Origin of the sequence: Streptomyces sp. NPDC055243, from assembly GCF_044544025.1 — a bacterium.
Lineage (GTDB): Bacteria > Actinomycetota > Actinomycetes > Streptomycetales > Streptomycetaceae > Streptomyces.
The window spans coordinates 53,892-111,562 of record NZ_JBITWR010000017.1; the positions used below are offsets into that span (position 1 = coordinate 53,892).

A 57,671-nucleotide genomic window follows, 5' to 3' on the forward strand; every position below is an offset into this window, starting at 1 on the left:
CCCCACCCACCTGCTCGCCTTCGCCGCGCACCACGCAAGAGCCGAACCGCACACCGAGGCGATGACGGCTCGCGGCTGGTCTGTCCAGGATGTCAGCTTGTGTTGAGCCTGCGGCAGAAGGCTGTGGCCAGAGTTTCTCTGTTCGCAGTCTGTGCCGTCTCGCCGCGCTGCGGCCGCTGCTCCCTCTACGGCCTGGTAGACGTAGAGAGAGGCACACCGGACCGTCCTCATGTCTGAAAATGGTTGTGCGCGAGTTCCATCACATTGCCTGGCGTGCAGTGGCCGTGGATCCTGAAAGGCTTGTCACGGTGGCAGGCGTTTGGGGGATGTGATGGCCCGCCCGGCGGTACGCGATGGTAGCGATCCCAAAGCCGTCCGCGACACTCGTGTATTGATCGACTGTCTGCAGGAGCTGGTGCGGGGCGCCATCTCCAAGACCATCCGCAACTGTGCCAAGTACACGGAAACGGTGTGGCTCGCGGATGCCCCCGACGGGACCGTGCGCCGGGCTGCGGACGCCGACCCCCGCATCATGGTCCTCAAGCACCGTCCGCTAAAAGAACCACCGCAGCTGCCGGCGATCCTGCATGGCAGGGTGTCCGCCGAGGCCGCCGGCACGGCTGGTCCGCAGCCTCCCGGACTGATCGAAAACACGTCTAACGAGCGGCAACCGGCCGATCACATCCAGGCCATTGGGGAGGAAGAGCAGCTGGCGCTGGAGAGCGGCAGCTCCGCAGAATGCAAGGCGTACGAGACCTGGGCCGCGAAATGGATGCGATGGTCGCAGGAAGAGCTGGCGGCCGAGCCGCAGCGGCGACTGCACCAGCAGCTGTACCGGATGGCCAAGAAGGTCGAGCAGGACAGCGACACCTTCGAAGTAGTCCTGGCCGTAGGCCTGTTGCAGCTCGGGAGCGATCGTCCCTCAGCCCGGGTCCGCCGCCACATCGTTACAACGCCGGTGACCCTCACTGTGGAACCGGCATCGATCAACGTGACCGTTTCTCTGCTGCCTGAGCAGCCCGGCCGTCTGGAAGACACCGACTTCCTCAGCGAGTCCGACGGCTACACGTCGGAGCTGCTGGGGGTCGTACGTTCCGCTGTCGAGGACGTCCCCTTCCACCCGCTGTCGGACCGGGCGGTACAAGCCGTGCGCTCGTGGGCGCAGCGGGCTTTCGGAGTCGACCGAGTGCTCCCGTTCGACCCAACCGGGCAGCACCCCGATCTGACTGCCGAACCCCAGGTGCGATCACTGCATCACGCGCCCGCACTCATCCTGCGCGAGCATGGCCAGCGCTCCGTTCTGGGCTTCTACGAGAGCATCGCCCGAGCGCTGAAACGTCCCGGAGCACAAGCGCCTCTGGGACTGGCGCAGTTGTTGTATGACCTCGAACCGGAGCACAGGACGGCCTGGGGGAGCAGGAGTGGCTCCGTGCCGCCGGCGCTGGGACCGGATCCGTTGTTCCCGATGGTCACCAATGCTGCCCAGCGCGATGTCCTGGACCGACTGCAGTGCGACACCAGCGTCGTGGTCCAGGGCCCGCCGGGCACCGGGAAGACACACACCATCAGCAATCTGATCGCCGCGCTCCTCGCCGACGGCAAGCGCGTCCTGGTCACCAGCGCGAAGAGCCAGGCCCTGAATGTGCTGCGCGAACAGCTGCCGGCCAGGCTGCGCAGCATGTGCGTGATCCAGAGCGATCAGTGGCAGGGAGGGAACTCCGATCTGAGCCAGTCACTGGGAGCCTTGGCGCACCTGAACGCGACCACGAACCTCGACCGCCTCCGACAGCGCATTGACGATCAGCAGACCCAGCGGCACCAGCTGATGGCGGAGCAGGCCAAGCTCCGTGACCGCCTGCGCCAGGTACGTGAAGTCGAGTGGTACGTGCACTCCGAGATCGCGCCCGGATACCGGGGGCGGCTCGAAGACATCGTGCAGGCAGTGGAGCAGGGCGCAGCCGAGTATCAGTGGTTGCCGCCCCTGGATGCCCAGGCCGCACAGGTTCCGCCTTTGACCACGGACGAAGCTCAGCGGCTGTGGCTGCTCGTCACCCAGCACGGCCCTGGCATCCTCGATGCGCACATCCAGTACTGCCCCGACCCGGCTGCTCTGCCCGATCCGACGGATGTGTCCCGCCGCATCGCGGAACTCCAGGCAGCTGAGGAGGCTCTCAGCCCCGAGCCGGTCACGCCCCTGGCGCAGACGCTGGCGGACCGTGGTGATACGGGGCTCACGGCGTTGGAAGCGCTGCTCGACCGAGCCCAGCAGGCCCTGCAAAGAGTAGGGCTGTCAGCGGACCCCGCCTCCTGGCACGCGGACACCTGGCCCACACGCGCCCTGCAGGACGGCATCGCCCAGCGATGGCAGCAACTGTGGGACAGCATCCGCAACGCCTCACAGCGTGCACAGCAGACCCACGACGAGATAGCCGCCGCCTCCTTCCTGGAAGTGGAGATCCCCCGGCTCTCTGAAAGCCAGGAGAAGGAGCTCCTGATCGCGGGCCGCAATCTGGAGCAGCACGTCCTGCACACCGGAAAACTGAACACGCGATGGCCGCGGCCGGCTGTCGTCAAGCAAGCCCATTTCCTCCTCGAACAATGCCGGGTAGAAGGCATGGCGCCCGCCGGCCGAGAGCACATCACCGCGGTCGTACGGCATCTGGAGATGCGCGCCCACGCCCGCACCCTGCGCGGCCGGTGGACCGGAGTCGGATCGGCCGTCGAACAGGACACCTCCGAACTGCTGATATCCGAACTCCTGGACAGGGCCGTCGTTCTGCAAGCCATCGACACCTGCGTGGAGGTCATCCGCCAGGTCCACGCAACACTGCTGGCCGACGGCATCCAGACACCGGTCACCACCCCCGAGCAGTGGCGCGACATCCGCCAGGCCAGGGCCCAGGCCCGTCAGCTCCTGCACATCAGGGCCGCAACACAGCGCTTCGAAGAGATCCTTAGGAGTCTTCCCCAACCCCACCCGTATGGCGTCGAAGAGCTCCAGCGTGCTGCGGATGCCGCAGCGGCCCGTGACGCGCAGGCTTACGCGCTTGCGGTGGATGCGCTGGCCGCGGCATACCAGCGTGAGGCAGACCGGCGCGAGACCGGGAAACTCTTCCAGCGCTTTGCCGAGGCCCATCCCGATCTGGCCAAAGACTTCGCCGGCGATCCCCTCGCCTCGCACTGGCGCTCCCGGTTCGCCATCCTGCCCCAGGCCTGGGCATGGCGGCAGGCACAGGATTTCCTCGACACCCACCTGCTCCAGGGGCGCGAAGAGCAGCTCGAAAGCGAACTGGCCCAGATCGAAGCCCGGTTGCACGACCTGGTGGAACAGCTGGTCTGCGACCGCGCAGCGCATCACTGCGTCAGCCGCATGACCACCAAACACAAACAGGCCCTGGCTGCCTACGCCAGCGCCGTAGCCAATGCGGGCCAGGGAACCACCGAGTACGGCAAACGCCACCAGCGCCATGCGCGCTCAGCCATGCAGACAGCGCAAGGAGCGGTGCCGGCGTGGATCATGCCGCTGAACCGCGTAGCGGAATCGATCAGTCCCGAACCGGACTCCTTCGACGTCGTCATCGTCGATGAAGCAAGCCAAGTGGGCCTGGACGGCCTGCTGTTGCTCTGGCTCGCGCCGCGCATCATCGTCGTCGGAGACGACCGGCAGTGCGCCCCGTTCTACAGCGGCAGCAAGCACGACCGGATCACCCAGATCTTCGACGAACGCATGGCCGCCCTCGAACCCTGGCAGCGCGAAGGCTTCGACCCCAAGTCCAACCTGTACGAACTGCTGCAGTCCCGCTTCACCGAAGTGATCCGTCTCACCGAGCACTTCCGGTGCATGCCGGAGATCATCAAGTGGTCCTCCATGCAGTTCTATCCCGACAACCAGCTCGTCCTGCTGCGTCAGCACGGCTCCGACCGCCTCCCCCCGCTGAAGGTCGTCCACGTGCCCGAAGGCCACTGCGAAGGACGCCGGGACAAACTCATCAACCGGCCGGAGGCAGAGGCCGTCGTCAACGAACTGCATCGCCTCACCCAGGAACCCGCCTACGCCGACCGCAGTATCGGCGTGATCATCCTGCGCCACGGCGACCAGACACGCCTGGTACAGAACCTCGTTGATCAGCGCATCGACGTGTCGGCCCGTGAACGCCACAGCATCAGGGTGGGCACCCCCGAGCAGTTCCAGGGAGATCAGCGCGACGTCATCCTGTTGTCGATGGTCGTCGACGGAGCCAACGCCATCGCCGCGACCGGCCGGCACCACGAACGACGCTTCAACGTGGCTGCCAGCCGGGCCCGCGACCAGATGTGGCTCTTCCACTCCATGACCGCCGACCAGCTCAGCAGCAAGGACCTGCGGCGCTCCCTGCTTACCTACATGGTGAGCCCGCCACCGCCCTACACACACCCCCACCAGCCCGCCAACGTCAGTTCTGACCGACGCTGCCCGCCGTTCGACTCACTCTTCGAACAGCGCGTTTTCCTGCGCATCAAGGAACGCGGCTACGACGTGGTGCCCCAGTGGGAAGTCAGCGGGAAACGCATAGACCTCGTCGTCACGGGAGGCCACGGACGCCTCGCAGTGGAGTGCGACGGAAGCCCCTACCACTCCACCCCGAAGCAGATCCAGGACGACGCCGAGCGCGAGCGGGAGCTACGGCGTGCCGGCTGGACGTTCTGGCGCGTACGCAGCAGCGCCTTCGCCCTCTCACCCGAAGAGGCCCTGGAGCCTCTGTGGGAACGCCTGATCGAGCTGGACATCCACCCACGCACTGTCCGCGAGACAATCGACGACGAACTGACAGACCTGACCTGGACTCCGGTCGGCCTGGCCGAGGCCGAGCCCGACGATGATGCGGACCCCTACGACGGCGAGCCGGCCGAAGACAGCGAGGGACACTGACATGGACAACTTCGACGACAGCACGCTCGAAGAACTCGCCGCCATGATCTGCGGTGACGAGCCGGGCATGAAACGCCGAGCCGGCTGGGAACTCGCTCCATTCCTCCGCCGGGCTGGCTGGGAAGACGTCCCCGACCACGACGGCAGCCCGCGTCACCGCTGGGTCCACACCATCCTGCGCGAACGACAAGAAGACCAGGCGGGGGACACCGAGCTCGTCATCCTGCGCCTGGCCGACCGGCGCGAATACCAACAACAGCCCGCCGACTACGACGCTGTCATCCAACGCCTCCAGAAAGTCCTCGCCCTCGAGAGCCGCCGCGTCGAATACCGCAAGGGCCGCCCGCTCCTCATCGAGTACGACCCCGACGACCCCCCCCCGCCCGCAGCGCGTAGAGCTCAAGGTTGCCATCACCGACATCGTCTCCGATCCCGACCTAGCCCGCGCCGTTCAGCTACGCCTCGACGAAGCCCGCATCTGCCAAGAACACGGCGCCTACACCTCCGCCGTCATCATGCTCGGGAGCCTCCTCGAAGGCGTCCTCGTCCACGCCGCCGACGTCAGGCCTGCCATCGTTCCGTTGCCCAGGCCCGCCCGCGATACCCGGCTGCAGGACCTCATTCAGCACGCCCACACCAACCAGTGGATCGACCAGGACGCAAAAATGGCCTCGGACCTGCTGCGGACCTACCGCAACCTGGTCCACCCCCTTGCGGAGAAGCGGGCCAAACACAGCGCAGACTTCGACACAGCCGATCTTTGTTGGTCCACGGTCAACGCTGTCCTCAACGATTTGGCGGCGAGCAGTCCCCACTAGAAGCCGAAGAGGCGATCTTGCTGGAGCGTCCTCCTTTGCGGCTGCCCTATCGGCGCAGTCGTCCCGAGGGCGTGGGGTTTCGGTGCGCTGGTGTGCCTTTCCTGCGCATTGCGGAATCTGCAGGCACGTAGATCCTCGCGCATCGACTGGGCTACGGGCGGCCGGCACGTTGCCTGCACAGTTCAGGCCTGGACACGTGGTGTGGACTCACTCGGCGCATCACGCCGAGCCATTTTCGCAACCATCGCATAGAAGTAGTTGCGATTTTGGTGATTGGTTGCGACACTGGTAACGGAAAGCTGGACGGCGCGAGGGGAGGCGGATATGCAAGGTGGACTGACAGGCATGGAAGCGCTGAGTCCGCTGCTGCCTGAAGAGCCCTCGGCCCAGGCTGCAAGCCCTGCCGACGTCGGACGCCGAGTCGGACAGGCTCGCACTCGCCGTGCACTGACGGGCGATGCCCTCGGCACGCTCGTTGGGCTGGGTAAGGACCAAATCTCAAAGATCGAAAACGGTCGACGTAAAATCAGCGTCCGGGAGCTGCCGAAGTTCGCGGCAGCCTTGGGCGTCACGGTAGCTCATCTGCTCGGGCAGCCTTCCCGGCCGACCTTGGCCATGGCTCACCGGCTGGCAGGCGACACCAGCCCAGACGAGAACAGCAACGCCAAGCGCCGCGCCCTGCAGTTGCTTGAGGTCGAGGACGTTCTGGCCCAGCGCGCGGCGCCGCAGCCCGCCTTGCCGACCGCAGCAGGGCAGCAGGTCTTCGACTACGCACGCAAGGAACTGTCCCGACGTCCGCGCAACAAGGCCGAGGCCGAACGCCAAGGCAAACAGCTGGCCGAGCAGATGCGACGCAACCTTTGCCTGGGGTCGCACGAACTAGGTGACTTGCCCGGACTGATCGAGCGACACTTCGGCGTCGACGTAGCGTTGTCTCCGCTCGGAACCCAAACGGATGGGCTGTGCATCCACGGGGACGACGTGGCGCTGATCGTGGCCAGCACTGATTTCTCACAAGGCCATGTGCGATTCACACTCGCCCATGAACTGGGCCACCACCTGCTAGGCGACCCGCGAGACGTCATCAACGAGGGCGAGCGGGACATGTTCGCCGACGACCTGCAAGAAAGGCGTGTGAACGCCTTTGCGGGCCACTTGCTAATGCCCGAGGACGGTATCCGCGAGACCTTGAAATGGCTGAGTGCCGAACGTGTCACCGAGCGCAGCATGGTTGCGCTCATGGAGCAGTTCGGCGTTTCGCTGGCAGCCCTGGTCTACCAGTTCTGCGTCATCGGCTTGATCACCTACGATCAGAGCAAGCGCCTGCGCAGCCAGAAGGTGGGCGATCTCGTCACACGCCACGCCTCGGTGGCTCCCACCGGTGCGGGGATCACGGTCCGGCAGACAGTCCGCGCGCCCGAGCGTCTCTTGAGCGCCGCAGTAGACGCAGCCCGCAAGCAGCGAATGGGCCTGAGCGTAGTGGCGACCTTGCTGCAACGCGAGGACGACGATGCTCTGTGGGATGCGGTGATGGAAGCTGATCCCGAGGTGCTCGTCTGACGCCGACCAGCGCGGTGACGACTCCCGCGCCCGCAAAGCCCGTCCTGTGGTTCGTCGACACATCCTCGCTGTTGTCCCTTGCTGCTGATGACAACTTGCGCCAGACGGTCCAGAGCGAACTCATGTCGCAACGCCGTGTCCTGCTGGACGTCGTCGTCGACGAGCTGGAACGCCTGGCAAGCCAGGGCCCACCGGGCATCAAAGACTTGGCGGTCGCAGCTCTGGGGCAACTCGACTGGCTCGGCGAACCCGTCGACACCGGCGAACTTGTCGCGCCGGAGCGGGTCGTGGAGATCCAGGACATCATGCGCAGCGGCAGGAGCCTGAGACATCCGGCGGAGCACTGGGCAGAATCAGTGATCATGGCTATGGCCGAGCGGCTTCAGCAGATGGACCCGTACATGCTGTGCGAGGACTACAACGCACGCGTTGAATCACTCCACCACAACCTCACCCCCTTCAGCATTCACAAGCTGTTGGCACGCATGGTCCAGGGTGACCGTCTCGCCGCTGATACAGCGGCTACCTTCGCAGATGCTCTCCAGTCAGCTGAACGGGGGAAGGACTACACAACCGCAGAGTTCATATCCGGCCGGTTGGGACGTGTGGGCCAGCCCTAGCTGTTCTGTCCACGGAGGTTGGACGGCCGCCGCCCCCAGCCCGCCGATGACATACGCGGCCAGACGTCAGCCGCGATGGGACGCTGCCCCCAGTGGCTACCATCTCTGACCGGGAGCTGGCGCCGGTGCTTATGGTCAGGAGCGCAGTTGGGCGCCTCTGAGGGCTACGTAACGGATGTGCCTCGGTGATGGCTTTCTGAGACAGCCGTACGCCCGTGCTGGTCACGACCCGTCGCAGGGGGTCCGGTGGGTAGCCCTTTGAGCGGAGCCAGGTGTCAACGGCCAGTGCCACGATGTCCCCGTGCGGTAGGCCGGTGTCGGCGTGGAAACGGCGGATCCGGCGCTGGAGCTCCAGCGCCTCGGGGACGGCGTAGTTGAGTTGTCCGTGTTTGGTGTGCCGGTTGCTGATGACGTCCAGCGTGGCCGGGTGCGGCGTAAGAGCGTCAGCGGTTGGCTGGCACTCAGTGTCGAGCGCGTCGGCGATTTCCCGCAGCCGGCGGGCATAGAGGGAGTGATCAGGCACGAGAGCTGCTCCGGTTGATCCGGCTAGGCGGATAGCTAGCCGCCTAACTGCCTATTAGGACTCCGTTAAGTCTTTCTGTCGGTGGTGTTCAGCGGCTGGTGGGTGTGTGAACGCGTACGAAGTGAACCGTGCTCGGGCGAAGTTGGCGTTATTCGTGGCTGACGTGTTCGCGTCGGTGCCGCGCAAGGACCAGCGGGCCAAGAGCGACTGCTATCTGCGGGGACTGATGGTGGACGGCCGCCGCCAGTCGATCCAGGCCATGGCTGCGCGGCTGCCGGACGGCAACGAGCAGAACCTGCAGCAGTTCGTGAACCAGTCGACGTAGGATCCGGTGCCGGTGCGGCGGCGGATCGCGCAGCGGATGGTGCCGTTGATCGGCCCGGATGCGTGGGCGGTCGATGACGTGTCGTTCCTCAAGGACGGGAAGCTGTCGGTGGCGGTCGCGCGCCAGTACTGCGGAGCTTTGGGCAAGCAGGCCAACTGCCAGGCCGCGGTGAGCATGCACGCGGTCTCCGATGCCGCGTCCTGTCCGCTGCAGTGGCGCCTGTTCGTGCCCCAGGAATGGCCGCACGACGCCGTCCGCCGGCGCAAGACGGGGATCCCTGAGGACATCGGGCACCGGGAGAAGTGGCGCCTGGCCCTGGACACGTTGAACGAGCTGGCCGGGTGGGGCCTCATCCCGCCGGTGGCGGTGGCTGATGCCGGCTACGGGCAGAACGCCGACTTCCGCGACGGCCTGAGCGAGCGGGGCATCGACTATGTCGTGGCCATCCGCTCGGATGTGACCGTCCATTCGCACGGTGCCGAGCCCCTCGCGCCGCCCTGGTCGGGCAACGGCCGCAAGCCGCAGCCCCGCTACCGGGACAAGGCGTTGCCGGTGGCCGCGCTGGCGGCCGGCCAGGGGCGGCAGGCGTTCACCGAGGTGACCTGGCGAAAAGGCTCCCGTGGACCGGTGCGTTCGCACTCTTTGGCACTGCGGGTGCGGCCGGCCGGGGTCAGAGCCCGCCGCCTGGCCCAGGCTGCCGCCACCGCCCGGGAAGGCTTGTGGGACGGTGTCCTGCCCGAGGTGACGCTGCTTGTCGAATGGCCCGAAGGCGCCGACGCACCCACCGATTACTGGCTGTCCAACCTGCCCCAGGACACCCCGCTTGCTGAACTGGTGCGCCTGGCCAAGACCTGCTGGCGGATCGAGCACGACTACCGGGAACTCAAGAACGGCCTGGGCCTGGACCACTTCGAGGGACGCTCCTGGAACGGCTGGCACCACCACGTCACCCCGGTCACCGCCGCCCACACGTTCCTGACCGAACAGCGCCTGGCCCCAAAAGCCGATACAGAGGACTCACCCTCTACCAGATCCTCGACACCATCCAGGACCTGCTGAACTGCTGGACAGGCACCTGCACCACCTGCCACCGCCCCCTGCCCAGAACATCAACCACCGGCCCAAACCCAAGAGCCAGAGCAACCTAACGGAGTCCTACTAGGAGCCTCCGAGCGTCGAGGGCGACTTGACGGGGCGCCGAGAGTGAGGCAGTACGACTGTGCCGTTCTGGTCCCCCCGCCGCGGTGCATTGCTTCAGCGCGTTCCATATACCCCGGTTCTGGCGAGACGCTGTGTCTCATTGTCAGTGCTGTGTACCACCATGCCCACTGTGAACGACTACGCCCTCACCCGCCTCGGGCCACAGCGGTTCGAGGAGTTGTCCCAAGCGTTGGCACTGCGCCTGCTCGGGCCGTCCGTGCAGATCTTCGGCCATGGCCCCGATGGCGGCCGCGAAGCCTCCTTCGAAGCCTTGAGCAACTTCCCTACGCGCGATGCTCCCTGGGCCGGCTACGGCGTGCTCCAGGCGAAGTTCCGCAAGCGCCCGGAGGACGCTGCCAGCAACGCAAAGTGGCTGGTTGGCCACATGATTACCGAGTTGGAGGAATGGGCGAATCCGGAGTCGAACCGTGTCCGCAACGGACGTGTGCCCAACTACCTGCTCGTCACCACCAACGTCGTGCTGTCGTCAGTCCCTGGGACGGGGGGCATCGACCGCGTCCAGGCTGCGCTCTGGGAGCGCGCACGCGCTCTCGGTCTGCCGCTCGAGGGGGTGGAGGTCTGGCACTACGACAAGATCTGCCGGTTGCTGGACGACAGCAAGGACCTCCGCCACGCCAACGCCGACGCGGTCTTGCCTGGCGACGTACTGGCGCGGCTGGATGAGTTCGTCAAGCAATTGGCAGACGCCCCTCTCGGTGCAGACTTCAGCGCAACCCCCGGCTTGCCTCGGGAAGTGCGCTCCCTGTTCGGACGTGAGACTGAAGTCGCCGAGGGCCTCAGTGTGCTGGAAGGTTCGGAGCAGGGTGCCCGGCGAGCGGTGGTGGTGACGGGGGCTCCTGGGATCGGCAAGAGCGCTGTTGCTCTACGGCTGTCGACACTGGCTGCCAAGGCGTACCCGGACGGGCAATTTCACCTCAACCTCTCCCTCTCGGTCGACGACGGACAGCCGACCGATCTGGTGTCGGCGCTGTTGCGGGCTCTCGTTTCCCGCAAGGGCCCCCTTCCTGAACAGCGTGCACAACAGTTGGCGCTGCTCCGCACGTCGCTGGCTCACAGCAGAGTGCTTCTCTTCATCGACGACGTCACCTCGGAGGAAGCTCTCCTTGACGTTCTGCGGATGGACGGGCCCTTCGCGTTGGTATGTACGAGTCGGGCCAAGCTGAGCGGCCTCACAGGTCTCGTCAGCCCTGTCGAGCTCCAGCCGCTGTCTGCCGAGCACGGTGAAGAGCTGGTACGCGCCATCGCAGGCCTCGATCGGCTTACCGACGCACAGGTGTCGGCGCTGGCCGAAGCGTGCGCCGGGCATCCGCTTGCTCTGCAGATTGCAGCCGCTCATTTGGCGAGCCGTCCCAGGGCGAATGTGAGTCGCTTCCTTGAAGCCGTGGCCAGTCCTGACCGTGGGGTGCGGACCCTCAAAGCCGGTCAGGACGCGATCCTGCCCGTGCTTGAGACCAGCTTCGCGGCCCTGAGGCCGGGCCAGGCAGACCTCTTCACCACCCTGGGGATTCTGCCGCACATGTCGGTCACAACGGATGTCGTTGCTGCCTCGACAGTCAGCTCGCTGGAGGAATTCGACGCGAACCACGTCGACGACGTCGCGGACCTGCTCGACTCACTCTTCGAACTGTGCCTCATCGAGCAGATTGATGAAGACCGGTATGTGCTTCACGACATCCTGCACCGGTTTGCCCGACACACGTCAGCGGCCCTCTCCGGAACGCGCCGTGAAGCCGTCATCCGTCAGACGTGCGTCATGCTCGCCGTCCGGACAAGGTCCTCGGCGGAAGCGATCGGCTTCATGGACGAGGAAGCGACTGTGCCCGCGCAGAGCAACGCGGTCGCCCTACGCGCTCTTAACGCTGACCGTCCGGGCGCCGTGGCGATGACGGCACTGGCCCGGCAGCACGAAGTGTGGGAACCCTTGATCCATTTGGCTTCAGAGCTCACGGGTTTTCTGGCACACGGCAGCCACTGGACTGATCTCGAGCGGGTGTCTCTGTGTGTGCTCGAGGCAGGCACCCGTTGCGGAGAGCCCGAATGGACATCGTCGGCTCAGCACAACCTCGCCGCGGTTGCCGCTCACCTCGGTGACAGCCAGCGCGCTGCCGAACTCTTGCACCGCAGCGCCCGGGCGGCGCACGAGACGGGCAACCTCCACCAGATGTTCCAGGCGGAGCTCAGCCTGAGCACGCTGCTGATCAACCTCGGGCGGAGCCGAGAGGCCATCCCACTGCTGCGTCGTGGTCTGCCCTTCTGGCGAATCACCGACGACCGTGCTGTGTTGGCTCATGTCCTGAGCAATCTCGGCCTGGCTCACGCAGCGATCGGCCAGTTCCGCCGGGCTGAGGAATACCTCCTGAACAGCAGGAACATGTCCTTGCTGGGTAGCCCTGCGGACCTGGCCAGCCGTGGAGCGATCTCCGCGCTGCTGCGCCGCACAGGCCGGTCGACTGAGGCGGCCCGTGAGGCCTGCCAGGACATCCAACGTGCGTGTGACGTGGGAAGCCGGGAGTGGGAAGCCAGGGCGCTGATGGAACTGGCCAAGACGCCAGTCGAGCAGCGCCCAGAATCGGCCCCGCCGCAGCCGCTGCAGGCCGCTCTCGCCATTTACCGGGACACAGGGGATGTCCAGGGCCAGGTGAGAGTTCTCTTCCAGCTCGGCGATCAGGCTGCGGGCCAGGCAGACGTGGACCAGGCTGCCGCTCTTCTCGCGGAGTGCGTCAACTTGGCTTACGGGATCGGCGACTACGACCACGCAGCACGCTCCCTGGCCTACCTCGCCACCTACCACGGGGCGCTTGGGCAGCTCGCTGAAGCAGAGAAGTACTTCGCAGAGGCGATCGACATGGCCCAATCGATTGACCACCCAGGTGTCCTCGCTGAGGCACTGCAGAAGAAGGCCAAGTACCTCTGGCAACTGGGGCAGATCAACGAAGCCGTAGACCTGTTCACTGAAGCTGCGGGTTGTCTCGAGGCCACGGACGACAAGCATTCACTCGATCAGATCAGAGCGGCCCTCGGGGAAGCCCTTATTGTCGCAGGACGATGGCAAGAGGGCGCCGCGATCCTCCGATCCATCGTCTCGGCGACATCCGCGACCACCAGACCAACCACCAAAGCCAAAGCACTGCGCGCCCTGGCCACGGTCTATTCGCGCCGAGATCTGCACCAGGAGGCTATGTCCTCCATCACCGAGGCACTCGACCTGTACGAGCAGGCCGGCCATGCCGCGGGCATCCTTGACTGCTGTCTTGCTCTGGGCAACACGCATGCACGGCACGGCGATTGGCCAGCAGCAGTCGACCAGTACGACAAGGCAGCCGAGGTAGCCGCTGAGCGGAGCGATCACTATCTCCTGATCGTCGCTCGCACCCATGCCGAGATGTGCCGGCTCAGCAACGGACAAACCGAGGCCGTTGCTTCGCTGACCCAGCTCATCTCCCCGGCCCAGCAGTTGGGCATGAAATCGGTCGAAGTTGTTCTGCGCGTCACGCTGGGTGCCCATTACGCAGAAGCCGGCGACCTCGAGCGGGCCGTCGCGGAGTTTCACGCTTCCTTGTCGCTCAGCGATCAACTCGGCGACAGACCAAGTCTCGCCACCTGTCACTTCAATTTGGCCCAGGCGTACCACGCACTCGGGAGTGCCGACCTCTCCCGCACACATGCACGCGAAGCGTTCTGCCTCCATCACGACCTCGACAACTGGCCAGACGCGGCGAAGGCACTCCTTCACCTCCTGGCCTTGCACTATGAGACATCGCCAGACGGCGACGCGCCCCCGTTCAGCGATCTGACTGGCCACGGCAAGCGCCTCGATGACCGCGTCATGGCAGCCATCGAGGCTCTCAAGCACCGCCTGGATCAGGAACCTGCGTCCGGAACCTCCCACCCTGCCAGCAGCACCCGTACCGAGACCAGGACGAGAAAGATCAACATGTCGGAGACCGTCCGTGACGAACTTGCCGGAGCGGACATCGGGGAGATCCTGATCCGGCTCGAGAACTCACGGCAGACGTGCACGGCATGCAACCTGCTGATCGGTGAGACCGGAGAGGCCGAACTCCTCGCCCTGCGTCATGCGCGGGCGGGCCAGGTTGTCCTGACCCTGGCACACCCGCACTGCATGCCATCATCCGTGATCCAGTCGGATGGCCCAGCACCGCAACAGGCCTCCGAGAGCTACGAGGTTGAGTGCATCCTCTTCGGTGGGGACAGCCCAGGCATCATCGCCGACTGCTACGGAGGCTACGGCCCCGCCAGCCAGGACAGCGGAAGCACAGATCTCATCCTTCGGCGTTACCAGGAAGCCGGCTTCACCAACCTCCTGAGCGCGCTCTCCGTGGAAGACGGGCAGACCCTGGCCTTGCGCCATTTTCCCACCATCGACAACGGGTGCGTCAAAGCACGTCTGGAAGACCACAGACTGTCCATCGTCGGGCCGCACGGGCTGCTCCTGCCTCCAGGGCCGCTCAACTTCCTGCCGCACTGGTACCAAAAAGCACTTGAGGGATCATTGACCGTAGTCATCGGCAGGAACCTTCAAGGCATGGCCTCAGACGACCCGTCGTATCTGTCTCGCGCCATCGCCCTGGGCCACACCGTCGGCGCCACCGTGCCGGTCACTGTCATCCGGCCGAGCAGGAACAGCCCGTGCCCCTGCATGATGCGAATGGGACGCAAGTTCAAGAACTGCTGCGGCAGACATCAGAAGTGACTGAGCCACGCCGCGCAGCCCCCTCGCCGACGCTCAGAAGCCACTAGTGGCCAGTTGCGCACCGTATGAAGCATCTGCGGCGTTACCCGCAACGTTGGCCGGCCCCGGCCCGGTCGTAGGCGCGGTAGCTGGCCAGGGCGCTCGGCTGTCGGTGAGGTGTGAGTGGGCTCCTGGTTACTCGGCTGAGAGGTGGTCAGCGAGTTCACCTGGGGTGACATCGAGGCCTTCGCGATGTCAGCCACGGTGAGGATGCTGGGGTTTCGCTGACCGTGCTCGATGTAGAAGCTCAGGCCGCTTCTCTCGGCGAGCTCTTCGACGGACAAGGCTTACAGCTCCCGCGGCTTCCGCACCTACCTGCGCCGCCGCGGTATCGCGCACACCATCCCGGAGAATAGCGACCAGCAGCAACACCGGTACAATCGCGGCCACCACGGCGGGCGACCACCCGGGTTCGACCGGCGCATCTACCAACAACGCAACATCCTTGGGCGTTGTTTCAACCGGCTCAAGGGGTCCCGCGGCATCGCAACGCGATACGAGAAGACCGCCGCCTCCTACGAAGCGGCGGTCACACTCGCATCGGTCCTATTGTGGGCAAAGACCCGTTTGAAGACCGGCCCTAGTCCTGTGGCCGGGCGACGTCCTGTACGTGCCGCGCGGGGTGTGGCACGCGGTCTCCGCCGACCAGGGCACCCACTCCCTGCGCGTCATCTGCGGCCTGCAGACCCACACCGCGATCACCTGATGGCGGGGGTGTCCGAACAGTGGACGGGATGCCCAAGCGGCTCGCCGAACTTCTGGATGACCCGCTGCTGCTCGCCCGCTACCGTGCGGCGACGGACGGGCAGGTCGTCGGCCAGATGGTGCCGAGCCTGCCGTACATCGACGCCGCCCCCGTCGACGGCAGCCTGCGCTCGCCGACACGGCCGGCCTCGCCCTGGAGGACGTCGTCGGGCTGGTAGGCCAACAACGACCCCGAGCCCGTGCTCCACGTTGCGGACAGACTTCACCCGCTCCATGACCCTAAGCGTGAACTGCTGGAACTCCTGATCCACCCCCCGGGCAGAACACCGGCAGCACAACTGATCCCTGACGACGACATCGACATGGCCGTCACCAGCTGGCGTCGCATCGCCCTGGCCCGCCTCTTCCCGGACGACCCGCACACGCACAGCCTTGACCGAGCCCTGCAAAAGCACCTACCGCATCGACTGGACAGGGCCCGAAGCCATCGCTGTGACGATCAACATCGCCCCGGTCGTCCACCTACCCGACCTCATCCTGCGCATAGCCGAACGGCTCCACCGCCGCGACGCCGACTTCGCTGCCCCGCACTCCTCGAGGCAACGGTCCACCGCGTCCGCCGTGACCCCCATGCCGAACAAGCCGTGATCGACGCCATCATCAGCCCCGACACCATGGACACCAGCGCCGCCCCGTGGCACCTCCACGGCCGCACTTACACCGCTGCGCCCAGCAATCCAGATCACCAGAAGATCCTCATGGCCAGCATTCTGGCCACCGCCACCGGACTGACCAGCGACGTCACAGCAGCCCTGGCACCGCTCGCTGACAGCGACAGCGTCCTGCACGACAACCCCCTCGTGAAACCAAGGCCGATCAGGCTCGCCCTCCTCGATCTTCTCGATACCGTTCGCTGAGCTCCGAACGGCGTTGCCCGCTCGGCCTGCCCCACCCCGCGCACAGAGGCCGGTTCCAGTGTGCGCTTCTAACGTTGCGACATGAACTCAAGCCCTGGTCGCCGCCTGCGTAATCGCGGCCGCGCACGCGGCACAGGCGTCGTCGAGGTGCCAGGTCCGGCCCCGGTCCGCCCGGATCAGCACCAGTTGTTCCGAGCCTCGCTCTCGTCCGGGCCTGGAGCCAGGAGCTTCGCGGGGCCACCGCGGAGAAGGAGGGCGCGCGGCTCCGCGGCATCGTGTCCACCGCTCTCCGCTACCTGCGCGAAGCAGGAGAGGGCCGCAGGGCGGCCCGGATCGAACGCGGGCTGAAGGGGAGGTAGCTCGAGTCAGTCGGAGTGTCAGTGGTCGCCGCCATACTCAGAAGACGTGCACCTGACTTTCAGGAGCATGTCCAGGAGTCCTCGACCGAGTAGGAACGAATTGACACCCGAGAGCGACACGGTGCCTGACCGCGACCCGTACCTTCTGGCGCAGATGCGAGAGGCCTTCGGGCGCGTGGTCTACAGCCACAAGACCCATGAGAAGCAGGCGGACATCTGCTTCGCCAAGCACCGGTGGCAGCAGGGCGTCCTCATTGCTCTCACCGCGATCAGCTCGGGCACCTTCCTTGCCGCGGTGGTCGGCTTGCTCGGCAACGCAGTGTTGACGAGCCTCGCGACCTCTTCTATCGCGCTCCTGGTCAGCTGGATGAGCCTAGGGACGAAGACCTTCAAGTTCGAGGAGGAGTCCGAGGCCCACCGTGGCATCGCCTCTCGGCTGTGGGACGTCCGGGAGTCCTACATCTCCCTCATCGCCGACCTGATGTCCGGCACCGTCTCCAACGCGGAGGGCCGGGAGCGGCGGGACGAGCTGCAGCAGGCCGCGCGCGACGCGTATGCCGCCGCGCCCAGGACGAGCAGCAGGGCGTTCGCGCGCGCCCAGGGCGGGCTGCAGAACAACGAGGAGATGACGTTCACCTCGCGCGAGATCGACCTCTTTCTCCCGGAGGCGCTCCGACTCGGCGAAGGCGAGGGATGACGATGAAGACCTCAGAGATCTTCGAAACACTGCTCAAGAACCTGAAGGTCGGGGAGACGGCCACGACGGTCGCCTCACGGCGGGACGAGATCACGAAGGCGCTCAACAAGGACTTCCGCGACAAGGACGGCTGCTCCGACTACAAGCTGATGGTCGGATCGTTCGGTCGACACACCGCGATCAAGGGCGTGTCCGACCTAGACATGATCTTCATCCTCCCGCCCGGGATTCGGTCGAGCTACAACGGGGACACCGGCCCGCGGAGGATTCTCGAGAGGGTCCGCGACGACCTCAAGGCGCGGTACAAGAACACGGAGATTTGCGTCGACCAGTGCGTCGTCCGAGTGCGGTTCACGTCCAACGCCTTCAAGTTCGAGGTCCAGCCGGCATTCGACAACGCTGACGGCAGCTTCGCCTACCCCGACACGAAGGCTGAGGGCTGGAAGGTCACCAAGCCGCGCGAGGAGATCGCCGCGACCAGGGAGTGCAACGACCGCACCTCGACGAACATGCGCCACCTTGCCCGGATGGCACGGGCCTGGAAGAACGCGAACGGCGTAAACATGGGCGGCCTGCTCATCGACACCCTCGTCTACAACTTCTTCGACCAGACCGACGACTACGACACAGCGGGCACAGGCTCGTTCGACCTCATGGCCCGCGACTTCTTCGAATTCCTCAAAGATCAGCCAGAACAGGAGTACTACCTGGCGCTGGGCAGCCGGCAGCGGGTCTACGTCAAGGCGAAGTTCCAGCCGAAGGCGAAGAAGGCGTACAACCGATGCCTCGAGGCGATCGCGGACGAAGGCAAGACGTCCGCCAACAAGAAGTGGCGTGAGGTCTTCGGCACGTCGGTGCCGCTGGCGAAGAGCACTAGCGAGTCGTCCCGGTCGTTCAGGGACACCGAGGAGTTCATCGAGGACGCGTTCCCGGTCGACGTGTCCGAGACTTTGTCCATCGACTGCGAGGTCATGCAGGCCGGGTGGCGTCCGACCTGGCTCCGCGCGATGCGTCGCGGCGGGATCCTGCTCAAGGCCGACAAGAGCTTGAGGTTCGTGGTCACCAGTTGCTCGGTCGGGGAGCCCTACACGCTGAAGTGGAAGGTGCTCAATTGTGGGCCGGAGGCCGAGCGGCGGGACGCGATCCGCGGCCAGATCGTCGACTCGAGCAAGCGGGGAGTCCGCATCGAGCACTCGGACTTCAAGGGCAAGCACGTCGTCGAGTGCTACGTCGTCAAAGACGGGGTCGTTGTCGCTCGGGACCGGATCGACGTTCCGGTCAGCAACACGAGCGTCAAGACGGCGAACGTCTTGTAGGGAGCCGGTCCTCGGAGCGCAACGAGGCCCCGACAACTCTGCCGGGGGCTCGTCGCATCAGACGCATCGCCTGTAGGGGTGAAGCATGAGCAGTTCTCGCTGCCATGTCTGAGCCCCTGCTAAACGTGGAGATGGCCTTCGCGGGCAAGCGGTACGCTGCCCGCCGCGCGGCTGAGCTGTGTTCCGAGGATCCCAGCAGGTCCGCGGAGTAGATCGTCGACCTGCTCTGCGACGAAGCAGACGCCGCGGAAGTAAAGTTCCGGCGGGTTCGAGACCTCAGCTGCTCTTGGTTCTTCGTCAGACGCTTCCGGAGAATGGTGCCGTGGAACGGCGGATTGACTTCTGGCGCGAGCGGCAGATGCTCTGTGGGCGCTGCGATCATCGGTGGCGCGTCGATCTGGACTGGATCGATCGCTGGGAGCAGGCGAAGGAGACCTGCCCCGGCTGCGGCATGACCTGCCAGTACGAGGACTCGCCCCGGGTGACGGTCGACCCCGATGACCCGGCGCTCGACGACGACCGGGTAGCGCGGTTCTTCTGGTACCACACGAGCACGCAGCCGGACTGGCCGACGCGTAACTTCGACGCGGCAGCCGTCCTGACTCCCGAGACCCGCATAATGATGGGCGGCGATGAGCGGGTCGCCGAGTGGGCCGCGCGGCAGCGGGCGAAGGCCCTCCACGTCGGCACGTACGAGGCCGCTGTCCACAACATGCTGCGTCGGATCCGCGACCAGGCCGATCAGCGCAGCCAGTTCTCTCTGTATCGGGTCCTTCTGAAGCCATCCGCCGTAGTGCGGGAGGGGTGGCTCGTCGACCCCAGCAACTTCGTCGGCGACGTCGTGCTCGACGAGATCTGCCCGCCAGGCGTCGACGCCGCCCGCTACCTGAATTACCACGAGGACCCGGGAGGGCTCTCGCTCGCGCTGGGAAGGGACGCGATCGCCAACGTTCAACGGATCGCTGTTCCGCTCCCCGACAACGGGGATGGCGGCTGGGTGCGCGATGCTGTCGCGGCCCTCGAGGGCGCGAGCGGCACCGCCGTCCCGGCGACCCGCAAGCTGGCCCGCTTCGTGCAGCGGCCATCGCCGCGAGCCGTCCTGGGCCGAGAGCTTGGTGCGTCCCTGGCTGGCAGACTGCCGGTCAACCTCCAGGACCAGTTCGCGTCGGCTGCGGCATTCGCGGAGGGAGAGGATCCAGCGCAGTGGGCGCGACGGACCAGCGGCCTGTTCGATCTGATCGACGATCCAACTCGCGTGCTGGCCGCGCTCGACCAGCAAGATCCCCGGGAGGTCTGAGAACGGCCTGTCCGCTCCTCAGGGACAGGAAGCCCGGAGGTCGCTGTCGGTCTGCCAGGTTGGCGCCGCCCTGAGTCGGGAGAGCGTGAGCAGCTCAAACGCCGCGGAGCGTCATGCTGACCGCGGAGGCGATGACGGCTTGGGAAAGCCGTTTCCATCCGATTTCGTTATCCCGGTCGAGTGCCGCCGTGTCGAGACCGTCGAGGCCATCGTAGATTTCGCGAATCGCGGCGTGCTCCCCGGCGCGCACCGCTTCCAGGAGGAGCAACGTCTGCATCTTGAAGGGCATGCACGTCACCCCCGCCTGGAGACTGAGCTGCTCGACCGTCATGCGTGACGCGATGCTGACGAGAATGGATAGCACTTGATGGCACTCAGGGGCAGGTGGTGCGTCGGCTTCGCCGACCAGGACCACGAGTGCGGCGCGGCACTCAGGCACGCCGGAGGCGACGGACAGCCCCACACGCAGCCCCACATCGTGCAAGGTTCTGGCGATTACCTGCGGATGCAGGGGCCGCTCGACCGAATACGCGTGGATGGATTGAAGGGGTTCCAGGGCATCGTTCCATCGCTTCTGATACACCAGGGCCTCGGTGAGGAACCCTCTTAGCTGAAGGCGCTGCGCGCCGCGCAGAACGTCGTCCTCAAGCAGCGTTCGGCAGCATTGCTCGACTTCCTCGTCGGTCATGAGTTCCGCAGTCAGGGCATCATCGATCCGGTCAATCTCGCGCTGAATGCGCGCGGACGGAGTGGTCGGCATCCGTTGGCTCAGCGAGTCGAAATCGGCGGCGAGGGCTAGCACCTCTGGCTCCGGGGTGCCATGGCCGGTGTGACTGCGGAGCACTGTTAGGCAGTTGGTGACGGCCAGGGACGCGTCCTCGGGCCGGGAGTCGGCCAGTTGGAAGGCGAGGTCTCGGGCGCGCTGTAGATGGTGCAGCCATATAGCCGGCGCTTCACCGGTGTTTCTCAATACGTCCGAGAGCTGAGCCCGGGTCTTCAGTTCAAGCACGGGCGCGGGTTCCTTGCGGGCCAGCAGATACTCCAGCTCGTTCTCGAATGCCTGCCGGGCGTCGTCCAGCCTCCCCCGCATCACGTAGGTGCCAGCCAGGTTGCCCCACAGGACCGCCAGCGTGCCCGTGGCGATACCGAGCCGGCTGGCATGGCCGGCGAGGCTCTGCACGTGCGGCAGGATCGCCAGGAGGTGCTCGTCGTCATCTGCCTCAATGAACGCCGTCAGCCATCCCTGCGCGTGGTAAGCCGCTTGGCTGAGGATCTCGGACATGTCGGTGCGGCTCTCCGCCAGCGTGCGAATGACGTGCTGCACAATCTCGTTGACGTTGATCGTGTCGTCGATGCCCTCGCAGTGCACGGCGGACCATTCTTGCGGAGGCAGCGCGCACAGCGGCTCATCGCGCCGGGCCAGCGACTCGGTACGCAGTGCGCGATGCATCTCGTGGGCAGTGAAAGGGACCTGGTCCTGCGGGCCGCAAACCTTTGGATGGCGAAGACCCGACCGGTCGGCGTCGTAGCTGGACACCAGGGTGGAAAAGTAGAGCAGCCAAATCGGGATCTGCCGGGAGGCGAAGTAAGCCGCCCGGCAGAGCGCGAGGGCTGCGCCTTCGGATGCGGGCTGCAACTCTTCCTTGTCGATCAAGCGTCCCAGAGCCAGTCGGATGGCTCCGACCAGCGTTTCGGGGTACCCGTGCGGAATGGCGTATCGGTCGTTCAGCGCCAGATCACGAATCTGCTCCAGATAGCGGCCCGCTTCCTCGAGCCCGAACTCGCGGCCAGCAAGGTGACCGCAGGCCAGCTCTACCGCCAGTGGCCAGAACTCAAGCTGTTCTGCGAGAGCCGCCGCAGTCCGCTGGCTCGGGGCATCCCATACTTCCTCGTGGTGCAGGCGCATCCTGATCAGCTCTGTGGCCTGATCGGGCGTCATGCTCTGGATCGTTACCTTGGCTCGGTGAGTTGCCCAACTAACCTGGTTAGTCGAGGTGATGAGGACGTGGCCGCGCCCGCTGGTCGGAATCCAAGGATCCACCACACGCCGGTCGACGACATTGTCGATGATCATGAGCCAGGGGCGGGCCGAGGAGCTAAGTCGCGTGCGCACCTGGTCACGGAGCCGACCGCTGTCAGTGTTTGGGCTGTCGTCTGTGCGACGGGGCAACCAGTCATGAATTCTCTGAAAAGAGGAGCGTAGGGACGTGCTGTTCTCGCCGTTCACCCAGAAGATGTGGTCGTAGGAGTCGGCCACGTCGTAGGCGTAGTCGGCGGCGGTACTCGTCTTGCCGATGCCGGAAGGGCCGAGTAGTGCGCAGGTGGGTACCGCGCGTTCGCGTCCACCGCTCGTCAAGGCTGCACGGATGTGACTGATGAGATCTGGGCGGCGGATGTCTGGTGGAGCCGGCACCGGCCCCACCATGATTCCCCAGTCGAACTCGCCGAGCTCATACGCCAGGTGGTGCCCTGGGGTGAAAAGTTCCTCGTGGAACTCCGCCAGGGTGAAGATCCCGTCGAACTCGCCCGAAGCACGGCGATGGATCTCGAATGCCAGAAAGTTCGTCAGTCGGCCGGCCGACTCATGGCCAAGACCGCGACAATGCTCGTTACGGAGTCGCCGCATGCGTTCCCGGAGCTGATCCCGCAGCTGATACCGCTGCCTGGAGTCGACCGAGATTCGTGCGCGGCCCAGTCGGTGCAGCTCGTCATCGCTCATTCCCGCCGGCTCGTCTCGCCAGCGTCCGCGCTCCATCAACCGCTGAAGGTGTTCGCGGAGCTCGTGTGGATCGTCGACGCTCAAGGCCCGGTTCAACTGCACCGCCTTGGGGTGGAGCCGCATGTTCGTGATCAGTCGATACGACCCTGCCCGCGGCCGTGCGCGGATCATCCGAAGCAGGATGCCGAACGCATCAGGAGCAGACATCTCCGTACCTGAACCGCCGGACTTCACCTGGGCTGCATGGATGCTGCCGCGGTGCTGGTCGGCAAGTTCGAAGTCGATTGCGTCGGGGTCCGTCGAGTCTTCATCCGGGGTAGTTGCAGGTTCGATCAGCGCTGCAGCGACTTCGGGGTAGCGGTCTTCTGCGGCATCGAGAAGCGCTTCCAGTGTCACGAGGTACTGGTATTGGAACCCATCTGCTGCCGCCTGCCCCCCGCGCTCCGCCACCCGGTGCCCCTCCCGCCCGTATGAAGGTAACCAACCTATCGGGCACCTCGGACATCGGTCGCCTGAGACCGTATGGCGGTTGGCCGGCCGGAGGCATCGTGTGCTGCGGTCTGACCACTGAGGCTCTTCAACCTGACGCGGCAGCGAGGTGAAGGGCGAGAACGGCCTCGACGATCGCGGTGATGCGGTTGGTACTGCAGCACAGCTTGCTCAGGAGGCGCCAGCCCTTAAACGTGGCCATGGCCTGCTCGCCAGCGCATCGGATCTTGGCGTTGGTGGTGTTGTGACGTCATTGCCACCGCTTAGGTGTGTCGTTCCGACACGTTGGTGACGCGGCTGGCTGGGGTTTGGCCGCTGATTCCGGTGTGGGGTCGGTGGTAGTTGTACCAGTCGAGCCAGTCGGTAAACGCTGCTTGGCGTTCGGCATCGTTGGTGTAGGGCTGGTGGTAAGCCCATTCATCGAGCAGGGTGCGGTGGAAGCGTTCGACCTTGCCATTGGTCTGCGGACGCCAGGGCCGTGTCCAGCGCGGCTGGATGCCCAGCTGTCGGCAGGTCTCGTGCCAGGTGGTTTTCGTGTAGGCCCAGGCGTTATCGGTAAGCACTCGTTCGACGGTGATGCCGTGGCCGGCGAACCAGGCGGCGGCCCGCTGCAGGAAGCCCGCGCAGGTGGCCGCCTTCTCGTCGGGCAGGTCCTCGGTGTAGGCGAGCCGGGAGTGATCGTCCAACGCCGTGTGCAGGAAGGCCAGTCCGGCCCTGTCACGGTTCTTGCGGCCTGCGGCCCGTCCCAGCACGCGGTGGCCGCCGCCGTCGGGGATACGGCCCAGCTTCTTGACGTCGATGTGGAGCAGTTCGCCGGGCCGGTTGCGTTCGTAGCGGCGGATGGGCCGACAGGTGACCCGGTCCAGCGTGGCCAGCGGCGGCAGGTGATGGTCACGCAGGATGCGGTGAACGGTCGAGGGGGCGATGTGGCTGCGTATCGCGATCCGTTGGGGGCCGATGCGATGTTCCTGGCGTAGCCGTACCACCTGTTCCTCGACACCGGCCGACGTCTTGCCCGGTGAGTGATGCGGGCGGCTGGAGCGGTCGTACATGCCCCTCCAGCCCTGGAGGCGGTATCGGTCGGCCCAGCGTTTGGCGGTGGTGTGACTGACCTGGAATCGTTCGGCGGCCCGCCGCAGCGGCCAGCCGTCCTCCACGATGCACCAGGCCAGGCGCATCCTGCCGGTGGGAGTGAGCGGCGCGTTACGGTGGCACATGAGGGCCTCCTGCACTCGGCGGTAGATGTCGCAGTCACCACCGAAACCAGAAGGCCCTCACCCATGCAAGACCGCACTCGCGTCACCAACGTGCCCGAACAGCACACTTAGGGCGGCGCCCCTTGAAGGGAACTCGGATGTTCGGGCGCGTCTTGGTATGCCTAATAGGCGCCGTGGGTTGGCCTCGCCGAGGGCGTCGATGATGCCGTGCTCGCGGGCCGCCACCTTCAGGTCGTGCCGTCGCACCGGGCAGCGCGGGCGAGGCCCACAGCAATCTCCCGAATGGACTGGCCAGCACCTGAACGTTCATGTCATCGTGCCGCTTCTTGCCGGAGTATGGCCAGTCCGCGGCGATCCGGTCGAACTACACAAAGCCGGGGTGCCCCGGCAAACCCTCGCAGCCCCCTGGTTGTCGAGGAGTAAACTCCTGCTTCCCGTGGTGACGTCCAGGGCGTTCGGCTTGGGATGTATGGGGCGTGCCATTTTCAAGTTAGGGCAATGGTGTTGAGACGGGCGCGCGTGAGTGCCACGTACAGGGCACGATGGTCTGACCGTGCAGGGTCGAGGCCGTGCGCCAGGGCCGCAGCGTCTGCCGGGCTTATCCTGACGGCTACCGTGTTCCACTCGCGTCCCTTGGACTGGTGGGCGGTAAGGCCGGGTATCACCCGGTCGTTTGCGAGCCGGAGTTGTAGACGATTGAGGGCGCGAAGTGGCTTGCGTGTGAGCTGGGTTGTAGCGATTGCCGGAATGTGCACAGCGAGACTACGTGTCAGTCTCTGCCACACCATGGCCGGTTGGTCGCCGTACTTGAGGTCAGTTATCGCGGACTGCAGGCAGGGGCGGAGCGTTGTCGCTAACACTTCCCTTTCCAGCCCGAGCGTGACCAGAGCGTCGTGCAGAAAGACTGCCTGCATGCTCAGCGCATTCTGTGCGATCTCATTGAGGAGCAGAGTGCAGAGCGCTTCTTGAACCTGACCGACACCTGGCTTGATAGCGAGGGGCAGGACGTGTGGATCGCACTCCCATAGTTCCTTCCACTTGAGGGCGAGGACCATATCGGCATCGCGGGGAGATCCGGCCTGCAGTGTGACGGGCAGGCGTCGTCGTAGGCGCTGTGTAAGCCATGCCTGTCTGTCGGTTCCCCACCGAAAGGAGTCGTCCAAGTAGTGTGTGAAGAAGCCGTTCTCGCTTATGTAGGCCGCCATGGCAGCGGGACGAGCGCCTCTGAACTGGTAGAGGGCCTGCCATGGATCTCCGACCAAGGTGAGAGAACTGGACGCTGAGGCAGCGAGTGAGAAGATCTCCCGGTCCAGATCGTTGGCGTCAAACACCTCATCTACGGTCAACGAGCGCACCGAGTTCTCGAAGTACGAGATTAGTGCTCGGCGCGCGGGATCAGCTGTTAGGGCCCCCTGAAGAACCTCACGTACGTTGTCATGGGTGCACGTGCCGGCCGAGACGGCTCCCTTGAAGTGCAGGGCTGAAGGGTGGCTGGCGTTCTGGGGCTCGTTGACGGTTCTTATGACGACGTGGCCGCAGTCGACCTGCAGAATGGGCCTTATGCGGCCGGGTTTTGTCGGGAGGGTCGACCGCCATGAGTCCAACACGTCAAGTTCCGTGTGTCCTCCTGGCCAGTGCAGAACGCCTCCATCGAGTAGGTGGAAGAGCAGGTCGCACAGAAGAGTATCCAGGGTCACGACGCGATGCGGCCAGCGCAGTGCGGCCGAACCCCATTGCCGGGCGACCCGCGTACGCAATTCCTCGGTGGCTGACCTGGTGAAACTGAGCGCTACGACAGCCCGTGCGTCGGTGAGGGCGGCAAAGCGGTGCAGGCCGAAGCGCAGGGCCGACACAGTGGTCTTTCCAGAGCCGGGCGCTGCTTCGATGTAGACGCGGTCATGGGGGCTGCCACTCGCCGTGAGCTGTTGGGGTGTCAGCGTATGAAGCCCCGTGCTGGATCTAGACATTGTCCTGTTCCTGCGGCCAGGCTCCGGGTATCGCTTGCGTGGGCCAGCCTCCTGACTGGCGGCCTGCCGTGTGGTTCTGCCGGATCGGATGTGAGCGCAGAGGATTGTCCCAGTTCGCGGTTTCCTCCACCTCGCCTGCCGCGACATCGAACTCGAGCTCGTGCTCTGCGTCGATAAGCTCGTCCTCTGGCCAGTACGCCGGGTCGTCGAGGTCGTCATCCCAGTCGATGACGTCAGGCAATCGGTCCCAGATGTTGTCGGGAGCAAGCCACTCGGGCGGTTCCATGGCGGCGTCTTCGGACGTCAGATCGCTGGGGGAGTCTGGCGCGGCTGGATAGAGGAAGGCGAAGAGCTTTTCAAGGTGATCGGGTACGGATACGAGGGATAAGCCGTCGTCCGCCTCGCGATCGGCGCTGTTGGCTTCCCGGAGCGCCGCGGCGAGAGCGAGGGCGAATTCGGCCTTACGCCGCGCACCCCGGCCTTCCTTGACTGCTTCCTCGCCGTCCTTTCCGGCCCTCCGGCTGGCGAAGTAGGACCGAACGTTGTCGGCGGTGACTTCGGCCAATGGATGGTTTGGGTCGACCTCCTGTTGGGCTTCCGCGACAAGCTCCTCGTTGCCCGGAGTGATCGCTGGCTCAAGGGTGGGATGACTGATGAAGACCCGGACCACGGACGTGTCGTGCTCTGCAGCCCACCTGGGCATGTCGCGTGTGCTGTCGAAGGGAAGGTCGCTGTCGCTGTCACGGAGGATCGCCAGCTTCGTGCACAGTTCCTTGCCCGGTGTCGCCAGGAGATGGGCAGCCCACTGGCCGACTTTGGTGCCCATCGGGACGATGCTCAGGGCATCAATGAAGGCTTGCTTGGCTTCATCGTCACCTGCCCAGGCACGACCGAACTCACGCACCACCGCGCCCTCGGTAACGCCTTCCACTAGGAGTAGGCGTTCGGCGAAGAGAGCCGACGAACGACTCGCGTCCAGGTGCAATCTGGCCATGCGGAGCGTGGCATCGCGATGCTGGTCTGGGACAACGTCCTTGACGCAGTGGCTCACACTTCCATGGTCGGTGCGACGCACGACGACGAGCTCGGTGGGGTCGCAGGCTGTGATGACGTCAGTCGCGTGACTGGTGAGGATCACCTGTAGCTCGGGGCGCGCCTTGACGGTTCTGCGCAGGTAGCGGACCAACGAGTGCTGCAGCTGAGGGTGGAGATGGGCTTCTGGCTCCTCGATGATGACCGTTGCGTGAAACGGGGCCGTAGAGAAGAAAGAGTCTTCCTCGGAGGCCGCCTCAGCTTGTGCTTGCGCCAGGTTCTCGAACGCTTGCCGCGCCTGCTCCTCCTCGGATGGGGATTGGTGCTCGCCGCTCTCCGGTGGGTTCGTTGAGGCGAGGGGAACCTCGGTGGAATCAGGTATCGCAGCCAACGTCACGGCAATATGCAGCAGGTTGACGTACCCAAGGCCAGAGACCTCCAGAGGACGGGCTGCGGAGCGGCCTTCGATCACGGCGAGCATGATCTCCAGGACGCGGGCGAGATAGGTGTCGTCGATGACCTGGCCTCGCACGTAGGGCCATTGTGGGTTCACGCCGGCGGACAGTCTGCCCAACTGCTCGCCGATGCGTGCCTCAACGGCGTCTATCAAACTGTCCTTGGCGAGATCCTCCAATAGCCGTGACGCGCGGGCGCGTAGAGCTACCAGGTTGCGGCTGCCATGGAGTTCCTGCTGCCGTGCGCGTAGCAGCTCCACCAGGATGCGCACCTCGCGGCGCGCCAGTTCGTCCAGTGGATGACGCCAGGCGGGAAGATAGATCAGCTTGAATTGGTCGATCTTCCGGGCGAGGCCGTGGCTGCTTGTCAGGCGCGAGGTGACTGTTCCCAGTTGTCGGTGAAGAGAGACACTCCAGGATTCAGCTTCTCCGCCGAGCCGCCGGTGCCCTGTGGTGTGAAGCTCGCGGCCGAGGCGCCCCTCGGCGTGGAGGTCGTCGGCCAGGGCGTACGCGATGTCGACGCTGCGCTCGACGCCGGCATCAGGCGATGCCAGCGTGGCTGAAGTCGGCCTCGGGAGCACTGGAAACCGGTTTCCTGGGTGCGCGAGGTAGATCGCGTCGGTGAGTGTGGTCTTACCCGCGCCGTTGGGCCCGATCATCACACTGAACCTGCCAGGAAGTTCGCAGCTCATTGGCTTCTCTGCGCTCGCGCGTAGACCGCTCACCTTGACGCGGCTCAGATACATGGCAGGCGCCCCCCGATCGACTCCGTCACTCTGGCAACATCATCGCTCAGCGGTCCGCTGCACTGCGCAGTTTTCCCTTTGGAACGCTGGCCACCCAGGGTGGCGCTCCGAATGTGCTGCCCGCTGCGCGCATGGCTCCCGAGTCATGGGCTGCCAGTTCAGGATCAGCCACTGATGATGCGCCAGCTTTCACATCATCCGACGCGAGAGCTGCCGAGCTGATTCGGGATGCGGTCGCAGCAGAGGCCGTGGAAATCTACCTCTTGCTAATAGCTGTGGAACCCGCAGGGTTCATCTCGATGCTGCGTAGCGTGTTGAGATTGCAGGTGGCGGTATTCCTCGCCCTAGGTGCGGAAATGTCTGCTGACCTGTGGAAACGCCTGTGCGCACGCTCGGATGACGGGGCGCTGGGTGCGTACTTCCTGGGTCGCTGAATCAGATGGTTCGACGGTCTTGCCGGTGTAGCCGCGCTGGTCCGGGTGTGTCGATGGCTTGCTGGTCCCCAAGGCCAGGGACGGAGTGCCCTCGCGTGGGGGTCGTGATGGAGTCCGTGGTGAGCAAGCGCCTGTACGCTCTGCCTGTCGCGGCTGAGTTTCTGCGTCGGCTGGACGTAGCGGGGATCGTCGACGGGCTGCGGCCACCGGATTCGCGGGCGGACGTTACGCACGGTCGGGTGATCGAGGTAGTGGTGGCGAACCGGCTGACCGCTCCCGTGTCGCTGTTCCGCGTCGGGGACGGGGCGTACTCGTGTGAGGCCGTCAAGGGTCTTGGTGGAGGCCGATGCGTGTCTCGGCTGGTGTATTCATCGGTGTCTTGCTGGGGGCTTCGGCGATCAGCGTCGTTGTTGCGTCCGGCCGGTGGCAGCAAAACGTCTCCTCAGGGACACCACCGGAACTCGAAGATGCCCATAGCGGGACACCGACGTATCAATCGGGTAGAAGAGCAGCTCAGGCTCAACTTCCAAGAAGCATCCTCCGAGGTCATCTACAGCGAGGACCCGGGGGACGACCGCCGGCCACTCCCAGTCGGCGAAGAGCACTACGACACAGACGGCCTGCGCTGACCTGAGCGCACACACAGAAACCGCCCGATGCTCCGGGGGGTTTGTTGGGCTGGGTCCGCTTTGATGGACATCGGAGAGCAGAGGCTTCGGCCCCCGGAGTGCATCGGTGGTCAAGCGCGGCATCGGCAACCTCGCCCCGCCGTCCCCGGATTAGCGCGCCACTGGTAGCGATCGGCTAACTTCGCTTATGGGCGCCGTGAGCCCAGAACCCGCCTTCGAAGATGGAGTCCCTCCAACGCATGAGGAGATGAGCGCCTGGGCCTACGCGGCCTCGGAGTGTAGCCCCCGGTCTCCCAGGACTGGGGCATCCTCGCAACACGCCCAGCCTTCGGCTCGCTGTTCGTGACCTTGGCAGCGGAGGGGTAGTGCCCTCGGCCAGTTCTTCATCGGATGCCTGTACCTTCTAGCTGGCAACGCCGTGCGTACGCGTCTACGAACGATGCCTGAAGTAAGCCTGCGCGCGCTGATCGATGAGGCGACGTCGACCGGAGAAGCCTGGGTCAGCACCTGGGCGGCACGCACCCGAGCCCGGGTTCGTACCGCTGAGCCCTTCGGCTTCGAGGACTGGTGCGACTCGCGGGGTCTGGCCAGCACACCAACGTGATCAACTCGGCGCCGACATCACCAGTTCAACTTGAGTAGGACCCGCCCAGTCGGCGGGGTGCTCGGGCGTCACGCTGCCTTGACCACGTTGGCCTGGGTGGCCTTCTCCCACTCGAGCAGTAGGCGCTCGTACTCCGCCGCGCGCCGGGGTGTGGTGGGCTCCTTCATTAGTCGGCGGATCGCCGTGTTGATCCGCGCAGCAGCAGGTCGCAGCCGACCGTGAGGCCTGGTGGGGGAGGGCATGGACAAATCGCACGGGCTCGCACCGACGACGGTTGCCGAGCTCCGCCCCGATGACGTAGCTCGGCCGGCACCTCGGCAGGGTGGTCCCGGCGAGGGCGTGGACGAGCAGCCGAGGCACGAGGACGTCCCCGGTCGTCATCACGGGCTGGAGGGTCAGGGAGTCGGCGCCCTCCGCGATCCACCGGCGGACCTGCAGGAGCGTGTTCCGTTGGGGTCGGCAGGGTTCGAGCTGGAGGCCGTGACGGTGACCGGCCCGCGGGTCGGTCTGCATGAGCGTCGTGAACGGCCCGTACGGCAACGTGTGAAGGACGCGGAGGCACGCCTCGGTCGGCTCACTCTCACGGCCGCCGCCGCGCTGGGCGACCTCACCGACCATGCCTGGGGCACGGTGGACGAGCAGCTGCGTTTCCTCGTGGAGAGGGTTGCGGCCTAGACCGGACATGAGCCCCAGCTGACCCGCTCCGCCCTCGCACGGAAAGGCCCTCACAGCAGCAGCTGTGAGGGCCCTTCCGCGTCATCCCCTACTTTGCGGACGCACACGCCCTAAGAGGGCGTTTCCCGCCTCCCCGGTGGGAGATGAGTGGGAGACAAGTGGGAGATGATCATGGCGTGGTGCTGCATTCAGGCGCTAGAAAATGCTAGATAGCGCTACCTGTGCGGTCCCTCTAGAGCCCGCTCTACCCCGCGGATTCGCCCGCGTGTGGGCTCAGTACACCCATGCTGACCAGCACAATCAGCACGATGCCGAGCAGGATGCGGTAGTACACGAACGGCATGAAGCTCTTGGTCGTAATGAACTTCATAAACCACGCAATTACGGCATATCCGACAATGAAGGCGATGATCGTCGCGAAGATCGTCGGGCCCCAGGACACGTGCCCGCCCTCGCCCGCGTCCTTGAGTTCGAAGGCGCCGGACGCGAGGACGGCCGGGATGGCGAGCAGGAAGGAATAGCGGGCTGCCGCCTCGCGGGTGTAGCCCATGAGCAGGCCGCCGCTGATCGTGGCGCCGGAGCGCGATACGCCCGGGATCAGGGCCATCGCCTGGCAGATGCCGAAGATCAGGCCGTCGCGGACGCCCAGTTCCCGCAGGCTCTTGCGTTCCTTTACGGCGCGGTGCTTGCCGCCGGTCTCGTCGCGGGCCGCCAGGCGGTCGGCGATGCCGAGGACGATGCCCATCACGATCAGCGTCGTGGCGATGAGCCGCAGATCGCGGAACGGGCCCTCGATCTGGTCCTTGAACGTGACGCCGAGCACGCCGATCGGGATCGAGCCGACGATGACCAGCCAGCCCATCTGCGCGTCGTGGTCCGAGCGCGGCACCTTGCCGAAGAGGGAGCCGAACCACGCGGAGATGATCCTCGCGATGTCCTTGCGGAAGTAGATCAGCACGGCGGCCTCGGTGCCGATCTGGGTGATCGCGGTGAACGCGGCCCCCGGATCGTGCCAGCCCGCGAACGCCGCGGTCAGCCGCAGATGCGCGCTGGACGAGATCGGGAGGAACTCGGTCAGTCCCTGGACGAGCCCGAGAATGAAGGATTCAAGCCAAGACATGGAAACTGCGCCGTCCAACTACGGATCATGGGCTGCGGGTGCGGTCATGTGATGGGGGATACGGGAGGTGTGAGTGCGAGGGGTGATCACTCCCTTGCCGTGGGGCAGCGTAGCGTCACTTGGTTACGAGACCGCTGGAGGGCCGTCGTCCGCGGGCGCGGCCACCTGTATGACACCTCCTGTTCAATTTCCGTACATCCGGACCGACGACGGCGTGATGCTGCCGTGGCTCATCTCGAAGCGTGCGCCCGCCCCGAACGTCGGCACGACGGCGTCGACGAAGGGCACCACGTCGACCGAAGCGACCAGCGCCGACTCGGCGCGGCTCCAGGTGGGGCACCCCTTGGTGCCCGGCATGCGCGAGGCCTTGTCGGCCAGGGCCGCGTACGTCTCGTTCTCGATGTGGGCGAAATTCGTGCCGTCCGGAGGCTTCGGTCCGGAGACGAAGGGCCTGAGCTGGGGCGGGAGCGCCAGGCCTAGCGGCAGGACGGCGGCGTCCCAGGACGCGTTGCCCGCGACCACCTGGTTGATGCCCGTGTTGTCGACCCCCTTGAGCGTGACGTCGGCCCCCACGTCCTGCCAGGCCTTCTGGACCAGCTCGGCCGCGGAGGCGGCCGGCTGGCCCAGCTGGCTGGAGTAGACGAGGGTCAGGGTGAGGCGTTTGCCGTTCTTCACCCGGACGCCATCGGCGGTCTCCTTCCAACCGGCCTCGTCGAGGAGCGACTTGGCCGCGCGCACGTCGTGGGTCGGCAGTTTTCCGGCCACCGTGTCGTCCTTGCAGGCCTTCGGATCGATGCTGATGAGGCTGCGCGACGGCTTGCCGGTCCCCGCGGTGAGCACCTTGCCGATGTCCCCCAGATCGACGGCCCTGGCGAGTGCGCGGCGCACCGGCTCGTCCCGCGTCGGGCGGTCCGGGGCCTGGTTGAACCACATCTCGCCCCGCGCCGAGGCCGAGTCGGCGTGGAACTGGCCGCGGCCCAGGAGGCGCTGCTGGTCGGGTCCGCCGAGGCTCGCGGCGTTCAGTTCGCCGGACAGCAGCAGGTTCGCCGCGGTGGTCTCGTTGGCGATGACGCGGATGTGGACCTTGTCCGGCAGCCCCTTCTGCCCGGCCTTCCATGTGCCCGGGCCCCAGGTGTAGTCCTTGCGCCGGGTCAGGGTGTAGTGATCGCCCGGCACCGCCTCGGTGAGGGTGAACATGCCGGTGCCGTGCTGCCCTTGGGCGAGCGCACCGCGGTCGGCCAGGCCCTTGCGGCAGGCCATGGGCACCATGCCGACGTTGCGCAGCAGGAAGGCGTCGGGGATCTTGCTGGTGACGGTGATCTTGCGGGTCCTGGAATCCGCCTTCACCTTGGTCCCCGGGTTCACGAACACGCCGGCCAGCGGCGACCTGTTCTCCGGGTCGGCCACGAACGCGATGTTCGCCGCCACGTCCCGCGCGGTCAGCGGCGCACCGTCCGCGCAGGTGAGGCCCGGCCGCAGGGTGAAGCGGGCGGTGGTGGTGTCCGCCTCCCACTTCTCGGCGAGGCCCGCGGTCACGCCGCCGTCCTTGGCCACGTGGATCAGCGGGTCGTAGAGGAAGCGGTCGACCTGGATGGCACCCGCCATGACGGTCATCGCCGGGTCGAGCGTGCCGGGATCGGACGGCAGCGCCATGGTGAAGCTCCTGCCGTCGGCCAGGCTGCCGCCCGACGCCGCCGGGCCGCCGGCGTCCGGCGCCCCGCCGCAAGCGGTGAGGCCCAGAGCGGCGACGCCGATGACCGCCGCGGCGATCCGCGCAGATCTCATCCGTGTCTCCCTGCGGTGTGGTGGTTCAGCGGGCGGGCTGCTGCCTCAGCCTCGGGCGGTGTACCGGCGCAGATGGTCGACGGCGAGGCGGGCGGTGCGCCCGATCGAGGCGTCGACGGCGGGGAGCCGTTCGTCGAGCGTGGCGGCCCGGGTGAAGACGGCCACGGCGAAGCGGCGGCCGTCGGCGCAGGTCACCACTCCGGCTTCGTTGCGTACGGCGGGCAGCGTGCCGGTCTTCGCGGCGACCGTGACACCGGACGCGAAGCCGGACGAGAGGCGGTGCGGCCAGATCTGACGGGACATCATGCTCCGTACGCACGCGCAGGCTTCGGGCGGACCGGCCCGGTCGGTCCAGATCGCGTCGAGGAGCCGGGTCGTGTCGCGCGGGGTCGAGGCCGATGTGCGGGCGGGATCGAGCACGGCGCTGCGCCAGATCTGCTCGGGCGTCGCGGCGGCGAGCAGACCCTCGAAGTCGAAGGGCTCATCGCCAGGGGGGCCAGGGCTGCCCGAGCCGCCCGCCCCGCCGGCCCCATCAGCGCCGTACGCCCCGCCGGCAGCCCCCGAAGCCCCCGCCCCCGCCCCCGCCCCGCCGAGATCCGCCGCCAGCGACGTAAACAGGTCCTCGCAGCAGCCGATCAACCGCGTGTGGGAGAGGCCGAGTTCGGTCAGCAGCCCGTCCACTGTCGCCCCTCCCAGTCGGTGGTAGAGGACGTCGGTGGCCGCGTTGTCGCTCATCGTCAGCATGAACAGCGCCGCGTCCCGCCACGTCATCTCCACGTCGTCGGCGCAGCCCGCCGTGCCGATCCCGCCGACCCGGAAGCGTGCGGGGATCCTCGTCCGTTCCTGTTCGTCCAGGCGGCCCGCGGCCACTTCACGGGCGTACGCGACCGCGACGGGGATCTTGAAGACCGACGCGAGGACCACCGGCTCGTCCGCGCCGACCGCCACCTCGGGGCCGTCCGCGCGGCCCACCTCGTGTGCGTGCAGGAAGCCGCGCGTGCCCGACTCCGCGAAGACCCCTTCGATCTGCTCGGCCACCTCGCTCATGGCCCCACCCTGCGGTCGGCGCGCCCCGTGTGCAGGAACTGCGCGTGGCCCTCGCCGTCGTCACCGACGAACGCGTGCAGCCGGTGCATGCCGTTCTCGGGGGCCACGGAGATCAGCGTGTCCTCCCACGCGGACGCCACCAGCTCGATCCGCTCCTGGCCGCCGCCGATCTCGGCGAAGATCCCCTTCGGGGTCCGTTCGGCCCACACCCGGCCCTCGTCGTCCTGGCTGACCACCGTGTCGGCGGCCGACGACGCGTACGTGCCCACGTACCGCGACGCGTCGACGCGCGGCGTCTGGGGGTCCGGCACCGGCAGGGCGGGAAGTTCGATGCCGGCGAGGTCGTGCAGGACGCGGCCGACGATCTCCGCGTAAAGGGCGAGCGGGTCGCCGCCGTTGGTCAGGACCGCCACCGCGATGTCGTGGCCCGGTACGACACGCAGGAACGCGGACTGGCCGATCGTGCCCCCGTCGTGGCCGACGACCGTGCCGCCGGGGAAGTCGAAGATCTCCCAGCCGAGGCCCCAGGAGTCACCCATGAGCCCCAAGGGCGGTACGTCCGCCTGTCGTCGGCGCATGGCGTGTGCGCTGTCGGCGCCGAGCACGCGCCCGCCGTCCGGGCCCAGGCCGTCGGCCAGATGCATACGGGCGAACGTCAGCAGGTCGCGGGGCCGCATGGCCAGCATCGCGCCCGCCGCGGCGTTCGAGCGGGCGAGCGCCCACACCTGGGCCGGCCGCGGCTCGGCGTCCGGGGTGGCCCGGATGTGGCCGACCGCGGCCCGGTGCAGGATCGCCTCGTAGGGTCCTGTGGCCGCGTGGGTGAGGCCCAGCGGGGCGAAGAGGTGCTCGCGCAGACACGCGTCGTACGGCTTCTCGCGCAGCACCTCGACGATCCGGCCGAGCACGCAGTAGGCGGCGTTGTTGTACGAGAACCGCTCGCCCGGCGTGAACAGCTGAGGGGTGTCGCCGAGCGTGGCGACGAACTTCTCCAGGCAGTCGTCGCCCCGGCCGGTGTCGGTGAAGAAGTCGCCCTCGAACCCGGCGACATGGCACATCAGCTGCCGCACGGTGATGCGGGCGGCGGCCTCGTCGTCGGCGAGCTTGAAGTCCGGCAGATGGTCGCGCACGGGCGTGTCGAGGTCCAGCTTCCCGTCGTCGACGAGCTGCATCGCCAGGGTCGTCGTCCAGACCTTGGTGATCGAGCCGATCTGGAAGAGGGAGTCCGGTGTCGCCTCGACGCCGGTGTCCTTGCTGAGGACGCCGGCGGCGGCGTCGATCACCGCGTCGCCGACGCTCACGGCGACGGCCGCACCCGGCACCTGGTTCTCGGCGAGCAGATCGGCGAGGCGTCCGTTCAACCAGCCTTGGAGCGCGTCCAGTCGTCCTCGCGTCCTCGCTCCCGACGGTGTCCGCGCCTTCGACGGTGTCCTCGACATGCGTCTCCCTCGTCTCCCTCGTCCATCGGGTGGTTCGGTCGAGCTGGCAGCGAGGCTAGGCCGCGGTCCGGGGGCGGCGATTCGTCCGCGCGCACCATGCGGGAGGGCCCGTTCCATCGTCCGGCACCAAACCGGTGGGGTGAACTGCTAGGACCGTCGCGCGTGCGGCCACAGCCGCAGTTGCAGCATCGCGGCGAACCGCGCGTCGCTGTCCGTCAGGTCGAGGCCGCCCACCTCCGCGAGCCGCCGCAGCCGGTAGCGGAAGGTGTTCGGGTGCACATGGACGGCGGCGGACGCCGCTGCCACGTCGCCGAACGCGTCGAGCCACGCCCGCAGCGTCTCGACCAGACAGGTGTGGTGCGCCGCGTCGTACGCGCCGAGCCGGGCCACGGGGCCGGACGGCGGGTCGCCGCGTTCGGCGATCACGTCGGTGAGCTCCAGGAGCAGCGACTCGACGAGTACGTCGGTGATGCGGGCCACCGAGCGCTTCCCCTCGCCCGCGCGCAGCACCCGCAGCGCCCGGTCGGCGCCTGCGCGGGAGGCGGGCAGGGCGGTGCTCTCCCGCGCGAGCGGGCCGACCCCGACGAGCAACTCCTGCCGCTCGCCCACCCGTTCCAGGAACTCGTCGGCGACCCGGGCGGCCCGCTCCTCGGGGTCGGGACGCCCCGCCGGTGCCGGGACGATCCCGTAGACGACGTCACCGACGAGCGCGGCGGCCGAGCGGGGGTGGACGGCGGTCAGGTGCATCGCGAACGCGTCGGCGAGGCGCTGCCGTTCGGCCACGTACCGGGCGTGCCGCGCGACGGAGCGCTCGCCGTCCGCGCGGTCCGCGACGGCGAGGGCGAGCACCACGCCCGGCTGTTCGGCGAGCCCGAGGCGGGCGACGGCCTCGGCCGTGCCCGGCCCGCCCTCCAGGGCCGTGCCCACGAGGTCGGCGCGCAGCCGCCGTTCGACGTCGGCGCCCGCGCGCAGTCGCAGCAGATGCAGCGCGACCAGCTTGGCCGCGTCGCGCAGGGCCTGGTCGCGCTCGGCGCTGAGCGGTCCGTGGACCGCGGCCCAGATGGAGCCGAGTATCTCGTCACCGGCGCGCACGGCCAGGGCCACCCGCGGCAGGCTGAGATCGCCGCCCTCCACCTCCACGAGGGGCTCCACATAGACGGGGCGGTCGCTGCGGTACATGGCCTGGAAGACCCCGCGCTCCTCCAGGACGCGGGTGAAGCGTTCGGGCACCTGGCGGCCGAGGATGGTCTCGACGCGCGAGGGGTCGGCCTCGTCCTGCCGGCCGGAGAAGGCGAGCACCCGCCAGCTGCGGTCCTCGATGGTCACGGGTGCGTCCAGGAGCGCGCCCACCGCGTTGGCCAGCGCGAACAGATCCCCGGACGACACCCCGCCCAGCGTCTCGTGGCCCCTCTCGCCGACGTCGCCCTCGGCGATGAGCGCGCGCAGCATCGCGGCGAGCTGTGCCCACGACGCACCGCGCGTCAGGCCGAGCAGCGCGACCCCGGAGCGCCGCACCGCCTCCGTGATCTTCTCGTCGACGGCGACGGGCGCGCGGACGACGAGCCCCGCGGCACCCTGCGTGCCGAGGGCGTCGAGCAGCAGGACGATCTGCACCGGGTCGTGCACGGCGACACCGAGCACGAGCGCCTGCGGGGGCGGCACCGGTTCGTCGTGCGGGTCGTGGATGACGACGCCGCCGATGTCATCGGCGCCGTCGGGGTCGCCGCACACGAGGTCCAGGAGGGTGGGACCCAGGTCCTCGAGCACGCGCCGCAGGCTGGCTCGCGGATGGGTGGTCACCGGTATGAGCACGCTTCCTCCCGTGGGGCGAGAGACGGCTTTCTGGGCGTCACACGTCCTATACGTCGTATAGGCCGGATGGGTGGCGATCTTACGGGGAGTTCCTCGCGTACGACAGGGGTGTGCGCGGCGTCGGCATCAGGCGGGCAGCCACTCCGTGGACACCGTCACCGCGTCGAGGGCGTCCGCGAGCGGCTCCACGCCGATGCCGGGCCCGGCCGGCACGGGCAGGTGGCCGTCGTCGAGGGTGAACGGCTCGGTGATGTCGGTGCGGTAGTAGCGGTCGGAGGCGGAGGTGTCCCCGGGCACCGTGAAGCCGGGCAGCGCCGCCAGGGCGACGTTCGCGGCCCTGCCGAGCCCGGTCTCCAGCATCCCGCCGCACCACACGGGCACTCCGTGGGCCGCGCACACGTCGTGGATGCGGCGGGCCTCCAGATAGCCGCCGACCCGGCCCGGCTTGATGTTCACGATGCTCGTGGCGCCCAGGGCGATCGCGTCGGCGGCGGCGCGGGCCGAGGTGATGGACTCGTCCAGGCAGATCGGCGTACGCACCTGACGGGCCAGCTCCGCGTGGCCGATCAAGTCGTCCTCGGGCAGCGGCTGTTCGATGAGGAGCAGGTCGAACGGGTCGAGCCGGGCCAGGTGGCGCGCGTCGGCGCGGGTGTAGGCGGTGTTCGCGTCGACCTGGAGCAGCACGTCGTCGCCGAACCGCTCACGCACGGCGCGCACCGGGGCGACGTCCCAACCGGGCGCGATCTTCAGCTTGATGCGTACGTAGCCGTCGTCGAGGTACCCCGCGACGGCCTCCAGGAGCTCCGGCACCGAATCCATGATCCCGACCGAAACCCCGCAGGGCACCCGATCGCGCACGGCACCCAGCTCCCGCGACAGCGGTACGCCGCGCTCGCGCAACTCGGCGTCCAGGACCGCCATTTCGAGGGCCGCCTTCGCCATCAGATGCCCCTTGAAGGGGCTGAGCACGGGAGCGACCGTGGACGCGTCGAGCCGGGTCCTGCCGCCGGTGAGGGCGGGGACGAGGAAGCGGCGCAGCACGTCCGCGCAGGCGTCGACGTACTCGGACGAGTACAGCGGATCGCTCATCGCGACGCACTCGCCCCAGCCCTCGGCGTCGGGCGTGACGGCGCGCAGCAGCAGGGCCTCGCGGACGGTCTGCGTGCCGAACGAGGTCCTGAACGGCGCCACCAGCGGCATCCGGACGCGGCGGATCTCGACTCCGGTGAGCTTCATGCCGTGTTCCTTCATGCCGGGTTCCTTCATGACGTGTTCTTCCTTTCGACGATGTACCGGCCCGCCCGGTCGAAGCCGGTGATCCGTGCCCCGTCCGCGAGCAGTCCGCCCAGGACGTCGCGCAGGGCGGAGCGCCAGACGGCGGCCAGGGCGGGGTCGGTGGCGCGCAGCTTCTCGATGTCGCCGGGTACGGCGACCAGGACGGCCGGGCCTTCGAGGGTGCCGAGGACCGGGCGGTCCTCCGGCGAGACGCCGAGGCCGGTGACGGCGCCCGCCGTGCGCGGCGCGGGGCGCTGCCCCGCGCAGGCCAGGACGGCCTCGGGGGCGGCGAGACGCCAGGTGACCAGGAGGCGGTCGGTGTCGTCGGAGCCGTTGATGCCGTCGTTCATCGGGCCGTAGAAGTTGGGCAGGTACTCGGTGGGCGCGGCGGCCAGTTTGCCGAGGTTGAAGTAGGCGTTGCGGCGCACCAGCGGGTCGAACGTCCAGGAGATCTCGGCCACTTGGTGCCGCAGGGCCCAGGCACGCTGGTGCAGCTTCAGGGCGTAGCCGACGTTGCGGCCGCGCATCCCCGCGGCCACGCCGGCGATGTGGCTGTGCAGGGCCGCTTCGGCGGGCGGCGAGAAGAACCCGATGCAGGCGCCGACGAGTTCGCCGCCGTCGAAGGCGCCGCCCACGTAGCTGCCCGCCTTGGTGAGCGCGCGCAGCAGCTCGGTCGTCACGGGCGGGGCCTTCCCGTCCGGCCGCCAGATCCCCTCGTAGAGGCTCTCTACGGCCTCCAGGTGGGCCAGGTCGGCGAGTTGCCGTACGGAAACGCGGGCCGAGCGGGCCGCGGACTCCGCCGCGGCGACCGCCTCACCGGCCACGGCTCCCGCGCCGGCGGGGCGGCCCCTGTCGCTGGACAGATCGCTGGACAGATCAATCACTGGTGTCATCTTCTTTGCCGTGGGGGCGCTGGGCGTGATCAAGGAGTTCCCGCAGCAGTGCCGTGAGCAGGGCGGTCCGTCGGGGCAGGTGGGCCACCTCGACGTGTTCGTGGTCGGCGTGGGCGCCGCCGCCGACGGCACCGAGGCCGTCCAGGGTGGGGGTGCCGACGCCCGCGGTGAAGTTGCCGTCCGACGCGCCGCCGACGGCGACCGCGCGGAGCGGTCCGACGCCCAGGTCGTCGGCGATCCGGGCGGCGCGGGCGAACAGGTCCCGTGACGCGTCGCCGGACATGGGCGGCCGGTTGGGGCCTCCGACGACCTCCACGCGGGCGCCGTCGAGCACCGGGCGCAGCGCCCGCATCGCGGTGTCCACCCGGTCCTGCTCGGCGGTGTCGCGCACCCGCACGTCGACGGCGAACTCTCCTTGTGCGGCCACGGTGTTCGTGGTGGTGCCCGCGGTGAGCACGGTCGGCGTGACGGTGGTCCCGGCGGCGGCGTCGCCGAGCGCCGCGACGGCGAGGATCTGGTGGGCCGCCTCGACGCTCGCGTTCACGCCGAGATGGGGTTCGAGCCCCGCGTGGGCGGCGCGGCCCCGCAGCAGCACGTCGTACAGGGACACGCCCTTGCGTTCCGTCTTCAGGGCGCCGCCGTCCGCCGACGCCTCCAGGACCAGGGCCGCGTCGCAGCCGCGCGCCTCGGCCTCGATGAGCGCGCGGGACGACGGTGAGCCGAGCTCCTCGTCGCCGGTGATCAGCACGGTCACGCCGTCGGTGCTGTCCAGCGCGGCCAGGGCGTGGAACGCCATCACCACGCCGGTCTTCATGTCGAAGCAGCCGGGCCCGCGCAGCACGCCGTTCTCGACGCCGAACGGATGGGTGGCGAGCGACCCGAGGGGCCACACCGTGTCGTGGTGCCCGACGATCAGGACGCGGCGCGGCCCCTCGCCGAGCCGCCAGCGCAGATGGGTGCGCCCGTCGATGACGACGCGCTCGGCGGTGGCGTCCAGATGCGCGGCCCCCACCTCGGCCACCAGCTCGGCGCTGCGGGCCACGGCCGCCAGGTCGGCGGACGGCGACTCGCAGCGCACCAGGAGTTCGATGTCGGCGAGGATCTTGGGCAGCGCGGCCTCGAAGTCGCGTACGAGCGCAGCCGGTTGCGGTGCGGGGACGGTCATGTCAGCCCACCTTCGGGGTGGCGCGGGCGCCGTAGTGGAGGTACGGCTCGCCGGTCGGCAGCGTGTAGAAGGTCACCGGGACCCAGGTCTGCTTGCCGGGCTGCTGGAAGACGAACCGGGATGCGCCGACCGGGACGAGCGTGAACTCTTGGGTGGGCGTGGGGTCCAGCTCGGCCAGCGGCCCCGTCACGGTCTGCCGCAGTCTCAACTCACCGCCTGACGCGCGGACTTCGATGTGCGCGCCGGCCCGCTCGTAGACCCCGGTGTGCCGGGAGCCGTCCACGGTCGGCGGCCGGTCGGCCGGAGCCAGGGGGCGGGGCATGGTGAGCCCCGCCACGTCGGCGAAGATCTCCCGGAACAGGTCCTCGTACAGGTCGAGCGTGTTGCCGCCGTTCGTCAGGAGCGTCACCGCGAGCCCCTGGTCGGGCAGCACCCGCAGGAACGCGGACTGGCCGATGGTGTTGCCGTCGTGCCCGTACAGCCGCTGTCCGTCCCAGCCGAACCGGATCCAGCCCAGGCCCCAGGAGTCGCCCAGGGTGTGCCGGTCCGGCAGGTCGGTCTGGTGGGCGGCCATCTGTGCCGCGCTCTTCTCGCTCAGGACACGGGTGCCGTCCGGGCCCAGGCCCCCGGTCAGATGCAGCCGGGCGAAGGCGAGCACGTCCGCGGTGTCGGCGCTGATGAGACCGGCGGGGCCGACCGAGCGCGGCAGCCCCCACACCGGGGCGGGCGCGGGCTTCGCGTCGCCCTCGGCGACATGGCCGACCGCGGCGCGCAGGAGCAGCGCCTCCTCCGGGAGCGTCAGCGCGCGCTTCAGGCCCAGCGGCGTGAAGAGCCGCTCGCGCAGCGCGGCGTCCCAGGTGAGACCCGTCAGCTTCTCGATGACCCGACCGGCCAGGTTGAAGCCCGAGTTGCAGTACGAGAACGTCGCGCCCAGGGGGTGGCTCTGCGGCGTCTCGTCGAGCAGTTCGACGTAGCGCTCCAGGCAGTCGTCGCCGCGGCCGGTGTCGGTGAAGACGTCGCCGTCGATGCCGCTGGTGTGGGTGAGCAGATGCCGCATCGTCACCTGCTTGGTGACGGCCGGGTCGGCCAGGCGCAGGTCGGGCAGGACGTCGACGAGCGGGGCGTCCAGGTCCAGCTTGCCCTCGTCGACGAGCTGCAGGACGACGGTCGCCGTCCAGACCTTGGTGACGGACCCGATCTGGAAGACCGAGTCGTCGGTGACCTCCACGCCGGTGGCGGTGTTCAGGACGCCGTGATGGGCCTGGAGTACGTCGTCCTCCACACCGTCCGGACCGAGCCGCAGAATGCCGAGGGCCGCGCCGGGCACCTTGTGCGCCGTGGCCAGTTCGGCCAGGCGGCGCTGCCAGTGGGCCGTGTCGAGGGGCACCTTGCGCGGCCGTCCGGGCACCCCGGCGTACTGCTCCACCCAGTCCACGACGCGCCGGTTGAAGTCGGCCCGGTGGGAGGGCAGGCCGTCGAGCGGGAACAGATGCGCGCCGCCCGGGTACAGCACCAGTTCGGTGGGAACACCCCGCGCCCGCAGCGCGGTGAACCACTGCTCGGCCTGCCCGACGGGGCAGCGATCGTCGTCGCCGCCCTGCACGACGAGGGTCGGGGTGCGCACCTGGTCGACGTGGGTCAGCGGCGACTGGCGCGCGTAGTGCTCGCGGTCCGTCCACGGCGGGCCGCCGAGCTCGGCCACGCCGAGCAGATGCGCGGCGTCGGACGTCCCGGCGACGCTGGTCAGATCGCTGACCACGCCGCCCGCGACGGCCGCGGCGAACCGGTCGTCACGGCTGGTCAGATAGCAGGTCATGAACCCGCCGTAGCTGTATCCGGTGACGGCCAGGCGGCGCGGGTCGGCGATGCCCTCGGCGACGAGCTGGTCGAGGGGTTCGGTGAAGTCCCCGGCATCGCGCAGGCCCCAGCCGCCGAGCGCCGCCGTGAAGAACTCCTCGCCGTAGCCGTCGCTGCCGCGCGGGTTGACCAGCAGCACCGTCCAGCCGCGGGCGGCGAGCACCTGGTGGTAGAGGTGCCCGGAGTCGGCCGCGCCGTTCCACGCGTTGTGCGGGCCGCCGTGGATGTCCAGGAGCAGGGGAGCGGGGCCGTCGAGGGCCGGGTCGCGCACCAGCCAGCCGTGCACCACCGTGCCGTCGGAGACGGTGAACTCCCGCTCCTCGCGCACGAACAGCTCGGGTGCGCCGTCGTAGCCGCCGTGCCCGGTGCGGGTGTCCAGCGTGCCGGTGGCGAGGTCGACCGTGGCTATCTCCCCGTAGGAGGTCGCGGTGGACAGCACGACCGCGACGGTGCCGCCCGCGGTGGACACCCCGCTGACCTGGAGCGCGTCACCGCCGACCGCGCACCGCGGGATGCCGCTCCCGTCGGCGTCGGCGACGTACAGCCGCGTGCTGCCGCGATCCCGCAGGCAGACGAGTACGTGGTCTCCGTCGGCGGTGAGCCGGGGCGGCGCGCCGGGGTAGCCGGGCCCGCCGAGCATGACGTTGCGGTCCAGGGCGCCGGTGAGGTCGACGGGCGGTCCTGCTCCTTGCCCGGCGACCGGCACACGCAGCAGCCGGGCGTGGCCGACGGCGGTACCGGTCGAGCCGACGACCAGGAGTGCCTCGCCGTCCGCCGTCCACGTCACGGCCGCCGCCTGCCCGTCGGCCGAGCCCACCCGCACCGGCTCGGCGGAGCGCGGCCCCACGTCGATGACGTACGCCGCGCTGCGGAACGTCAGGTCCGCGTCCTCCTCGCGTGCGGCGGGGAACGCCAGGCGGGTTCCGTCGGGCGACCAGGCGGGGGCGCCTGCGTGCCAGTCGCCGCGGGTGAGCTGCCGGACCTCGCGGTCGGCGACGCGCACCACGTGCAGGTGGGTGCGGATGGTGCGCAGCAGTCCCGCGCCGTCGGCCTTGTAGCCCAGGCGCCGGGCGACGACGGGCGCCGTGGCGCGTGCGCTGTCACCCTCCGCGTGAGAAGCGCCCGGGTCGACCGGCGCGGTGAACGCGAGCGCACTGCCGTCCGGGCTCCACACCGGCGCGCCCGCGCCCAGCGGCAGCGTCGTGAGCTGCTCGGGCTCGCCGCCCGCCACGGGCAGCAGCCACACCTGCGCGGGGCCGTCGCCCGGGGTGCGCAGGAAGGCGAGGCGGGTCCCGTCGGGCGACCAGGCGGGCGCCACGTCCGCCGTGCCGCGCGTCAGTTGGCGGGGTGCGCCGCCGGTGGCGCCGACCTGCCACAGCGTGCGCACGTCCCGGTCGGCGGCACGGTCGGCGGTGCGCAGCACGTACACGATCTCGGCGCCGTCCGGCGAGACCGCGGGCTGCTCGGGCACCGCGAGGTCGTACAGGTCGTCGATGCGCAGGCGTGGGGTCACGGTGCGCCACCTCCTCAAAGGTCGGAAGTCGGGGGCGGTGGTGGTTCAGGAGGCGGGCTGGCCCAGACCCTCGCGGAAGAGACGCAGCACATTGCCGCCCAGGACCCGCGCGACGTCGCCGTGGTCCCAGCCGCGCCGCAGCAGTGCCTCGGTCACCAGCGGAAGCCCGGCGGGCCCTTCGAGGCCGGGCAGGAACTGGTCGGTGCGGACGCCTTCGATGACCGGGTGCGCGCAGCAGGGCGGAATGGTGTCGTCCATGACCTCCTGGACGAAGTCCGGTCCGAGGCCCACGTGGTCGAGGCCCGCGACGTCCGCCAGATGCTCGATGTGGTCGACGAGCCGGTCGAGGGTGTAGTCGCTCTCGTGCAGGAACGGGGCGAAGAAGTTCACGCACACCACGCCGCCGTTCGCGGCGGTCGCCTTCAGCTGGTCGTCGGTGAGGTTGCGGTGGTGGTCGCGCAGCGCACGCGCGGAGGAGTGCGTGGCGATGACCGGCCGGGACGCCAGCTCCAGCACGTGGTCGACCCCGGCGGCGCCGAGATGGCTGATGTCGAACATCATGCCGATGCGCTCCATCTCGGCGACCGCGGCGACGCCCGCCCGCGTCAGCCGGCTCCCGGCCGCGTCCTCGCCGCTGCCGTCGGCGAGCGGCGTACGCCCGAAGTGCGCGAGGGAGGCGATCCGTACGCCCAACCGGTAGAGCGTCTCCAGGAGTTCGACGTCCTCGGCGACGCCCGGCGCGCTCTCCAGGGCGAGCACGAGCGCGATCCTGCCGTCGGCCAGGGCGGCGTCCACCTCGGCGCCGTCGCCGCAGAGCCGGACCGCGTCGGCGTTGCCCTCGGCGAGGCGGTGCGCGGCCTCGATCATGCGCAGCGTCTGGCGCAGCGCTCCCTCGGGCCGGTACGTGTCGTCGATGAACACGGGCAGCACCTGTACGTTCACGCCGCCCGCGTGGAGTTGGGGCAGCCACCGCTGCCGGAAGAACTCCGCCCACCGGTCGACGGGCCGGGCCGTCACCGCGCACAGCAGGTCGTTGTGGGTGTCGGCGACGACGCTGCGCCGGTGCAGTTCGGCGGCCTCGCTCGATGCCGTGGTCATGTCCGGGCTCCCTTCGGTTCGGCGGGTTCCCCCGCGAAGTGACAGGCCGCCCGGTGCGGACGCCGCTCGGCGTCCTGCGCGGGGTCGGCGGTGCGGCACAGGTCGCGGCCGTCCCGGGCGAGGGGGCCGAGAGCGCACCGCGGGTGGTAGCGGCAGCCGGGCGGCGGGCGGTGCGGGTCGCTCGGCTCGGCGTCGGCGGTTCCGGCGACACCGAGGTCCTCGAACAACGGAGTGTTCCAGGACGGGGCGGCACTCAACAGGTCGCGCGTATAGGGGTGTTGAGGGTCGCGGAGCACCTGCTCGGCCGGGCCCGCCTCGACGATCCGCCCCAGGTACATGACGGCGATGATGTCGCTGAGGTAGCGCACGACGGCGAGATTGTGCGAGATGAACAGCATGGACAGGCCCAGACGCTGCCGTACGTCGCGTACGAGATTGAGCACGGCGCCCTGGACCGACACGTCGAGCGCGGAAGTGATCTCGTCGGCGATCACCACCCGCGGCTTCCCGGCCAGCGCGCGGGCCAGCGCGACGCGTTGAAGCTGGCCGCCGGAGAGCTGGGCGGGCAGCGCCTTGGCGCGGCCGGGGTCGAGATTGACCAGTTCGAGGAGCCGCGCGACCTCGGCCCGCTTCTCCTTGGCGCGGTCGCCGCGCGGCATCGCCTCACCGATCGAGGCGCCGACGCTCATGCGCGGGTCCAGCGAGGAGTGCGGGTCCTGGAAGACCATCTGCAACGGGCGGTGCCCCGACAGCCGCCGTACGTCGGTGCCGTCGAGCAGTACCCGTCCCGCGCTGATCGGCGCGAGGCCGACGGCGCTGCGGGCGAGCGTCGACTTCCCGGACCCCGACTCGCCCACCAGGCCGACCACTTGACCGGACGGCACGGTCAGGCTGACTCCGTCGACGGCGGTCAGGCGGCCGCGCCCGCTTCCGTACCGCACGCTCACCTGTTCAAAGACCAGCTCGCTCATACGCCACCTCCGGCGGCCTCGACGTCGACCTGCGCACCGCTTCCGGGACGGATCGCGGGCCCTGCGCCCTGCGGATGCCAGCAGGCCACGCGATGGACGCCGCTGATGGCGCCCACGTCCTCCGGTACCGGGTCCTCGGTCAGGCACCGCTCGTCGGCGAACGAGCAGCGCGCCGCGAAGGAGCAGCCCGCGCCCACCTGGCCGGGCTCCGGCGGCCGCCCGGGGATGAGCGCGAGCGGCGCGTCCCGGTCGGTGTCGAGCGCCGGTACGGAGGCGAGGAGGGCCCGGGTGTAGGGGTGGCGGGCGGCCGTGCGCAGGTCGGCGGTGGGCAGCTCCTCCACGATCCGCCCGGCGTACATCACCAGGACCCTGCGGCAGCTCTGCGCGACGACGGTGATGTCATGGCTGATCAGCAACAGCGCGGCCTGGCCGCCCTGTTGACCGTCCGCGCGTTCGTGCTCCCGCACCTGGGCGAGCAGTCGCAGCACCTGTCGCTGCACGGTGACGTCCAGCGCGGTTGTCGGCTCGTCGGCGATGACCAGGCGCGGTTCGCCCATCAGCCCCATGGCGATCATCGCCCGCTGCCGCATGCCGCCGGAGAACTCGTGCGGATACTGACGTGCCCGCCGTTCGGCCGCGGGCACCCGCACCTCGCGCAGCCGCTCGACGGCCCGCGTGAGCGCCTTTGCGCGCGAGAGCCCCTGATGCTGCTCGGAGACCTCGGCGAGCTGGCGTCCCATCCGCCGGGTCGGGTTGAAGGAGGTCATCGGATCCTGGAACACCAGCGCCAGCGACGTACCGAGAAGCCCGCGCACCTGGGCCTCGGGCACCCCCAGGAGCGGCTTCCCGAGGAACTCCAGGCGGGCCGCGGACACCACTCCGGGCGCCTCGATCAGCCGGGAGACACCGAGCGCGGTCAGGCTCTTCCCGGAGCCGGACTCACCGACCACGCCGACGGATTCCCCGGCGCCGACGGTGAAGCTGACACCCCGCACCGGCGTCACCGGCCCGGCAGCCCCGGGAAAGGCGACGCGCAGATCCTCCACGACCAGCACGGGCCCGCCGTCGGCGGGTTCCGTGGACGCGCGGGCAGCGGAGGCAGGCGCGGGAGCAGGTGCGGCAGCGGGCATCGCGAAGCGCACCGTGGAACGCGCCCCCACCACCCCCGCCACCGTCTCCCCGAACAGGTTGAACGCGAGCCCGGCGACCACCACGGCGACACCCGGCGCGAGGGCGGCCGTGGGATTGACGTAGATCTGGTTGAGCCCCTCGCCGAGCAGCCGCCCCCAGTCGTAGTCCGGGGCCTGCACCCCGATGCCGAGGAACGAGAGCCCGGCGAAGGCGAGCAGTGCCATGCCCGCGCCGATGGTGGCGTTGACCACCAGCGGCTCACCGATGTTGGGCAGCACATGCCGTACGAGAAGACGGAACCGCCCCACCCCCGCCACCCGCGCCGCGGCCACGAAGTCCCGCCCGGCGATCCCCGCGGCCAGCGTCTGCGTGAGCCGGGCGAAGGCGGGCGCCATGGCCAGTCCGATGGCGAGCACCGCCCCCTTGGCCCCGACCCCGAAGATCATGGCGAAGAACAGGGCGAGCAGCAGCCCGGGGAAGGCCACGGCGATGTTCACCACCGAGGTCACGAGCCGCCCCGCCCACCGGGGGAGCACGGAGGGCGCCGTCCCCAGGAGCGTGCCGGCCACCACCCCGATCGCCGTCGCCGTCACGGCGAGCAGGAGCGAGAGGCGCGTGGCGACGAGGACGCGGGCGAGGATGTCCCGCCCCAGGCTGTCGGTGCCGAGCAAGTGCGCGCCGGTCGGCCCCTGTTGGAGGGCGTCCACGTCCACCGCCGATGCCCGGTCGCCCCAGAGCAGGGGCGCGAACAGGGCAAGGGTGAGCAACAGCACCAGCAGCGCGGCCGAACAGGCCCCCACGGGCGTACGCACGACGGTCAGGATCTTCGTACGGGCGTTCCGCATGGCTCAGGCCTCCCGGATCGTCGAGCGTGGATCGAGCACCGCGAGCAACACGTCGACCAGCAGATTCACCGTCAGGACACCGATCCCGTAGACCAGGACGATGCCCTGCACCACGGGGTAGTCCTTCTGCTGGATCGACTGCACGATCGTCGAGCCGAGGCCCGGCCACGCGAAGACGTTCTCCACCAGGACGGTCCCGGCCACCAGGCCGGTCAGCACGAGGCCGCCCATGGTCAGCGTCGCGGTGAGCGCGTTGGGCAGCGCGTGGCGTGCGTAGATCCGCCGGGCGGGCAGCCGTTTGGCGCGTGCCGTGCGGATGAAGTCGTCGCCGAGCACGGCCAGCATCTCGACCCGCACGATCCGCGCCAGGACGGCGGCGGGGCCGACGGCCAGCGCGAGTACGGGCAGCACGTACGAGGCGGGGCCGCCGCGCCCGGCCACGGGGAACCACCCCAGATGGACCGAGAAGACGTAGACGAGCCCGACGGCCAGCAGGAATTCCGGTATGGCCGCCAGCAGCACGCTGGTGGACGTGAACGCCAGCTCCCCGCCCCTGCGCCGCCCGCCGCGGGTCAGCACGGCCATCACCGCACCGACCGGCACCGCCACCACCATGGCGACGGCGAACGCGGCGACGGCCAGCTGCGCGGTCGCGGGCAGGCGGTCGCCGATCTGCTGCGACACCGGCAGATCGCTCAGCACGGATGTGCCGAAGTCGCCGCCGAACACCGACCGCAGGTAGTGCCAGTACTGCGTGAGGAGGCCGTCGTCGAGGCCGAGGGCCTGCCGCCGCGCGTTCACCGTCTCCACCGGCGCCGTCATGCCGAGCGCCGACCGCACCGGGTCCCCGGGCATCAGATGGATCATCGCGAAGGCGGCGGTCACCACCACCCACAGCGACACCACGAACCGCCCGAGCCGCCGTCCGAAGAAGGACAGCCACGGACTTTCCAGCACTCGCGCCCGCGCACCCGGTGGTGCGGGCCTGGCAACCACAGTGGACACCGGCAACGACCTCCGTCGGACTCCGTGTCGGAACCCTGTGAGTGTCGCGTCGGTCGGGCGGCCCGCGATTCGTCCCCGCGCACAAGAAGAACGGGTCGGCTCGTGCCACAGGACAAGGCGGTCACGCGCGTCCGCGGGCCTCGTCCATGCCGCGGTGCGGCTCGATCAGGCGGCCGTGGGGCCCGTCGTCGTCCAGCCGGGGGCCTGCGGGTGCGCGGTGAGGTCGTCGTGGCGCACCTGGTCGCCGCAGGCCGCGCAGGTCACGAGCGGGACCATCTCGTGGCCGCAGACGTGCTCGATGACCATCGGGCGGTCGGCGTCCTTGCGGAGGTGGCGGTCGCCCCAGGCCATCAGGGTCATCAGGACCGGTTCCAGTTCGAGGCCGGCCTGGGTGGGCCGGTACTGGAAGCGCTGCGGGCGCTCGCTGTAGGCGATCTTCTCCAGGACGCCGGCGTCCACCAGGCGGCGCAGGCGCGTCGCGAGGATGTCGCGCGGGGCGCCGATGTTGCGCACCAGCTGGTCGAAGCGTCCGTTGCCGAGGCAGACCTCGCGCAGGACGAGCAGGGAGTACTTCTCGCCGACAAGGGCGAGGGCGTCGGCGATCGAGCAGGGGCGCGCATCCTTCATGCGGGCAGTGTAGAGGAGGGTTTGTTTTTCCAACTCACCGGGCTATGGTGAGTCCAGATTTCCTACTCACTGGTAATCGCCAGGGGGAGCGGGGGAGAGCGACCTCGTGCTGCCCGCCTGGCGCCCTAGGAGGACCGCACCATGCGTGACGCCGTCATCGTCGAAGCCGTACGCACCCCGGTCGGCAAGGGCAAGCCGAACGGCTCCCTCGCCCATGTCCACCCCGTCGAGCTGCTCGCCCACACCCTGCGCACCCTCGTGGAGCGCACGGGCATCGATCCCGCCCAGGTCGACGACGTGATCGGCGGCTGCGTCGACCAGGTCGCCGAGCAGGCCATGAACACGACCCGTTACGCCGTCCTGTCCGCGGGCTTCCCCGAGTCGGTGCCCGCGACCACCGTGGACCGCCAGTGCGGTTCGTCCCAGCAGGCCGTGCACTTCGCCGCGCAGGGCGTCATCTCCGGGGCGTACGACATGGCCGTCGCCTGCGGTGTGGAGTCGATGAGCCGCGTCCCGATGTGGTCGAACGTCCCGGCGGGCGCCGACCCCTTCGGACCGGGCGTCGCCGAGCGCTTCCCCGAAGGGCTCGTCCCGCAGGGCATCAGCGCCGAACTGATAGCCGCCAAGTGGTCCGTCGGCCGCGAGCGGATGGACGTCTTCGCCACGACCTCCCACCAGCGGGCGGCGCGAGCCTGGGACCAGGGCCTGTTCGACGCGGAGGTCGCCCCGATCGACGGCGTCACCCGCGACGAGTCCGTACGCCCCGCCACCACCCCGGAGATCCTCGCGGGCCTGAAGCCCGCCTACGAGGACCCCGCCTTCGGCGAGCGCTTCCCGCAGATCGACTGGTCCGTCACCGCGGGCAACGCGAGCCCCACCAACGACGGGGCGTCCGCGGTCCTCATCACCACCAGCGAGCACGCCGCACGCCTCGGCCTGCGTCCGCTCGCCCGGCTGCACAGCTTCGCCGTCACCGGGTCCGACCCGCTCCTGATGCTCACCGGCATCCTGCCTGCCACCGAAAAGGTGCTGCGCAAGGCTTCGTTGAGCCTCGACGACATCGACCTCTTCGAGGTCAACGAAGCCTTCGCGAGCGTCGTGCTCGCCTGGCTCCAGGAGACCGGCGCGGACCCCGAGAAGGTCAACGTGCACGGCGGGGCGATTGCGTTGGGGCATCCCCTGGGCGCGAGCGGCACGCGTCTGATGACGACACTCGTCCACGCGATGCGGGCGCGGGGCGCGCGCTATGGGTTGCAGACCATGTGCGAGGCGGGGGGCCTGGCCAACGCGACGATCCTGGAGTCCCTGTAGAAGATCCTGGAAGCCCCGGAGCAGGCGAGAGCGTTCAGCGGTCGCGCAAGTGGTGGCGCTTGCACCACGCCACCACCGCGCCCGCCAGGCCCGTCACCGCGATGAAGCCCATCGCGACGAGGAAGGCGGGGGACGTCGGCGTCGAGGCGCGGGCGCCCGCGATGACGTACGCGGCGGTGTTCGGGATCGACCCCAGGCCGGTGGCGAGCAGAAACGGCAGCCATCCCATGCGGGACACCGCCGCGCAGTAGTTGGCGGCCGCGAACGGCACCCCGGGAAACAGCCGCGCCGCCAGCATCGACCGGAAGCCGTGCCTGCTCAGCTGCCCGTCGGCCGCCTGGAGCCAGCGCCCGCGCAGCAGCGGGCGCAGCGCGTCCTGCCCCAGCATCCGGCCGAGCCCGAAGGCGATCCCGGAGCCGAGGACCGTGCCCGCGAGCGCGGCGGTGAGCCCCGCCTGCGAACCGAAGAGGGCGCCTGCCGCCAGATTGAGGATCGGACGCGGTACGAACGCCGTGGTGCACAGGCCGTACGCGAGGGCGAACACCAGCACGGCGGCGGCACCGCCGAGCTGCCGGAGCCCTCCGTCGGAGAGGACCCGCTGCGGCTCGAAGAGCAGCACGCACGTCCCGGCGGCCGCGAGCAGCACCACCAGCAGAGACAGCCGCGACCAGGGCGAGAGCAGGACCCTGGTGCAGCGCACGGCGAGGCCCTGCGGGCGGGCGGCGGCGGTGTCGAGCATCCGGGGAGACTAACCGACAAATGTGTGTGATCGCCGTATGGTGCGTCTCATGAGCGTCACAGTCCCGCGCAGTGACCTGGCGGACACCGTCATGGAGCGGCTCACCACGACGTACCCCAAGGCGGCCGATCCGGAGCGGGCCGTGCGGGCACAGGCGTACATGAAGGACATCGCCCCGTTCCTGGGCCTGCCCTCGCCCCTGCGCCGCGAACTGTCCCGCACGGTCCTCGCCGGGCTGCCGCGCCCCGACGAGGCCGACTGCACGGCGATCGCCCTGCGCTGCTGGGAGCTGCCCGAGCGCGAGTACGCGTACTTCGCCGTCGACCATCTGCGCCGCCACGTGAAGCGCCTCTCCTCGGGGTTCCTGCCGGTCGCCCGCCACCTCGTCACCACGGTCTCCTGGTGGGACACGGTCGACGCGCTCGCCGCGCACGTCGTCGGCGGCCTCGTCACCGCCGATCCGGGGCTCAAGACCGCCATGGACGCCTGGATCGATGACGAGGACCTGTGGGTGGCCCGCACCGCCCTGCTCCACCAGCTCCGCCACAAGGACGCCACCGACACCGGACGCCTCTTCGCCTACTGCCTGCGCCAGTCGGGACACCCCGACTTCTTCATCCGCAAGGCCATCGGCTGGTGCCTGCGCGAGTACGCCAAGACCGATCCGGACGCGGTGCGCGACTTCGTCGAGCGGGAGCGCGGGCGTCTGTCGCCCCTCTCGGCGCGCGAGGCCCTGAGGAACCTCTGAGCACACCGGACTTCACGGACCACGCCGGTCGTCACCCGGCGAAAACCATTCGACGTACCCCCGCCCGTCGGCAATGATCTGCCACATGTTCCGGTACGCCTTCCTCGCAGCTCCGACCGCCCTCGCGGTCGCTGCGAAGGCTGCCGTCTTCCTCTTCGCAGCATTTCCTGTCGACGGCGCCCGACGCTGACCCTCCCCGGACACTCCGGCGGACCCCATAGGGGGAGGGTCGGTCAGGCCCCGGGGGTCCCCGTCCCGAGCGCGCACGCGATGACGTGAGCCCAGGACTTCAGCTTCGAGTTCCGGAGAAGGAACCGCCATGTCCAAGACGGCATACATCCGCACCAAGCCGCACCTCAACATCGGCACGATGGGCCACGTCGACCACGGCAAGACCACCCTGACCGCCGCCATCACCAAGGTCCTCAGCGAGCGCGGCACCGGCACGTTCGTGCCCTTCGACCGCATCGACCGCGCCCCCGAGGAGGCCCAGCGCGGCATCACCATCAACATCTCGCACGTCGAGTACGAGACCGACACCCGGCACTACGCGCACGTGGACATGCCCGGTCACGCCGACTACATCAAGAACATGGTCACCGGCGCCGCGCAGCTGGACGGGGCGATCCTCGTCGTCTCCGCGCTCGACGGGATCATGCCGCAGACCGCCGAGCACGTCCTGCTCGCCCGGCAGGTGGGGGTCGACCACATCGTGGTCGCGCTCAACAAGGCCGACGCGGGCGACGAGGAGCTCACGGACCTCGTCGAGCTGGAGGTGCGCGAGCTGCTCTCCGCGCACGGGTACGGGGGCGACTCCGTCCCCGTCGTACGCGTCTCGGGGCTGAAGGCCCTTGAGGGCGACCCGCGCTGGTCCGCCGCCATCGAGGCGCTGCTCGACGCGGTGGACACCTATGTGCCCATGCCCGAGCGGTACGTCGACGCGCCCTTTCTGCTCTCGGTGGAGAACGTGCTCACCATCACCGGGCGCGGGACCGTCGTCACCGGGGCCGTCGAGCGCGGCCAGGTGCGGATCGGCGACCGGGTGGAGGTGCTCGGCGCGGAGACGGAGACCGTCGTCACCGGTCTGGAGACCTTCGGCAAGCCCATGGAGTCCGCGCAGGCCGGCGACAACGTGGCGCTGCTCCTGCGCGGGGTGCCACGCGACGCCGTACGCCGCGGGCACGTCGTCGCGGAGCCGGGCAGCGTCAGTCCGAGGAGCCGCTTCACCGCCCAGGTGTACGTCCTGTCCACCAAGGAGGGCGGACGGTCGACGCCGATCACGACCGGCTACCGGCCGCAGTTCTACCTCCGCACCGCGGACGTGGTCGGCGACGTCGACCTCGGCGACGCCGCCGTGGCCCGCCCCGGCGACACCGTCACCATGACGGTCGAGCTAGGCCGCGACATGCCCCTGGAGACGGGCCTCGGCTTCGCGATCCGCGAGGGCGGCCGCACCGTCGGCGCGGGCACGGTGACCGAGGTCGGCTGACGGCCGATGCCCGCCTGCCTCGGGGGATCCACCCCCGAGGCAGGCGGGCACAATGGAGCGGTGACCGAGGACGAACACACGGACGAGGCCAGGGCCGTCATCAAGGACGTGGACCACGGCACCGCCAAGCTGATGCCGGACGTGGACCGTCCCCGCGCCTGGCTGCTCACGGTCGACGGGGCGCCTCAGTCGTACGTCGACCTGGACGCGCCCACCCATCTGGAGTTCGAGTACGCGCAGCGGCTCGCCCATGTCCTGGACACCGCCGACGATCCCGACCGCCCGCTGGACGTGATCCACCTCGGCGGCGGCGCGCTCACCCTGCCCCGCTATGTCGCCGCCACGCGGCCCGGCTCGCGCCAGGACGTCGTCGAGGCGGACCGGGGGCTGCTCGAACTGGTCACCGAGAAGCTGCCGTTGCCCGCGGACTCCGGGATCACCGTGCACGGCGCGGACGCCCGGCAGTGGCTGGAGGAGGCGGCGCCCGACAGCACCGACGTCCTGGTCGCCGACGTCTTCGGCGGCTCGCGGGTGCCCGCCCGTTTCACGTCGATCGCCTACGCGCGCGCCGCGGAACGGGTCCTGCGCGCGGGCGGCCTCTATGCGGCGAACCTCGCCGACGGGGCGCCGTTCGGCTTCCTGCGCTCCCAGCTCGCCACCTTCGCCGAGGTCTTCGGGCAGGTCGCGCTGATCGCCGAGCCGACCGTGCTGCGCGGCCGCCGCTTCGGCAACGCGGTGCTCGTCGCCTCACACGAGGCGATCGAGATCGAGGCCCTGGCCCGGCGCACGGCGGGCGACGTCTTCCCGGCCCGCGTCGAGCACGGGGCGGCGCTTCGCCGGTTCATCGGTGACGCGAAGCCGGTGCGGGACGAGGACGCGGTCGCGTCACCCGAGCCGCCCGACGGGGCCTTCAGCATCGGCTGAGGGGTCGACGGGGAGCTCGGCCGGGAGCTCGACCGGCGGTTCGATCAAGGGCTTGACCGGGGGAGCGCCGACGGGAGCGGCCGCCTTGGCGATCTCCTTCGACGCCGTGCGCCGCGTCAGATTGCGTACGTCGGGGACGAAGAGCACCAGCGCCGTCACCACGACCACCAGCGCCGCGCACCCCCACAGCGAGGCCGAGCGCCCGAAGGCCAGCTCCGCCGGACCCGCGAGCGCCGTGGCGAGCGGGACCATCGCGACCGAGCCGAACCAGTCGTACGCCGCGACGCGCGACAGCTTCTCCTCGGGGATCTCCTGATGCATCGCCGTCATCCAGGAGACGCCGAACACCTCGATCGCCACGCCGCTGACGAACATCACCGCCGCCAGACCCCACACCGGCAGCGGCACCGCGAGCGCCGCCGACGGCGCGGCGAGCGGGAAGACGCAGAGGGTGCCCGCGAGCAGCAGGCGCCGCGGCTTCCACCGCATCATCAGGAACGCGCCGCCGACCGTGCCCGCGCCGAACGCGCCGAGCGCAAGGCCCCAGGGCCCGGCGCCGCCCAGTTCGTCCCGGGCGACCAGGGGCCCGAAGACCGCCTCGGCCGCGCCGACCACCGCCACCACCACGGAGAACTGCGCGACGATCGCCCACAGCCAGGGCCGGCCGATGAACTCCTGCCAGCCCTCGCGCAGATCGGAGAGGAGTCCGCCGCCCGGTGCGCGCACCGGGATGTGGCTCACGTCGAGGAACGACCGCAAGGATCCGGCCACCGCGAACGCCACCGCGTCCACCGCGAGCACCCAGCCGGGCCCGATCGCGGCGACCATCAGACCGCCCAGCGCGGCGCCGCCCAGGCCCGCTCCCTGCATCGCCATGCGGTACAGCGCGAAGGCGCGGCCCGCCTGTTCGCCGCTGACGGTCGACATCAGCATGCCTTCGGCGGCCGGTCCGAAGAACGCCTGTCCGGTGCCGCCGAGCGCGGTGAGCAGCATCATCGACCACAGCGGGGGCGTGCCGGAGATGACGAGCACCGCGAAGGCCGCCTGCGAAAGGCAGTTGAGCGCGTTGGCGGCGACCATCACGTGGTGGCGCGGCAGCCGGTCGGCGACGGCGCCGCCGATGAGCAGGAACAGCACGAGCGGCAGCGTGCGGGCCGCCGCCACCAGACCGACGTCCCCGCCGTCGCCGCCGGAGTCGAGCACGGCGAACGCCGCCGCGATCAGGGCTCCGTGGCTGCCCAGATTGGTCACGATCGCGGCGGCGGTCAGCAGGCTGTAGTTGCGCCCGGCCCAGGCGGGGCGGCGCTCGGCGGCGGGTGTGGTCACCAGGGGACTATCGCCGCCGGGACACCGACTTGCCAAACCGATTCTGTACGGGGCAGGACCCCGTCAGCGGCTCAGGACTCCTCGCCCGCGCCGTTCAGCCGCACGGTGGCAAGGATCTTCTTCACCGTCGCGTCGGGAACCTCGTCCTTCACGCCCTTGGCCCCGTACAGCGACCAGGCGACGTACTCGCCCTCGCTGTTCTTGAAGGCGAACGTGGTGGCCTTGCCCTCGGAGTCGCACTTGGCGGACGTGGCGGCGCCGGACGTCGTCGACGTCGCGAGGCTGCCCTTGATGCCGGACTTGGTGGTGTAGGGCTCCACCTTGCTGATCTTGATCTTCTTCTTGTCCGCCTTGGTCTGCTCCGTGTAGCCGCCGTAGACCCACCAGGCGGAGTCGTTGCGCGCGACGTCCTCGGTGTTCTTGGCGCCGTTCTGCCCCTTCGTGCCGACCGCGGCGAGGGAGGTGTCGTCCGACTGACCGTCCTTGTCGTCGTCGGACGTGCACCACTTCTCTTTGAGGACCGCGGGCGCGGACATGATGATGATGGACTTCGCGCCCTCGTCCTTG

At 68.8% G+C, this 57,671-nt stretch carries 39 protein-coding genes and 5 pseudogenes (2 of these 44 cut by a window edge); 21 read left to right on the top strand and 23 right to left on the bottom strand.

Going from position 1 to position 57,671, the window contains the following annotated elements; translation table 11 throughout:
• The 15 genes and pseudogenes from ACIGXX_RS35800 to ACIGXX_RS35870 all read left to right on the top strand — a co-directional run.
• Positions 1–106: pseudogene (locus tag ACIGXX_RS35800) on the top strand (UvrD-helicase domain-containing protein) (its annotated part extends 1,202 nt beyond the left edge of the window); the annotation flags it as partial.
• Between the two features lie 285 nt (positions 107–391).
• Entirely contained in the window at positions 392–4,909 is a 4,518-nt protein-coding gene (locus tag ACIGXX_RS35805; RefSeq protein ID WP_399982074.1) for an AAA domain-containing protein, read from the top strand.
• 515 nt (positions 4,910–5,424) lie between these two features.
• Positions 5,425–5,727 (top strand): hypothetical protein, encoded by a 303-nt coding sequence (locus ACIGXX_RS35810; protein ID WP_399982077.1) that lies wholly within the window; start codon positions 5,425–5,427, stop codon positions 5,725–5,727.
• A gap of 345 nt (positions 5,728–6,072) precedes the next feature.
• Positions 6,073–7,287, top strand: a complete 1,215-nt coding sequence (locus ACIGXX_RS35815) for a helix-turn-helix domain-containing protein (RefSeq protein WP_399982080.1) — start codon at positions 6,073–6,075, stop codon at positions 7,285–7,287.
• Between the two features lie 14 nt (positions 7,288–7,301).
• Positions 7,302–7,907, top strand: coding sequence for a hypothetical protein (locus ACIGXX_RS35820; protein ID WP_399982083.1), 606 nt, complete (start codon positions 7,302–7,304; stop codon positions 7,905–7,907).
• Positions 7,908–8,536: 629 nt separating this feature from the next.
• Positions 8,537–9,814: pseudogene (locus tag ACIGXX_RS35825) on the top strand (IS701 family transposase).
• A gap of 271 nt (positions 9,815–10,085) precedes the next feature.
• The gene (locus ACIGXX_RS35830) at positions 10,086–14,690 is read left to right on the top strand and encodes a tetratricopeptide repeat protein (protein ID WP_399982086.1); all 4,605 of its coding nucleotides are present in this window, start codon (positions 10,086–10,088) and stop codon (positions 14,688–14,690) included.
• Between the two features lie 369 nt (positions 14,691–15,059).
• A pseudogene (locus ACIGXX_RS35835) lies at positions 15,060–15,221 on the top strand (IS5/IS1182 family transposase); the annotation flags it as partial.
• 118 nt (positions 15,222–15,339) lie between these two features.
• Entirely contained in the window at positions 15,340–15,435 is a 96-nt protein-coding gene (locus ACIGXX_RS35840; protein ID WP_399982089.1) for a hypothetical protein, read from the top strand.
• Between the two features lie 28 nt (positions 15,436–15,463).
• Positions 15,464–15,652, top strand: coding sequence for a hypothetical protein (locus ACIGXX_RS35845; RefSeq protein ID WP_399982092.1), 189 nt, complete (start codon positions 15,464–15,466; stop codon positions 15,650–15,652).
• 214 nt (positions 15,653–15,866) lie between these two features.
• On the top strand, positions 15,867–16,082 hold the full coding sequence (locus ACIGXX_RS35850; RefSeq protein WP_399982095.1) for a hypothetical protein: 216 nt from the start codon (positions 15,867–15,869) through the stop codon (positions 16,080–16,082).
• A complete protein-coding gene (locus ACIGXX_RS35855; RefSeq protein ID WP_399982098.1) occupies positions 16,079–16,351 on the top strand; it encodes a hypothetical protein in 273 nt (90 codons plus the stop codon). Before ACIGXX_RS35850 ends, ACIGXX_RS35855 begins: the two co-directional genes overlap by 4 nt.
• Before the next feature lie 513 nt (positions 16,352–16,864).
• Positions 16,865–17,407, top strand: coding sequence for an SLATT domain-containing protein (locus tag ACIGXX_RS35860; RefSeq protein WP_399982102.1), 543 nt, complete (start codon positions 16,865–16,867; stop codon positions 17,405–17,407).
• 2 nt (positions 17,408–17,409) lie between these two features.
• Positions 17,410–18,723 carry a nucleotidyltransferase gene (locus ACIGXX_RS35865; protein WP_399982105.1) on the top strand — a complete coding sequence of 438 codons (1,314 nt, stop codon included), beginning with the start codon at positions 17,410–17,412 and terminating at the stop codon, positions 18,721–18,723.
• Positions 18,724–19,045: 322 nt separating this feature from the next.
• Positions 19,046–20,020: a hypothetical protein gene (locus ACIGXX_RS35870; RefSeq protein ID WP_399982108.1), complete on the top strand. Its 975-nt coding sequence runs from the start codon at positions 19,046–19,048 to the stop codon at positions 20,018–20,020.
• A gap of 94 nt (positions 20,021–20,114) precedes the next feature.
• On the opposite strand, the gene ACIGXX_RS35875 is transcribed toward ACIGXX_RS35870, so the two are convergent.
• The 6 genes and pseudogenes from ACIGXX_RS35875 to ACIGXX_RS35900 all read right to left on the bottom strand — a co-directional run bounded on the left by ACIGXX_RS35875 (position 20,115) and on the right by ACIGXX_RS35900 (position 28,558).
• Positions 20,115–23,135, bottom strand: coding sequence for an NB-ARC domain-containing protein (locus ACIGXX_RS35875; protein WP_399982111.1), 3,021 nt, complete (start codon positions 23,133–23,135; stop codon positions 20,115–20,117).
• 181 nt (positions 23,136–23,316) lie between these two features.
• Positions 23,317–23,472, bottom strand: a pseudogene (locus tag ACIGXX_RS35880) (IS5/IS1182 family transposase); the annotation flags it as partial.
• A 19-nt stretch (positions 23,473–23,491) separates the two neighbouring features.
• Positions 23,492–24,445 (bottom strand): IS481 family transposase, encoded by a 954-nt coding sequence (locus ACIGXX_RS35885; RefSeq protein ID WP_399982114.1) that lies wholly within the window; start codon positions 24,443–24,445, stop codon positions 23,492–23,494.
• A 180-nt stretch (positions 24,446–24,625) separates the two neighbouring features.
• Positions 24,626–24,806: pseudogene (locus ACIGXX_RS35890) on the bottom strand (transposase family protein); the annotation flags it as partial.
• 124 nt (positions 24,807–24,930) lie between these two features.
• Entirely contained in the window at positions 24,931–26,412 is a 1,482-nt protein-coding gene (locus ACIGXX_RS35895; protein WP_399982117.1) for a UvrD-helicase domain-containing protein, read from the bottom strand.
• Positions 26,405–28,558: an AAA family ATPase gene (locus ACIGXX_RS35900; protein WP_399982120.1), complete on the bottom strand. Its 2,154-nt coding sequence runs from the start codon at positions 28,556–28,558 to the stop codon at positions 26,405–26,407. Before ACIGXX_RS35900 ends, ACIGXX_RS35895 begins: the two co-directional genes overlap by 8 nt.
• 640 nt (positions 28,559–29,198) lie before the next feature.
• Between ACIGXX_RS35900 and ACIGXX_RS35905 the strand changes: the two genes are divergently transcribed.
• On the top strand, positions 29,199–29,708 hold the full coding sequence (locus ACIGXX_RS35905) for a hypothetical protein (protein WP_399982123.1): 510 nt from the start codon (positions 29,199–29,201) through the stop codon (positions 29,706–29,708).
• Positions 29,709–30,762: 1,054 nt separating this feature from the next.
• Positions 30,763–30,987 carry a hypothetical protein gene (locus ACIGXX_RS35910; protein WP_399982127.1) on the top strand — a complete coding sequence of 75 codons (225 nt, stop codon included), beginning with the start codon at positions 30,763–30,765 and terminating at the stop codon, positions 30,985–30,987.
• A 244-nt stretch (positions 30,988–31,231) separates the two neighbouring features.
• Here the strand turns inward: ACIGXX_RS35910 and ACIGXX_RS35915 are convergent, their stop codons facing one another.
• The 14 genes from ACIGXX_RS35915 to ACIGXX_RS35980 all read right to left on the bottom strand — a co-directional run bounded on the left by ACIGXX_RS35915 (position 31,232) and on the right by ACIGXX_RS35980 (position 50,567).
• Positions 31,232–32,107, bottom strand: a complete 876-nt coding sequence (locus ACIGXX_RS35915; RefSeq protein ID WP_399982130.1) for an undecaprenyl-diphosphate phosphatase — start codon at positions 32,105–32,107, stop codon at positions 31,232–31,234.
• Between the two features lie 183 nt (positions 32,108–32,290).
• The gene (locus ACIGXX_RS35920; RefSeq protein ID WP_399982133.1) at positions 32,291–33,892 is read right to left on the bottom strand and encodes an ABC transporter substrate-binding protein; all 1,602 of its coding nucleotides are present in this window, start codon (positions 33,890–33,892) and stop codon (positions 32,291–32,293) included.
• A 45-nt stretch (positions 33,893–33,937) separates the two neighbouring features.
• Positions 33,938–34,939, bottom strand: a complete 1,002-nt coding sequence (locus ACIGXX_RS35925; RefSeq protein WP_399982136.1) for a serine hydrolase — start codon at positions 34,937–34,939, stop codon at positions 33,938–33,940.
• Entirely contained in the window at positions 34,936–36,375 is a 1,440-nt protein-coding gene (locus ACIGXX_RS35930) for a serine hydrolase domain-containing protein (RefSeq protein ID WP_399982139.1), read from the bottom strand. The genes ACIGXX_RS35925 and ACIGXX_RS35930 overlap by 4 nt, the downstream gene beginning before the upstream one ends.
• 147 nt (positions 36,376–36,522) lie before the next feature.
• Positions 36,523–38,142 (bottom strand): helix-turn-helix domain-containing protein, encoded by a 1,620-nt coding sequence (locus ACIGXX_RS35935; protein WP_361469314.1) that lies wholly within the window; start codon positions 38,140–38,142, stop codon positions 36,523–36,525.
• A gap of 171 nt (positions 38,143–38,313) precedes the next feature.
• Positions 38,314–39,423: an o-succinylbenzoate synthase gene (gene menC, locus ACIGXX_RS35940; protein ID WP_399982295.1), complete on the bottom strand. Its 1,110-nt coding sequence runs from the start codon at positions 39,421–39,423 to the stop codon at positions 38,314–38,316.
• Between the two features lie 26 nt (positions 39,424–39,449).
• Entirely contained in the window at positions 39,450–40,346 is an 897-nt protein-coding gene (locus ACIGXX_RS35945) for a GNAT family N-acetyltransferase (RefSeq protein WP_399982143.1), read from the bottom strand.
• Positions 40,339–41,520 (bottom strand): M20 family metallopeptidase, encoded by a 1,182-nt coding sequence (locus tag ACIGXX_RS35950; protein WP_399982146.1) that lies wholly within the window; start codon positions 41,518–41,520, stop codon positions 40,339–40,341. The genes ACIGXX_RS35945 and ACIGXX_RS35950 overlap by 8 nt, the downstream gene beginning before the upstream one ends.
• Before the next feature lies 1 nt (position 41,521).
• On the bottom strand, positions 41,522–44,890 hold the full coding sequence (locus ACIGXX_RS35955; RefSeq protein ID WP_399982149.1) for a serine hydrolase: 3,369 nt from the start codon (positions 44,888–44,890) through the stop codon (positions 41,522–41,524).
• A 45-nt stretch (positions 44,891–44,935) separates the two neighbouring features.
• The gene (locus ACIGXX_RS35960) at positions 44,936–45,988 is read right to left on the bottom strand and encodes a dipeptidase (protein ID WP_351169923.1); all 1,053 of its coding nucleotides are present in this window, start codon (positions 45,986–45,988) and stop codon (positions 44,936–44,938) included.
• The gene (locus ACIGXX_RS35965) at positions 45,985–46,959 is read right to left on the bottom strand and encodes an ABC transporter ATP-binding protein (RefSeq protein ID WP_399982155.1); all 975 of its coding nucleotides are present in this window, start codon (positions 46,957–46,959) and stop codon (positions 45,985–45,987) included. Before ACIGXX_RS35965 ends, ACIGXX_RS35960 begins: the two co-directional genes overlap by 4 nt.
• Positions 46,956–48,935 (bottom strand): dipeptide/oligopeptide/nickel ABC transporter permease/ATP-binding protein, encoded by a 1,980-nt coding sequence (locus ACIGXX_RS35970; RefSeq protein WP_361469299.1) that lies wholly within the window; start codon positions 48,933–48,935, stop codon positions 46,956–46,958. Before ACIGXX_RS35970 ends, ACIGXX_RS35965 begins: the two co-directional genes overlap by 4 nt.
• A 3-nt stretch (positions 48,936–48,938) precedes the next feature.
• Positions 48,939–49,940 (bottom strand): ABC transporter permease, encoded by a 1,002-nt coding sequence (locus ACIGXX_RS35975; protein ID WP_351169914.1) that lies wholly within the window; start codon positions 49,938–49,940, stop codon positions 48,939–48,941.
• Between the two features lie 165 nt (positions 49,941–50,105).
• Positions 50,106–50,567 carry a helix-turn-helix domain-containing protein gene (locus ACIGXX_RS35980; protein WP_351169911.1) on the bottom strand — a complete coding sequence of 154 codons (462 nt, stop codon included), beginning with the start codon at positions 50,565–50,567 and terminating at the stop codon, positions 50,106–50,108.
• Positions 50,568–50,708: 141 nt separating this feature from the next.
• Here ACIGXX_RS35980 and ACIGXX_RS35985 point away from each other — a divergent pair, with 141 nt between their 5' ends.
• Positions 50,709–51,878, top strand: coding sequence for a thiolase family protein (locus ACIGXX_RS35985; protein ID WP_366463153.1), 1,170 nt, complete (start codon positions 50,709–50,711; stop codon positions 51,876–51,878).
• A gap of 34 nt (positions 51,879–51,912) precedes the next feature.
• On the opposite strand, the gene ACIGXX_RS35990 is transcribed toward ACIGXX_RS35985, so the two are convergent.
• The gene (locus tag ACIGXX_RS35990) at positions 51,913–52,617 is read right to left on the bottom strand and encodes a TVP38/TMEM64 family protein (protein ID WP_351169905.1); all 705 of its coding nucleotides are present in this window, start codon (positions 52,615–52,617) and stop codon (positions 51,913–51,915) included.
• A gap of 49 nt (positions 52,618–52,666) precedes the next feature.
• Between ACIGXX_RS35990 and ACIGXX_RS35995 the strand changes: the two genes are divergently transcribed.
• The 3 genes from ACIGXX_RS35995 (at position 52,667) to ACIGXX_RS36005 (ending at position 55,778) form a co-directional block, all read left to right on the top strand.
• Complete coding sequence (locus ACIGXX_RS35995; RefSeq protein ID WP_399982161.1) at positions 52,667–53,365, top strand: DNA alkylation repair protein; 699 nt, start codon at positions 52,667–52,669, stop codon at positions 53,363–53,365.
• Between the two features lie 319 nt (positions 53,366–53,684).
• Entirely contained in the window at positions 53,685–54,854 is a 1,170-nt protein-coding gene (gene tuf, locus ACIGXX_RS36000) for an elongation factor Tu (RefSeq protein WP_351169899.1), read from the top strand.
• Positions 54,855–54,986: 132 nt separating this feature from the next.
• Positions 54,987–55,778, top strand: coding sequence for a fused MFS/spermidine synthase (locus ACIGXX_RS36005; RefSeq protein ID WP_351170087.1), 792 nt, complete (start codon positions 54,987–54,989; stop codon positions 55,776–55,778).
• Here ACIGXX_RS36005 and ACIGXX_RS36010 read toward each other — a convergent pair.
• The gene (locus ACIGXX_RS36010; RefSeq protein ID WP_383825784.1) at positions 55,740–57,104 is read right to left on the bottom strand and encodes an MFS transporter; all 1,365 of its coding nucleotides are present in this window, start codon (positions 57,102–57,104) and stop codon (positions 55,740–55,742) included. The two genes, ACIGXX_RS36005 and ACIGXX_RS36010, sit on opposite strands and share 39 nt — an antisense overlap.
• Positions 57,105–57,175: 71 nt before the next feature.
• Positions 57,176–57,671: the 3' end of a DUF1720 domain-containing protein gene (locus ACIGXX_RS36015; protein ID WP_351169893.1), read on the bottom strand. It continues 554 nt past the right edge of the window; the window shows 496 of its 1,050 coding nt (coding positions 555–1,050); its start codon lies off the right edge, out of view — the gene reads right to left on this strand; the stop codon is at positions 57,176–57,178.

What these genes read in the sequence shown, in the direction of transcription:
- ACIGXX_RS35895 (WP_399982117.1), bottom strand. Translation starts at nt 26,412, where the DNA reads ATGTCTAGATCCAGCACGGGGCTTCATACGCTGACACCCCAACAGCTC.
- ACIGXX_RS35810 (WP_399982077.1), top strand. Translation starts at nt 5,425, where the DNA reads ATGCTCGGGAGCCTCCTCGAAGGCGTCCTCGTCCACGCCGCCGACGTC.
- ACIGXX_RS35980 (WP_351169911.1), bottom strand. Translation starts at nt 50,567, where the DNA reads ATGAAGGATGCGCGCCCCTGCTCGATCGCCGACGCCCTCGCCCTTGTC.
- ACIGXX_RS35885 (WP_399982114.1), bottom strand. Translation starts at nt 24,445, where the DNA reads ATGTGCCACCGTAACGCGCCGCTCACTCCCACCGGCAGGATGCGCCTG.
- ACIGXX_RS36005 (WP_351170087.1), top strand. Translation starts at nt 54,987, where the DNA reads ATGCCGGACGTGGACCGTCCCCGCGCCTGGCTGCTCACGGTCGACGGG.
- ACIGXX_RS35925 (WP_399982136.1), bottom strand. Translation starts at nt 34,939, where the DNA reads ATGAGCGAGGTGGCCGAGCAGATCGAAGGGGTCTTCGCGGAGTCGGGC.
- ACIGXX_RS35970 (WP_361469299.1), bottom strand. Translation starts at nt 48,935, where the DNA reads ATGCGGAACGCCCGTACGAAGATCCTGACCGTCGTGCGTACGCCCGTG.
- ACIGXX_RS35900 (WP_399982120.1), bottom strand. Translation starts at nt 28,558, where the DNA reads ATGATCGGGCCCAACGGCGCGGGTAAGACCACACTCACCGACGCGATC.
- menC (WP_399982295.1), bottom strand. Translation starts at nt 39,423, where the DNA reads ATGAAGCTCACCGGAGTCGAGATCCGCCGCGTCCGGATGCCGCTGGTG.
- ACIGXX_RS35995 (WP_399982161.1), top strand. Translation starts at nt 52,667, where the DNA reads ATGAGCGTCACAGTCCCGCGCAGTGACCTGGCGGACACCGTCATGGAG.
- tuf (WP_351169899.1), top strand. Translation starts at nt 53,685, where the DNA reads ATGTCCAAGACGGCATACATCCGCACCAAGCCGCACCTCAACATCGGC.
- ACIGXX_RS35865 (WP_399982105.1), top strand. Translation starts at nt 17,410, where the DNA reads ATGAAGACCTCAGAGATCTTCGAAACACTGCTCAAGAACCTGAAGGTC.
- ACIGXX_RS35930 (WP_399982139.1), bottom strand. Translation starts at nt 36,375, where the DNA reads ATGTCGAGGACACCGTCGAAGGCGCGGACACCGTCGGGAGCGAGGACG.
- ACIGXX_RS35860 (WP_399982102.1), top strand. Translation starts at nt 16,865, where the DNA reads ATGCGAGAGGCCTTCGGGCGCGTGGTCTACAGCCACAAGACCCATGAG.
- ACIGXX_RS35845 (WP_399982092.1), top strand. Translation starts at nt 15,464, where the DNA reads ATGCCCAAGCGGCTCGCCGAACTTCTGGATGACCCGCTGCTGCTCGCC.
- ACIGXX_RS35990 (WP_351169905.1), bottom strand. Translation starts at nt 52,617, where the DNA reads ATGCTCGACACCGCCGCCGCCCGCCCGCAGGGCCTCGCCGTGCGCTGC.
- ACIGXX_RS35985 (WP_366463153.1), top strand. Translation starts at nt 50,709, where the DNA reads ATGCGTGACGCCGTCATCGTCGAAGCCGTACGCACCCCGGTCGGCAAG.
- ACIGXX_RS35960 (WP_351169923.1), bottom strand. Translation starts at nt 45,988, where the DNA reads ATGACCACGGCATCGAGCGAGGCCGCCGAACTGCACCGGCGCAGCGTC.
- ACIGXX_RS35920 (WP_399982133.1), bottom strand. Translation starts at nt 33,892, where the DNA reads ATGAGATCTGCGCGGATCGCCGCGGCGGTCATCGGCGTCGCCGCTCTG.
- ACIGXX_RS35965 (WP_399982155.1), bottom strand. Translation starts at nt 46,959, where the DNA reads ATGAGCGAGCTGGTCTTTGAACAGGTGAGCGTGCGGTACGGAAGCGGG.
- ACIGXX_RS35915 (WP_399982130.1), bottom strand. Translation starts at nt 32,107, where the DNA reads ATGTCTTGGCTTGAATCCTTCATTCTCGGGCTCGTCCAGGGACTGACC.
- ACIGXX_RS35950 (WP_399982146.1), bottom strand. Translation starts at nt 41,520, where the DNA reads ATGACCGTCCCCGCACCGCAACCGGCTGCGCTCGTACGCGACTTCGAG.
- ACIGXX_RS35815 (WP_399982080.1), top strand. Translation starts at nt 6,073, where the DNA reads ATGGAAGCGCTGAGTCCGCTGCTGCCTGAAGAGCCCTCGGCCCAGGCT.